Below are 41862 nucleotides of genomic sequence, written 5' to 3' on the forward strand. Positions count from 1 at the left end.
GTCCCGAACCTCCGGGGTTTCGGCGGACTGCTCGAGCCAGCGGTAGGGGTCGGCGACTACGGTCCCGTGGAAGTCGTCGATCTGAGCGTCTCGCTTGCTCTCGGGATAGCTGTCGTGCATGGGAAAAGCTACCACGGGTACCGGAACCTGCTGAAGGAGGGCGGCCGCGCGGCCGCCCTCGCTCGTCGGGCTGAGACCCTACTCAGGCTCGTCCGGCCCGCTCCATCGCGTTCATCATCGCGGTGCCCATGTCCGAGGGGCTCTCGGCGACTTCGACGCCGGCCTCGCGCAACGCGCTGATCTTGTCGGCCGCCGTGCCTTGCCCGCCCGAGATGATGGCGCCCGCGTGCCCCATCCGCTTGCCCGGAGGTGCGGTGGTGCCGGCGATGAAGGCGGCCGCCGGCTTGCCGAGCTCCTTGGCTATGAACTCGGCGGCCTGCTCCTCGGCGCTGCCGCCTATCTCGCCGATCAGGATCACGCCTTCGGTTTCCGAGTCGTCGGCGAAGAGCTCGAGCACGTCCACGAAGTTGGTGCCGTTGACCGGGTCGCCGCCGATGCCAACGGCAGTGCTCTGCCCCAGCCCGTTCTGGGTGAGCTGGTGCACAGCCTCGTAGGTCAGGGTTCCCGAGCGGCTCACCACGCCGATGCGGCCCCGCTTGTGGATATAGCCCGGCATGATGCCGATGCGACACTCGCCGGGGGTGATCACGCCGGGACAGTTCGGTCCCACCAGGCGTGTGTTCCGGCCCTGCAGGTAACGCTTGACCCTGACCATGTCGTCGACCGGGATGCCCTCGGTGATGCAGATGACGAGCTCTAGTCCGGCGTCGACCCCCTCCATGATCGCGTCGGCGGCGAACGGAGCGGGTACGAAGATGACGGAGGTGTTGGCTCCGGTCTCCTTGACCGCGTCACGGACCGACGGGTGGATGGGCACCTCGACCCGATAGGTGTCCGGTCTGCCGGTTACTCCGCTGTGGTCGGTTTCCCCTTCGAACAGCTCCACCTCGCCGGCGCGGGTGGGGTGAACGGCGGCAACCACTTCTGTTCCGTAGGCGATCGAGCGGTCGGCGTGGAAACGACCCGCCCCGCCGAGACCCTGTATCAGCAATCTGGTGTCCTTGCCTACGAGGATGCTCATCGCGCCAGCTCCACGACCTTGCGGGCGCCCTCTTTCATGCTCGCCGCCGAGACGAGGTTGAGTTTCGACTCGTCGAGTATCCGCTTGCCCAGGTCCACGTTCGTACCCTCGAGGCGCACGACCAGCGGCACCTCGAGCCCCACCTCCTTGACCGCGCCGACGATGCCCTCCGCGATGACGTCGCAGCGCATGATGCCGCCGAAGATGTTGACGAAGATGCCGCGGACGTTCGGGTCCCGGGTGATGATCCCGAATGCCGCCGCGACGTTCTCGGTCGTGGCGCTGCCGCCCACATCGAGGAAGTTCGCCGGCTCTCCGCCCACCTGCTTGATGGTGTCCATCGTCGCCATGGCGAGGCCGGCGCCGTTGACCAGGCAGCCGATGGTGCCGTCGAGCTTGATGAAGGCCAGGTCGTACTTCCCGGCCTCGACCTCGGCTGGATCCTCTTCGCTCTCATCGCGCATCGCGGCGATCTGCGGGTGGCGGAAGAGCGCGTTCCCGTCGATGCTCATCTTGCCGTCGAGGGCCATGACGTCGCCCGACTTGCTGACGACCAGAGGGTTGATCTCCAGCAGCTCGGTGTCGAGGTCACTGGCCACCTTGCCGAGCGTGCTGATGAACCGTTTGCCGTTCTTGTAGGCCTGGCCGCGCAGCCCCAGGTGCCAGGCGAGGTAGTGGGCCTGGAAAGGCATCAGCCCGACCGCCGGATCGACGGTCTGGCGCAAGATCTTCTCGGGGGAACGGGCCGCGACCTCTTCGATCTCCATCCCGCCTTCGGTCGAGGCCATCACCACGTTGCGGCCCTGAGCGCGGTCGAGCACCACCGAGAGGTAGAGTTCGCGGTCGATGTCTATCCCCTGCTCGATGAGGAGGGTGCGGACCTCCTTGCCCTCCGCCCCGGTCTGGACGGTGACGAGGGTCGATCCCAGCATCTTCTCGGCCAACTCCTCGACCCGCTTCTCCGCGGCTTCGACGCCACCTTCGATCCCATCGGTGACCACGGTGACGCCACCGAGTTCCGGATGCTCCTCGAATCTGCCCTTGCCGCGACCGCCGGCGTGGATCTGCGACTTCACCACCACTACGGGGTTGCCAGTGGCCTCGACGAGCGGCCGAACGGCCGCCGCCGCTTCGCTTGCCGAACGCGCGACCCGCCCTTCGGGAACGGCCAGACCGCGTTCTCGCATAAGACTCTTGGCCTGGTACTCGTGGATCTTCAAAAGACGACCTCCAGTTGCTTGTTGTCCCGGTTGTGCTGTCGAAACCGGCTGCTGTGCCCCGAACGCGCCCTAGCCTAACGCGCTACGAACTCTCCCGCTACCGTTGTAGACGTTCGTCCGGGTGATGGGTGCCCGGGAGCGCGCCTCCCCGCGGTTGCCGTCCGATGCGGCAGAGACGTACCATTCGGCATGATTCGCACCGCCATACTTAGCGTTCAGGGGAGCGGCGGGAGCGGGGAGGGCACGGTCGCAGCCGTCCGCGAGGTGCTCGGACGCGGGCCGTTCACCGAGGTCGACTATCAGGTAGTGCCCGACGAGCAGGCGATGATCAGGGCGAAGCTGAGGCTCTGGGCCGACGACTCCTCGGCCGACCTGGTCCTCACCCTCGGGGGGATAGGGGCCCAGATGCGCCATCGCACGCCAGATGCCACCCTCGAAGTGATCGACAGGCAGTTCCCGGGCATACCCGAGATTCTCCGGGCCGCTGGCTCCCGCGAGGACCGCGGGGCGGGACTATGGCGGGCCGCGGCCGGGGTGCGCCGGCACACGCTGATCGTCAACCTTCCCGGTGAAGCGCGTTCCGCGGGAACTGCCCTCGCCGCCGCCCTTCACCTGCTGTCCGACGCCGCTCGGGTCCTGGCCGACGCTCGCAGGCTGGCGGCCAACCTCGACCCCGAAGCGGATTCGAACCCTCCCGGCCGCTGAGGCCTCACCATCGGCATGGAGATCCTGGCGGCCCTCGTCTTCCTGCTCCTCTTCGCCGTCGCCCTGGCAGGTATAATCCTGCCGGTCCTGCCCGGTGTACCGATCGCCGCTCTGGGGGCGCTGCTTGCCGGCTGGATTACCGGGTTCGAGCGCCTCTCGCTCATCCCGCTCATCATCGTTGGCGCTCTGACCGTGCTGGCCCAACTGGTAGAGATAGGTTCTTCCTGGGTCGGGGCGCGCTACTACGGGGCGGGCCGGCCTGGCCTCTGGGGGGGCGTGATCGGTTCGCTCATGGGCCTGATCCTCTTCCCTCCGTTCGGCTTCCTCGTAGGGGCCCTCGTGGGAGCCGTGCTGTTCGAACTGTTGGCGGGACGGGCCTTCAACGAAGCGGTGAAGGCGGGTGTCGGGGCGTTCGTGGGGACGCTCGGGGGAGCCGTAGCGAAAGTCGTGATCCTGGTGGCGATCGGCGTCGTGGTGCTGCCTCGCTTGTGGCCGTGGTGATCAGCTTCGAACTGCTCCACGCGTGGCGCGGGGCGACTTGCGCCCAAGTCTGCGCCCGAGACCTCTATACTCGTCTTTCGGAGACGAAGTCACGGGTCGCCGCTGCCAGTCTGGCTTCGGCGTGAAGGAGTAGAGGACATGGATCCCATCATGCTGCAGATCGGGCCGCTGGCCATCCGCTGGTACGGCTTCCTTATCGCCGCCGGAGTGCTCGTAGGGTCCCTCTGGGCGACCAGGCTCGCGCCGTCGAGAGGCGTCGATCCCGAGAAGCTCCTCGACTCGGCGCCGCTGCTGGTCGTAGCCGGCATCATCGGCGCCCGCCTGGTGTACGTGCTCACCAGTCCCGATGCCTTCTTCGGGCCCGATGGCAACTGGGTCGATGCTTTCAAGGTGTGGCAGGGGGGCATATCGATCCATGGTGGGATCCTCGGCATAGTCCTTGCGCTCTGGGGCTACGCGCGGGTCCGGAAGATGAACATGTGGGCCGCGCTCGACGTGATGACGCTCGTCGGGGCGCTCGGAATCATCGGCGGACGGATCGGCAACTTCATGAACGGCAGCGACACCGGCGGGCGTCCCACCGACTGGGCGATCGGCTTCGACTGGCCCCCTCCGGGTACCGACACCCTGGGCGCCTTCGGCCGCACCATCTTCGGCGACCCGCTCTGGCTCTACGGGCCGCCCGCCTGCACCAACGTGGCGGTGGGCGAACCGTGCACCGTTCACCTCACTCCGCTCTACGGGGCCATCATCGGCGTGATCCTGGTCTTCGTGTGCCTCTGGGCGCTGGGCCGCAGCAAGGCTCCCGGCTTCGCCTTCTGGCAGTTCGTCCTCTGGTACTCCGTCCTCCGCTCGCTGCTCGAGGAGCCGTTCCGCGACAACCCACTGGTGTGGCCCGTCTACCTCAACGAGAGCGCAGGCATCGGCTTCTTCACCCTCACCCAGCTGGTGAGCATCCCGATCATCCTCGTCGCCATCTACATCCTGCTCACCATGGATCCGGACGCCGAGGAGCGCCGCGAACGACTCGCCATGCGGGCCCGGCGACGCTGACGGTGTCCCGCGAGTTCTCGGCGGTCATACTCGCCGCCGGCCACGGCACGAGGATGAAGTCGAGCCTGCCCAAGATGCTCCACGCGGTCGCCGGCAGACCGCTGCTCGAGCACGTCGTCCGGGCGGTGCTGCCGCTGCAACCGGAGCGCACGATACTGGTCGTCGGCCATGGGGCCGAGCGAGTGAGACAGCACTTCTCCGACTTCGACGTCTCCTTCGCCCTGCAGGAGGAACAGCTCGGCACGGGTCACGCTCTGAAGACGGCTCTGCCCGCTCTGGCCGACATCCCCGGGGACATCATGGTCCTGACCGGCGACAGTCCGCTGCTGACGAGCCAGACCCTCGAGGCGCTGCGCTCCGGGCACCAGCGGAGTAGGGCGGGGATGACCATGCTCACCTACGTCGTGCAGGATCCGACCGGCCTGGGCAGGGTGGTCCGTGACGACCGGGGTCGGCTGGCCCGGATCGTCGAGGAGAAGGATGCGAGCGAGTCCGAACGCCGCATCCGCGAGATAAGCCCCGGCCTCTTCATCTTCGACCGGCACGTGTTCGATTTCATCGGAAGGCTGAGCAACGACAACGCGCAAGGGGAGTACTACCTGCCGGATCTGTCGCGGTTCTACCTGGAAGCTGGGCTGGGGGTGCATACCGTCGAGGGTGAAGACGAGACCGGACTCCTGGTCGGCGTGAACGACCGGTCGCAACTGGCGTGCGCCGAGCGGATACTTCGGGAGCGGATCCGCCGCCACTGGATGGCCGAGGGGGTGAGCATGGTCGCCCCGGAGCAGACCTTCATAGACGACACCGTCGAGTTGGGCCGCGACGTCATCCTCGAACCGGGTGTGGTGCTCCGCGGCGCGGTCCGTCTGGGCGAGGGGGTCCGAGTGGGCGCCTACTCGGTCCTCGAGGACGTGACAGTTCCGCCCGGCGAAGCGATAGCACCGCACACCGTTAGGCTCAGGGCAGAAGCGGCCGGCTGAACGCCTTCGATCACGTCTTCATCGACACGGGGGCCAGGTCCACCGGTGCTAGAGTGGTGGGCGGTGATCGGCTGATGTCCCTCCTCAAGAAACCACGCGCGGTGCTCGCCCTCGAGGACGGCACCGTCTACTACGGGTACGCATTCGGGTTCGAGGGCAAGACCGTCGGCGAGGTGGTGTTCAACACCTCGATGACCGGCTACCAGGAGATCCTCACGGACCCCAGCTACAGCGGACAGATCGTCACGATGACCTATCCGCACATCGGCAACTACGGAGTGAGCGTCTACGACATGGAGTCGAACAGGCCGTTCGCTCGCGGCTTCATCGTTCGCGAGTTCAGCCGAGTGGCGTCGAACCATCGGTCGAACCAGGATCTGCAGAGCTTCATGGAGCAGCATCGGATCGTTGGGATCGAAGGGATCGACACCCGTGCTCTCACCCGGCGGTTGCGCACCGGGGGGGTGGTGAAAGGCGTCATCGCCCACGGCCAGACCACCGACGAGGAGGAGGCGGCCCTCGTCCAGGAGGCCCGCGACCACGAGGACATCGACGGTCGCGACATGACCCCCGAGGTGACGACCCCGCTTCCCTACGCGAGGCCCACCTTCAAGGAGAACCCACGAGTCGTCGTGATCGACTTCGGGATCAAGCACTCGATCGTCTACAAGCTCGAGCAGGCAGGGGCCGAGGTGATCGTCGTTCCGGCCCAGACCACCCCGGCTCAGATCATGGCGCTCGACCCGTACGGCCTGGTGCTCTCGAACGGACCGGGTGACCCGGGCGGCCCCAAGTACGCCCACGACACTGTCTGGCAACTGTTGGGGCTCCTGCCCACCTACGGCATCTGCATGGGCCACCAGCTCCTCGGTCTGGCGGTGGGCGGCAGGACCTACAAGCTCAAGCATGGCCACCACGGGGCGAACACACCGGTGAAGAACGTGATCACCGGCGAGGTGGAGATAACCTCGCAGAACCACAACTACGCCGTCGATATCGACTCGATCCCGGGTCAACAGTTCCGTGCTACCCACATCAACCTCAACGACGGCACGCTGGAGGGGATGGCGCACGTGCGCTATCCGGTGTTCAGCGTCCAGTACCACCCGGAGGCGAGCCCCGGACCGCACGACGCCAACTACCTGTTCCGCCGCTTCATCGAGGAAGTCAACGCCTTCGAAGGCGCTTCGGCGCTGCCGGCGATACGCTCCGAAGCGGCCGTCTAGAGCTGAGCCCGGCCCGCTAGCCGCGCCGTTGCCTGGCGGCCTCGTAGAGGACCAGGGTGGCGGCGCAGGCCACGTTGAGCGATGAAGCCGAGCCCGTCATGGGGATGGCGATCGTCTCGTCGGCCATATCGGCGTAAGCATGGCTGAGGCCGTCAGTTTCGTTGCCGACGAGCAGAAGGGTAGGTCGCCAGAAGTTGCACTCGTAGACTAGTTTAGCAGCGCGGGCACTGGTGCCCACCACCTGCAGGTCACCGTACTCCTCCCGGATCCTCGTAAGCAGAGGTTCCAGGTCTCTTGCGGACCGAAGGCGCACGACCGGGAGGGCGAAGAGAGAACCCGTCGATGCGGCGACAGCCTGCGGATCGTAGGGGTCGGCGGAGTGTCCGGTGACGATCAGACCGTCGGCTCCCAGGGCGTCACACGACCGTACGAGCGTGCCCAGATTGCCGGGATAGTTCGGCCGGTCGAAGACGACGACGAGGGGCGGGGTACCGAGCGTGATCCTGCCGATGTCGTCTTCCGGAATCTCCACCAGAGCTACGATCTCCGAGGCCTCGCGCTTGTTGCTCAGCTTCGCGTGAAGCGCTGCCGGCAGGGTGTAGTGCGTGTCAGCGGCGCTCGCGTCGACGATGCTCCTGGCCCAGTCGGAGAGCCGCCGGTCGGAGGGGAGGACCAGGCCCTTGATGGGCCAGCCGCCAGAGAGGGCCGTCTCGAGCTGGCGGACACCCTCGACGGGGAAGAGGCGGAGCCTATGCCTGAGATTACGGTTGCTGCGCAGTGCGTCGAGTCGCTGGAAGTCGGCGTTCTCGTTCGGGAGGTGGATGCGTCTGGCGGCCATTCCGCCAGTATCCAGCGGAAGGGCCCTCGCGTGAGCGAGGGCCCGATGTCATCCGTTCCCCGTTGGGCCGGATCTCAGAAGTCGGTCGCGACTTGGGTCAGTCGTTGCCCTGGGTTCCGCTGGTGCGGTGACTGACCGAGCCGCTGCGGTTACCGCGCGATCCCTTGCTGCCACCGCGGTTCCGGCCCCCGCGACCGCGCGAACCGCGCCTCCTGGAGCCGCTGTCGCCGCCTGCGAAGGCGCCGCCTGTACGCTCCTGCGAACGATTGTTGGTGCCGGAGGGCTCGCTGGTTCGCTTGCCGTCGCCGCCGGAGGCGGTCGAGGAGCCTGCGGAGGCGCCGCCGCGGCTCGAACCGTTGCCGTTGCCAGCGCGCGCGCCCGAACCGTTGCCGTTGCGGTTCGTGTTCGCTCTGCCGTTATCCCGCCGACCGCCCGCGCCCCGCTGGCCCCGATCCCGGCTCGTCCCCGCGCCGCCGGCGGCATCGATCGGCAGGTAGCCGAAGCCGTCGATCTCGAGCCGCTCCAGGCGCATCCCGAGCTCCCGCTCTATGGTTCGGATCGCCTTGTCGTCTTCACCGGTGACGAAGGTGTAGGCCTGGCCGCTACGGGCCGCGCGACCGGTACGGCCGATGCGGTGCGTGTAGGCGTCGCCGGTGGAGGGAACGTCGTAGTTGATGACGTGGGTGACGCGGGAGATGTCGATACCCCGAGCGGCGATGTCGGTCGCCACCATGATGTGGAACTTTCCGTCCCGGAAGCCGTCCAGCGCCTGTTGACGCTTGTTCTGCGAGAGGTTTCCCTGCAGTGAGGTGACGAAGAAGTTCTCCCGGTCGAGTTGCTGGGCGAGACGTTTCGCGCCGTGCTTGGTGCGGGTGAAGACGAGCGCCGAACGACTGTCCTCCCGGCGAAGCAGGTGCTTCAGGAGCTCCGTCTTCTGCTCCTTGGCGACCGGGTAGAGAGCGTGCGCTACCGTTTCGGCCGGGGCCGCTCGGCCTATCTCGACTGTGATGGGGCGGTCGAGCACCCCGTGGGCAAGCTGCCGTAGTTCGTCGGGCATGGTGGCCGAGAAGAGCAGCCGCTGCGCCTTCGCAGGGACCTGCTTCATTATCCGCTTGATGGCGGGCAGGAAGCCCATGTCGAACATGTGGTCGGCTTCGTCGAGCACGACCGCTTCGAGTCTCGAGAGGTCGGCGTCGCGCTGCTGCATGTGATCGAGCAATCGGCCCGGGCAGGCCACGATGATCTCGCTGCGCCCCTTCAGGGCTCGGATCTGCGGAGCCTTGCCGACGCCGCCGTAAACGGTCGCCGAGCGCAGCCCGGTCGAGCGGCCCAACAGGCTTATCTCGCCGTGGATCTGCTCGGCCAGTTCGCGGGTCGGAGCGACGATGAGGGCGCGCACGAAGCCGCGTGGACCGTCGATCAGTCGTTGTAGCAGTGGCAGGACGAACGCTGCGGTTTTACCCGTGCCGGTCTGGGCGAGCCCCAGTACGTCGCGTCCGGCGAGGGCAGCGGGGATCGTCTTCTGCTGGATGGGTGTGGGGGTGGTGTATCCGGCAGCGGCCACGCCTGCTGCCACCTTCGGGTGGAGCCCGAAATCTTCGAAAGCCATAGAGAGTCCTTCCTTGGCCAACGCGCCGTTGGAGCAGGCGCGTTACAAACATGTCAGCCAAGTCGCACTCTTTGGCCGATTGTCGTCGTTGATCCGCCGCCGGTGGAAATCTCGATTCGGCGGCCAGATGAGGTGCTACCCGGTCGGTAGCTGATGTCACCATACTACAAGCACGTGGCCGGAAGCGTTCGGGACCGACATCGTCCCAGGATCGCCCCCTCAGGCCGGCAGCCCACCTTCTTCCCGATGCCACGGTTCCAGGACCTCCCGGGCGAGCCCACGCCCCCGCTCGGTGAGGTTCAGCTTCTCCGCCTCGACCCGGATCAGGCCGGCGTCCTCCGCCTCGTGGACGATCCGTTCTACCTTCGTCGCTCGCCAGTGAAGATGCTCGGTAAGGGCCGCGACCCGGTTCTCCTCCTCCTCGCCGGCGCGCCCCTCGTGGTTGAAGAGGTGCACGACCAGCGCCCGGCGATCGATCCCCGCGTGCTGGCGGCGGCGCCTCGACTCCTGAGCGATGAGGCCGTAGCGTGGCCCGAATAGCAGCGCAAGCAGCAGGAACGCGCCGGTGCACAGGGCCATCATCCCGCCTATGGAGACGTTCCAGAGCACCGCCAGGTAGTAACCGGCCACGCTCGCTACGACGGCGATCACCGAGCCGTAGAGGATCATCCGCCAGAGCCTGTCGGTCACGAGGTAAGCCGCCGACGGCGGCACGATGACGAAGGCGACGAAGAGGACGGCTCCCACGGCATCGAAGGCGGCCACGGCGGTGGCGCTCGTGAGAGTGAGGAGCAGGTAGAAGAGCAGGGCCGGCATGAACCCGAGCGCTCGGGCCAGTCCTTCGTCGAACGCCATCAGCTTCAGCTCCTTGTAGAGCAGCGTGACGAAGAGGAGATTGACGGCCGTGATCACCGACATCGACACCAGCGCCAGCGGCGCCTCGGTCCCGCCGATCTGGATGGTATCGAGCCAGACGAACCCGATCTCACCCAACAGAACGGTGTGGGTGTCGATGTGTACGTCCCTCGCGAAGAGGTTGAGCAGCAGTACCCCGATCGAGAAGAGGGCAGGGAAGACCAGACCGATCGCGGCGTCGTTCTTGACCCGGCGGGTGCGTGCCAGCATCTCGATGAGGAGGACGGTGAGGACACCGGTGAGCGCCGCACCGATTATCTGGACGGGCCCGCTCGCCTGGCCCGTGAGCATCCAGACTATGACGATCCCGAAAACGATCGAGTGGCTGATCGCGTCGGTGAGCATGCTGCTTCGCATGAGCACCAGGAAGGTGCCGAGCAGCGAGGCCGCGATGCCGACGAGGGCGCCGGTGGCCATGATGGAGAAGGGGATGTCGAGGAGCAGCTGGGAGATCACCGCGCCTCGCGCTCCTCGTTACCGCCGTCGAGCTGGGTGACGACCCGTGACGCCTCCCGGCGGCCGGAGTCGGTCAACTCCCAGTGCGCCCCTTCTTCCGGCATGTGTTCGACGCGGTTCACCAGACCCCGCCGTTCGAGCGATCCCAGACTCGCGCCGGTGGGCCTGCCGTGGAAGGCGTCCAGCATCCCCTGCTCGGCCGCGTAGCCGGGGTCGTCATGCTCCTGGGCGACACGACTCAGGCTCAACAGGACCCGGTTCTCGAGCAGTGAACGCTGATAGGTCCGCCGTTCCAGCTCGGCCCACAACAGGCCTCGACGGGGCGCGAAGAGCAGCGAGAGGAGCACCACGACCGTGATCGCGAGGACGATCAGGGGTCCGGTGGCCAGGTTGGGTCCCGTGGCGCTGACAACCGCTCCGGTCACCCCGCCGAACGCCCCTATGAGGGCAGACAGCACAACCATCTGCTCCAGTCGGCGGCTCCACTGTCGGGCGGCTGCCGCCGGTGCGACGATCATCGCGGCCATCAGCACCACGCCCACGAGTTGCAGTCCGATGACGATTGCGAGCGCGATGAGCAGTGTCAGCGACGTCTCCAGCAGCACTACGGGTAGACCCAGCGACCCGGCGAAACTCGCATCGAACGTCACGAGCTTGAACTCCTTCCAGAAGGCCGCGAGCAGGAGTAGCGCCAACAGCGTGAGGCCGCCCATGAGCCACAGGTCGCTGCGCAAGATGGCGGCCGCCTGACCGAAGAGGAAGGAATCGAGACCGGCTTGCGAGGCGTTGCCGGTCTGCTGGATGCGGGTGAGGAGGACGACGCCGAGGGCGAAGAAGATGGAGAGCGCTGCGCCGAGCGCCGCATCGGTCTTGAGTCGGCTGCGGCGGGTGAGGACCAGCACGAGCAGGGCGGCGGCAGCGCCGGTGAGGAGAGCGCCGGCAGTGATGCTCTCGAGGTTGCGGGTGCCGGCGACCATGAACCCGAGGGCGACACCGGGGAGTGTGGCGTGCGAGAGGGCGTCGCCCAGAAGACTCTGCTGACGCAACACGGCGAAGACGCCCAGTGCCCCGCTGCTCAACCCGAGCAGGGCCGCCCCTGCCATCACGTTCTGGATCGTGTAATCGGAGAGGAAGGCGATGAGCCCGTCCACGCGTCACTCTCCCTCGGCACTCACCGTTGCCGGCTCGTTGGCGTGCAGGAGTGCCGCCTGACCTCCGTAGGCGGCGCGGAGATTAGCGGCGTTGTAGACCTGCTCAACGGGCCCCTGGGCGATGGCGCGCACGTTGAGGATGAGCAGCCAGTCGAAGTAAGAGCGAACCGTCTGCAGGTCGTGGTGTACGGCGATGACGGTCTTGCCGCCGGCCCGCAACTCGCGGAGGATCTCGATGATCGCTCTCTCGGTGGTCGCGTCCACGCCCGCGAACGGCTCGTCCAGGAAGTAGACGTCAGCTTCCTGCACCAGCGCCCGGGCCAGGAACACCCGCTGTTGCTGACCGCCCGACAGCTCGCTGATCTGACGGTCGGCGAGTTCGCCCATGCCCACCATAGCGAGTGCGGCCCGCGCCTTGTCGACCTCCCGCGCCCCCGGCCTCCTGAACCATCCGAGCTGGCCGTAGAGCCCCATGGAGACTACGTCGAGGGCGGTCGTCGGGAAGTCCCAGTCGACGCTCGAACGCTGCGGGACGTAACCCACGCGGCGTCGCTGCTCCCGGTAGGGCCGGCCGTGGATGTAGACGTGGCCCGCGGCGGGTTTCACCAGGCCCAGGACCGTCTTTATCAGCGTGCTCTTGCCGGCCCCGTTCGGTCCGATGATGCCCGCCAGCACTCCCGGGGGGACGTCGAGGTCTATGTCCCAGAGGACCGGACGATCGTGGTAGCTGACAGTGAGGTCCTCGACATGGACAGCCAGACTCGGTTCGTGCCGACCCTCACTCATCCTCTGCCGCTATCCCCCAGCGCTCCGCCCAGTCGGACAGTTCCGACGGCAGAGGAGGGACCTCACCGCCGAGGTCGCCGACGATGTTGCTGACGTTGCTGTAGATCATGCCGATGTAGGTGCCGGCGGCGGTGCCTTCGGTGCCCAGAGCGTCGGAATAGAGTTGTGAGCCGATCTCGACTCGATGTCCGCGCTGGACCGCGGCGTCGACGACCGCCTGGATGGTGCGGGGATTGATAGTGCTCTCGATGAACACCGCCGGCACCCGCCGGTGGGCGACTATGTCGGCCATCCGCCTGATATCGGCCACTCCCGCCTCCGATTCGGTGCTGATGCCCTGGATCCCCTCCACTTCGATGCCGTAAGCGCGACCGAAGTAGGAGAAGGCGTCGTGGGCCGTGATGAGGATGCGCTGTTGGGGAGGGATGGTCGCTACGGCGGCCTTCACCCACTCGTGCAACGCCTGTAGGTTCGCCAGGTATTCGCGGGCGTTCTCCTCGAAGTAGTCGCTGCACTCCGGCTGCAGTTCCGCGAAGACCCGGGCGATCACCGGCACCGTATCGGCCCAGAGTCCGACGTCCATCCATACGTGCGGATCGACGCCGTAGGAATCCTCTGTCGTTATGACCTCCTCGCGGCCCACGGCGGCTTCGGATACAGCGATGGTGGGCTTGCGGCGGGAGAAACCTTCCAGCACCTCGCCCAGCTGTCCCTCGAGGAAGTAACCGCCGTAGAGGATGACCTCGGCCCGCTGGAAGATGCTCACGTCCCTGGCGCTGGCCTGGTAGACGTGGGGGTCGATACCGCTACCCATGATGGCGGTGACTTCGGCGCAATCGCCGCCCACGTTCCTGGCCACGTCTCCGATCATCCCCACCGTCGCGGCGACCCGCAAAGGTCGTGGTTGCGCCCAGGCGCTGCTCAGCAGCGACAGGATCGCCGCGGCGAACAGCAGCATCGGTAGCCTGAGCTGAGATGTCGGGAGAGCCATCGTTTCCTCCGGTGATGACGTGCCCCTTTGGAGGGGCGTTTTAGCTATGCCTAATCTAGCTACGGTTCTCGAACTGTGTCAAGTTGCGCCGCTCCCGCCGCCAATTCGGCGCATCGCCCAGTTTCAGTTCAGGTTGCGAACGGGGTCGTGGCGTTCGTGGCGTTGCCGCAGGTAGAGGTAGAGGGCCAGGCCCAACGGCCCGGCGAACAGGGTCGCCAGCAGGTATGGCGCCGGTCGGACTCGCCAGTAGCCGGCGTCACGGAAGATCCAGATACCGGCGAAGAGGTCGAGGATGAGGATATGACTCCACAGCGCCAGGAAGCCCCACCGTTGCCCCAACGCGCTCCGGATCGCGACCGCCGAGAGGCCGAGCTCGGCCGGCGCCGCAGTTGCGAGCGCGGCCACCAGCAGCAGCGCATGAACGGCGCCCAGAACGATGAAGGGCCAAGGCGAGGTGACCATGCGGCGGGTGAGGCCCGCGCGGGGGAACAGAAGCATCGCGCCCCAGAAAGGCAGGGGCAGGATCGAGATGAGTGCGAACAGATTCTCCACGATCACCCCTGCCTTGCCTGGAGTTCACTGCTGTCGAGCCATATCGTGACAGGGCCGTCGTTCACCAGTTCGACGGCCATGTCGGCACCGAACTCCCCGCTTTCGACCCTGAGGCCGGTGCGCGAGAGAGCACGGCAGTACTCGGAGCATAGCGGCTGAGCCCGCTCCGGCCTCGCAGCGGCCATGAACGAGGGGCGGTTGCCCCCACGGACGTCGGCGTAGAGCGTGAACTGACTGACGACCAGTACGTCGCCGCCGGCATCGCTTACGCTTCGGTTCATCTTGCCTTCGTCATCGGGGAAGATCCGGAGCTTCGCGGTCTTGGCGGCGAGCAGTTCGGCCGTCACGGCATCATCGCCGTGGCTGACGCCCAGTAGCACGAGCAGACCGGCGCCGATCTCGCCGAGCAGCTCCTCGCCGCTGGTCACTCGCGCCCGCGAAACCCGCTGGACGAGCGCCCTCAACCGCAGGCTCCCACTGGCTCCACGCCGCCTGGATTCAGAAGAGAGCGTCCTGTCGGGCGGTGTCCAGGGTGACCATGCCCGCCTTGGGCCCCAGGCTGTCGAGTTCGGCCTTCAGCGTCTTCATGTCCTGCCACATCTGCCACTTCGGTGAACCCTGTTCCCGGCTCGGGTTCCTCAGGAGGTAGGCCGGGTGGTAGAGCGGGAAGACCCTGATGCCGCACCAGTCGCGCCAGCTCCCACGGCACTTGGTGATCCCCTCTCTCGTCTGGAGGAGATGCTGAGTGGGGACGTTCCCCAGGGTGGCGATCAACTGGGGCCGGATGAGGCGGATCTGTTCGACGAGCACGGGCTCGCTCGCTTCGATCTCCTCGGGACGCGGATTGCGATTCCGTGGAGGGCGGAATTTCACGATGTTGGTGATGTAGATGTCGTCCCGGTGGATCCCGACGCTTTCGAGGATGCGGTCCAGCAACTGGCCAGCGCGTCCCACGAAGGGGCGGCCACTCAGATCCTCCTCCTCGCCAGGGGCCTCGCCGATGATCATCAGCTGTGCGTCGGGATCCCCTTCCCCGAAAACAAGGTTGTCGCTCAGTTCCGCCAGCGCATCGCCCTTGATCGCTGCGCGTCGTTCGAGGTCTTCAAGTGTCACGTAGTAGGTCTACCACAACCCGCCGGTTGCCGCTCACCGCAGGGCCTGGCGCTGGCTCCTCACCTCTCGCCTGACCTTCGGCTCCAGGCCGACCATAAGGAAGAAGTTCTCGAGGGCGTTCTCCCGCCCCTTCACTTCGATGTGCTCGCCTGATGAGGTGCCGGTGACGAATGGCAACTCCTGGTAGCAGCGAAGCGCCTCCTGGACCACCTCCTGGGGACTGCGAGTCTCGGCCAGCTGGCTCAGGTGGGCGTATACGCTGCGCCGAGCCTCCGCGTGACGACGGAAATCGTCGGGCTTCTCTGCATCTGCCGCCAGCAGGATGTCCTGCTTGGCGATGCGACGGTAGTGTTTGAGGCCGCGCTTGATCTCCTCGGAGCTGAGAACCACGTTCACTTCCATCGTCTCTCCTTTCGCGCCAGTGGCGGGAACGGGGGCGGCACGAAAAAAACGCGGCCGCATCCCCAGGGTTGCGGCGCGCGAGTTCGCTGCGGCTGACATCAGGCTTTGATCGACTTGAAGGGGACGGGGGGCGGGGCGCCGGACTCGTTCTCGAGCAGGTCCCCGCTGTATCGCTGAAGGTCCGACAGTTCCTGCTGGTCCGAACGGAAGCCGCAGACCCTGCACTCGAGCTCGCTGAAGCCCTCCTCGTACTGGTAGGTCACCGTGTCCCGGCTGCCGCACGCGGGGCAGGGCTCTTCGTCGAAGCTTCCTTCGGCGTCAAACATCCGCACCTCCCGGGCTTCATTGTAGGCTGTCGCGCCGGGGCGAACGTCAGGTCGCTCCAAGTCTCCGGACTGTAGGTGGGGTAGGGCGCGAATGGACGCCCTCGCAGGAAGCGCGGTTCGCTTCTGCCTCGCGTTGTACGGGCGCCACCTCGCAGTCGGGTTCAGTGGTGGCACTGCCAGCCAGGCAGGCAGCCGGGACGGCAACCTGTTCATCCTGAGCGGGACTGGGCGACGAGTTCCCGAGCGTTGCGCAACGAAGCCTCGGTGACGTCGCCGCTGAGCATCCGTGCGATCTCCTGCTCCCGCTCGTGCGGCTCCAGCTGGTGTACCCGGGTGACGGTGCGCCCCTCCTTGCCCTGCTTCTCGACGAAGTACTGGGCATCGGCGAAGGCAGCGACCTGCGGCAGATGAGTGACGACGAGGACCTGGTGGTCGCGCGAGAGCTGCCGGAGGAGCGATCCCACCGCGCGCGCCGTCTTGCCTCCGATGCCGGCATCCACCTCGTCGAACACGAGAACCGGCTTGTCGGAGCCCGTGACCACGTCGAGCGCGAGCATGACTCGTGAGAGCTCGCCGCCGGAACCGACCGCGGCGAGGTCGGCCAGCGGCTCCCCTGGGTTGGCGCTGAAGTCGAAGCGGACCTTTTCGAGTCCGTACGGTCCCGGTTCGGGCGAACGTTCGAGCCTCACCTCGAAGCGTGCTCCCGTCATCCCCAACTGGCCGAGGAGTTCGCTAACCCGCTTCGCCAGCTCGTCCCCCGCCCGTTCGCGGGCGCGGCCGACCGTCTTGCCAAGGTCATCGAGTTCGCTGCGCAGGCTCGCGAGCCGTCGCTCCAGCTCATCGGCGTCGAACTCTGCGCCCTCGAGGCGCTCCAACTGGGCTGCCGCTTCGTTTCGGTAGGCGAGGACCGCTTCGACCGTGTCACCGTACTTCCGTTCCAGTGCCTCGATCCTGGCCAGTCGCGCCTCGACCCGATCGAGCTCGGCAGGATCCATCTCGAAGTCGGCGAGGAACGACTCGATCTCGTCGCCTGTCGCCTGCAGAGAGGCGCGCGCTTCCTCCAACTCCGCGGCCAACGGCGCCAAAGCGGCGTGGTGCCGGGCGGCGTTCGCGAGATCGCGAGCGGCGTTGGCCAGAAGCGCAACGGCGCTTCTCTCCCCATCGCTCACGAGCGAATGGGCGCTGGCCGCGTTCTGTACGATGCGCTCTGCGTGCCTCAGGCTCTCGGCGCGTCCACGCAGGATCGCCTCCTCGCCTGGGCGCAGCTGCGCCGCATCGATCTCGTCGATCTCGTAACGGAGTGACCCCTGCCGGCGCTCCCGCTCTCGGCTGCTCTCGCGCAGCTCGGCGAGTCGAGCGTTGCCGCGCTGGTGCTCCAGGAACGCTGCCCGGTAGCGAGCCAGCGACTCCCGAGCCGCGTCATCGACGAGCCGGTCGACACGGCGCCGCGGCTCCTCGGCCTGAGCCAGCGCCTGGGCGGCGTGCTGTCCGTGGATGGCAACCAGGGAGCCGATCCGTTCACCCAACTCGGATACCGTTACGAGCTCGCCGTCGATCCGGGCATGTGAGCGCCCCTCGGCCTGAACCCGTCGGGAGGCGGAGATCTCGCCGGCTCCACTTCCTTCGCCCCGGAAGAATCCCTGGACGAGGGCCGCAGTGCAGCCGGCACGGATCATCCCCGTGTCGGCGCGGGCGCCCACCAGCAGGGTGAGGGCGTCGACGAGGATCGATTTGCCGGCGCCCGTTTCGCCGGTTAGGGCGTTGAGGCCGGGGGCCAGCTCCAGCCGTAACTCGTCGACGATCGCGAAGTCCTTGAGCTCGAGAGCACTCAGCACGCTTCAACAGTATATTTCGTGCTCTCCGCGGTTCCGCCCAGGCCTGGGCCCGTGCCGGGACAGGAGCGGCGGTCGCAGCGACGTCTCAGGCCGGAACCGGGGAGGACGCCCTCTGGTAATCGAGTATCGACGAGATGAACAGCTTGCCGGCCACCAGCATCGCCCGCTCGTCGACATCGAACAGGGGGTGGTGATGGGGGTGGACCGCGCCCTGCTCCTGGTTCCGGCCACCTACGAAGAAGAAAGCGCCGGGGACCTTCTGGAGGTAGTAGGCGAAGTCCTCACCGCCCATCATCGGCTCGATCGTCTGCACGTTCTCACGGCCCAGCAGTTCGCTCGCCAGTCGCATCACTCTGGCTGCCTCCGCTTCGTCGTTGAGTACGGCCGGGTAACCGTCGTGGTAGTCGAGTCTGCCCGTCGCGCCCGCTGCCTGGCAGGTGCCATCGACGATCCTGGCCAGTGCCTCCTTGATGCTCTGGCGCACCTCCTCGTCGAAGGCCCGCACCGTGCCCTTGAGGCGGGCGGTTTCGGGGATGACGTTGAAGGCGTTTCCGGCGCTCAGTGCGCCGATCGTCACTACCGCCGACTTCAGCGGATCGACCCCGCGACTCACTATCTGCTGCAGGTTCACCACCAACTGGCTGGCCGTCACTATCGGATCCACCGCCAGGTGCGGCATCGCCCCGTGCCCGCCGCGACCCGTTATCTCCACGTCGAAAGAGTCGGCCGCTGCCATCAGGGGACCCGGCCGGACGCCTACCTTGCCGAAGTCGGCAGGCGAGTGCACGTGCGCTCCGTAGATGACGTCGACCCCCTCGAGGCAGCCGTCCTCGATCATCGGCCTGGCTCCCCCCGGGGTGAGCTCCTCGGCGAACTGGTGGATGAATACGACCGCTCCGCTCAGCTCCTCGCGGGCTTCGCTGAGCACCTTGGCCACGCCCAGCAGGCCAGCGGTGTGGATGTCGTGCCCGCAGGCGTGCATGACGCCAGGAACCGTCGACTTGTACGGCACATCCTTCTCGTCCTGGATGGGGAGGGCGTCGAAGTCGGCGCGCAGGGCGACGGTGGGCCCGGGTCGGCTTCCCTCGAGGCGGGCGACGACTCCTCGTCCGCCCACCCCGGTCCTGACGTCGAGGCCCAACGACCTGTGGAAATCGGCGATGCGGGCGGGAGTGCGCTCCTCCTGGAACGACAGCTCGGGGTGCATGTGGAGGTCGCGGCGGAACTCCACGAGTTCGGGGAAGAGGGCATCGAGTCTGCGGAACAACGCGTCGTGCATAGCCCAGCATAACCTCCGGCTTCATCGTTCCGGCAGCGTACCGGCCGGCGTGTTGTGTGCGTGGTCGACCTGGGGTACTCTCGAGTTGCAGGAGGTGCAAAGTTATGCGAGTCGTTTTCATCAAGGGAGTCGTGTCTTTCCTGGCGGTGCTCCTCAGCTTCGGGGTGGCACAGGAGACGTTCCGCATAGCTATCGGCGTAGATGCCGATACGCTCGACCCGGTACAGGGCACCACTACGACGGTCGACAACATAGTCGACTACATGGCCCAGACGCTTATAGGCATCGACGAGAGCGGAGGCCTGGTGCCGCTGCTGGCGACCGAATGGGAGACGGCCGAGGACGGGCTCAGCATGAACATCACCCTGCGCGACGGGGTCACCTTCCACGACGGCACCGAACTCACCTCCGAGGTCGTCGCCTGGAATATCGAGCGCCTGATCGACCCGAACGTCCGGGTGCCGCGTCGAGGCGCTTACACCGCCATCGAGGGCGTCGAGATCGTCGACGACCTTCACCTGCGCATCCTGTTGAGCGAGCCCGCACCGTATCTCGCCGGCGCGCTCACGCAGACCACGGCAGCCCTGATCTCCCCCGACTCGGTCGAGGCCCAGGGGAACAGCTACGAGAACGTCACCAGACCCGTGGGAACGGGGCCCTACGTTTTCGAGTCGCGCTCCTTCGGCGAGCGGATAGTCGTGAACAGGTTCGACGACTACTGGGGCGAGCTGCCCTACTACGAGCAGGTGATCTTCCAAATCGTGCCCGAAGCGACCACCCGGGAGAGCCTCATACTCTCCGGTCAGGTGGACATGATCATCCTGCCGCCCGCTTCGGACATCCCGGCCCTCCAGGCCAACCCCGCCGTCGAAGTGGTGATGGGACCGAGCGACCGCACTATCTTCATCGTCATCAACACCACCGACCCGGCTCTCGACGACCCGCGGGTGCGCCAGGCGCTCAACTACGCGGTCGACAAGCAGGCGATCGTCGATGGCATCCTCTTCGGAGCCGCGACGGTGATGGACGCTCCCATGGCCGAGAGCATCTTCGGCTACGAACCGATCGGCACCTACGAGTACGATCCGGAGCGGGCTCGCGAGCTGCTCGCCGAAGCTGGCGTAGAGGAGGGTTCGCTTACCCTCGACTTCATGTCGCCCACCGGCCGCTACGTGCAGGACTTCCCGGCCTCCCAGGCGATCGCCAGCTACCTGGACGACGTGGGCATAAACGCCCAGGTGCGAACGATGGACTGGCCCACCTACATCGGCACGATGACCCAGCCTGTGGAGCAGAACGAGACGCAGCTTCACCTCCTCGGTTGGGCGCCCGCGTTCCTCGACGCCTCCCAGCAGATGCAGCAGTTCCACAGCTCGCAGCACCCGCCCGCTGGCCTGGCGACGTCGTTCTATCACAACGCTGAGGTGGACCGGCTGATAGACGAGGCGAACGCCGAGGTCGATCCGGAACGCCGACAGGAGCTCTACGCCCAGGCGTCGCGGATCATCTGGGATGAGGCTCCATGGATCTTCCTCTGGGTGCAGAGCTTCCCCATGGTGCATTCGGCCGACGTCACCAACATAAGTGGTCTGCCGAACGAGAAGTTCTACGCGATCTACGCCCGGCCCGCGGAGTGATCCTCCGGCCCGAGCCTGTGTGACTCGCTCACCCGTCCACCTTCTCGACCTGCGGATCGGCCCTCGGGCCGGTCCGCACTGCCTGGCCCCAGGACCACGAGATGAGGACCGCCCGCGGCGTTCGCCCGGGCCCGGGAACGAACGGAACGAGTAGTTGCACGCCTACCTGATCCAGCGACTGGTGGGGGTCCTGGTCACGGTCGTGTTCGTGGCCATCACCATCTTCCTGATGGTGCGGACACTGCCCGGCGATCCCGCCAGGGTGATCGCCGGCGTGCTCGCCTCCGAGCAGGATGTCGACCGCATCCGGGTGCAACTGGGCCTCGACGAGCCGTTGTGGCGTCAGGGATTGATCTTCATGGGGAACCTGGTCCAGGGTGACCTCGGCACCTCGGCCCGCACCTCCAACAGCGTCACCAGCGAGATAGCCGAGCGCTTCTCGGCCACCCTCTACCTGGCCCTCGTCAGCACCGTGTTGGCGGTTGCGATCGGTGTGCCCCTTGGCGCCCTCGCCGCGGCCAAGGCCGGGAAACCGCTCGACCTGTTCGTCTCCACGGTAGTCCTCTTCGGGATCAGCATGCCGGTCTACTGGCTGGGCCTCATGTTGATCATCCTCTTCTCGATCAGGCTCCGTTGGCTACCGGCCGCCGGCGCCGAGGGACCGCTGTCGATAATCCTCCCCGCCGTCACCCTGGCGTTCTTCTCGCTCGCCTTCGTGGCCCGCATCACCCGCTCGACCATGCTGGAGGTGCTCCACCAGGAGTACGTGAGGACCGCGGTAGCGAAGGGCCTGCGGCAGCGGGTAGTCCTGTGGCGGCACGCGCTGCGTAATGCGCTGGCGCCTGTCGTGACTGTCGTTGGCCTGCAGTTCGGAGAGTTGCTGGGTGGCGCCATCCTCACCGAGACCGTCTTCGCCTGGCCCGGACTGGGCAGGCTCCTGGTCGACTCGATCTTCGCGCGCGACTACCCCACTATCCAGGGGCTGGTCATAGTCTTCGCCCTGCTCTTCGCGCTGGTGAACCTGATCGTCGATCTGCTCTACGCCGTCATCGACCCGAGGGTCAGCTATGGCTAGGGCGGCCGCTATCCCCCGTCGCTCGAGGATGGTCGGGAACGAGACCCTCAGGCGCCTGCTCAGGAGCCCCAGCGCGGTAACTGGCCTCTCGATCGTGGCCGTGCTGCTGCTGGCCGGCCTGTTCGCGCCGCTTCTCACCCCCTACGACCCGACCCAGGGGAACCTGCGCGCGGTCCTCCAGGCGCCCTCGCTGAGCCATCCGCTGGGAACCGACCAGCTCGGGCGCGACCTGCTGGCCCGACTCCTCTTCGGGGCGAGGCTCACGCTAGTCATCGGTGGCTTCGCGGTGGTCGTGGGGATGGTCGTGGGTGTGCCTCTGGGGATCATCTCCGGCTACTACCGGGGCCCTGTCGATCTGGTCATCCAACGGGTGATGGACCTCATGCTGTCGTTCACCAGCTTCCTCCTGGCCCTGACCCTGGTCGCTCTCCTGGGCGTAGGTCTTACCAACGTGATAATCGCGGTGGGCATAGCCACCATCCCGCGCTTCGCCCGGCTGGTGCGCAGTTCGGTGCTCTCGATCCGCGAGGTGAGCTACATCGAGGCCTCCCTGGCGATGGGGGCTGCCGACAGCCGGGTTCTGGCCCGACACGTGCTGCCCAACGCCCTGGCGCCGGTCATCGTGCAGGCGACGCTGAGCATGGGGACGACCATCCTCACCGCGGCCGGCCTCGGTTTCCTGGGCCTGGGGGTCCAACCCCCGACGCCCGAGTGGGGCGCGATGCTGGGTGAGGGGCGCAACTACATCTTCACCAGGCCCTCCGTCACCACCTTCCCGGGTCTCGCCATCTTCCTGGCGGTTGTGGGCTTCAACCTCCTGGGTGACGGCCTGCGCGACGCTCTCGACCCGCAGTTGAGGGGCCGGAGCTAGCGGGCCGGTAGCTCGAGCGTGCTCGAAGCTCCGGTTAACATCGCTCCATGACCGCCGCAAGAGAACTGGTCCACTGGGTCGAGTGCCCGCGCGATGCCTGGCAGTCGTTGCCGCGGACCATCCCCGCCGAGATGAAGCGGGCCTACCTCCAGGCGCTGCTCGATGCCGGCTTCCGGCGACTCGACCTCGGCTCCTTCGTGTCCCCCAGGGCGGTTCCCCAGATGGCCGACAGTGACGAGGTGGTGAGCTCGCTGGAGCGGCCGGGCGACGCCGAGTTCCTCTGCATCATCGCGAACGAGCGCGGCCTCGAGCGGGCCCGTGGCACAGCGAACGTGACCTCGGTCGGCTACCCGCTGTCGGTGAACGAAACCTTCCAGCGCCGGAACACCGGCCGCGACCTGGAGAGTTCCTGGCGGCTGGTGGGTGAGCTCGTGCGGGCGGCGGAGGAAGCGAGCCTGGAACTGGTGGTCTACCTGTCCATGGGTTTCGGCAACCCGTACGGGGAAGCGTGGCATCCCGGAGTGACCGCGGCGGCCGTCACGCGCCTTCGTGATCTGGGCGTGACCCGTATCGCCCTCGCCGACACGGTGGGGAAGGCCAGCGCCGATGTCGTGACCTCCGTCCTCGAGACGGTACCCGAACCGGGCTCGCTGGGCCTGCACCTGCACGCTCGTCCGGACGGCTGGCTGCCGCTGATGAAGGGCGCCTGGGAAGCGGGGGTGCGCTGGTTCGAGGGTGCTCTCTCGGGGGCGGGCGGCTGCCCGTTCGCGGGGGACGAACTGGTGGGCAACCTGCCCAGCGAACGCGTCCTGCCCTGGCTCGCCGGGAAGGGCGAACTCCCCGGCTTGCGGCTCGACGCCCTGCCCGCTCTCGCGGAGCGCGCGGCCGAACTGACCGACTACGGCAGCGCCGCGCACTGAAACCGGGTTAGCGCTAGATCGCTCCGCAGCGTTCCAGCTCGCGTGCGGCCGCTTCCAGCACCTTCGCTCGAGCGACCGCCAGGGGCCCCTCGATCTTCGCGCCGGCTGCCGAAACGTGCCCCCCACCGCCCAGCTCCACGCAGATGGCTTGGGCCGAGACACCGTCCCGGGTCCTTACCGAGACCTTCGTGTGGCCCTCGCGCTCTTTCAGGAAAACAGCCACTTTGCTGCCCTCGGCGTAGCGGATCAGACCCACGTAATCGTCAGAATCGTCCTCGCTCTCCCCGACCCGCTCGCGCATCTCCTCGGTGACTCCCGCGACGACCACCTTGCCGTCCAGGGGGAACTCGACCGTGTTCATCACCATGCCGAGCATCCGGAAGTAGTCCCGGTGCCGCCACTGGAGTCGATCGGCGAGGTAGGCGTAGTCGAGGCCGGTAGCGATCAGTTCGCTGGCGGCTCGGAGCGCCTCGGTGTCTGTGTTGGCGTAGCGGAAGTTGCCGGTGTCGGTGAGTATGCCGGTGAGACAGGGGGTGGCGATGGGAACGGTCCAGGTCACGCCCATCGCCTCGACGATCTCCTTGACCATCAGCGCCGTGGCCGCCTTGCCCGGCTCCACCAGCGCGAGATCTCCGAAGCGCGAGTTGGTGCCGTGATGATCGACATTGATGACGAACTCGGCACCCTCCAGAGGGGCGCCTTCGGCGCGGGTCTCGTCGGCTACGTCTAGCACGGCCAGGAGCGCCCCGTCGGGTAGCGCCTCGAGCGGCGCGGAGAGCTCGTCCGGTCCCGCCAGGAACTCGAGGAAGCGTGGCGGCTCCATCGGCAGCAGCACCGGGCCCTTTCCCATCGCCTCGAGAGCCCGCTTGAGCGCGAGCGTCGACCCGAGCGCGTCTCCGTCCGGGTCGACGTGGGCGATGACCACGATCGGTCCTTGCCACTCGCGTAGTTTCTGGGCTATGCGACTCACCTTGCCGGCGTAGTCGCGCTCGCCGCGGTTGTCCACTGTTGACAGCATGGGCCGATGATAACCGCCTGCCATAACCCTTCTGTCGGCTACTGAGCAGACAGGAGGGCCACCCAGCTACGATAATCCGGCGATGGAGGAGTCCGGACCCGAGGGAAGAGTGAGCAGGGAAGGGCGCCGAGAGAGCGCCCCCCTGCTCGAACCCGAGGCTCCTGCCGAACCGACCGGAAGACGCGTAACTCGCTTCACCTGGCTGCTCCTGCTCCTGCTCGGCGCGATCGGGCTCCTCGCGGGGAGCATCGGTTTCCTCCCTTCCCGACCCGAAGACCCGGCCTTCCGCCACCCGGGATTCGTGCCCGAAGCGCCGCCGGTGGTGGAGGCGACGGGGCGGTTGGCCCAGGTATACGAGCGGATCAGGCCCGCCACCTTGCGGATCGAGAGCCGGTGCGCCAACCCGTTGCTTCGCGACCGGCCGATCGACGTCGGTTCGGGCTTCTACCTCTCGGCCGACGGCAAGGTGATGACGGCCTACCACGTCGTGCGGCGCCGCTCGCTCGAACTGGCGAGCGGTTGCCCTCTCTACTACGTCGCGATCGACTCCGATCTGGAGGAACACCGGCTCGAGCTCGTAGGCTTCGATGCCTACCGCGACCTGGCTTTGCTGCAGGCGAAGGTGGACGAGCCCGTTCCCTTCCTCGAGCTCGCAGGCGAGTTGCCCCAGTTGGGCGACGACGTTCTGGCCGTGGGCAACTCGCGAGGCGAGTTCCTCGCCGACCGCAGCGGCGAGGTGACGCGCCTTGGCGTGAACGCCGAGAGGCCCGACTTCGCCTCCGACACGATCGAACTCACGGCCGCCCTGGCGCCCGGCGACTCGGGTGGACCGGTCGTCGACGAGGAGGGGAGGGTCGTAGGCGTCGTCTCCTACATCTCCTTCACCCCCTCGATCCTCAGCTCCCAGAGCGATCTGCCGTTCGACCGGCTGCTCGGCAGCAACGCCGCTCCACGGTTCGCCTCCTACGCGGTACCCACGCTGGAAGGCTCCCCGACTGTGGAAGGACTGCTGGCCGGCGAGAAGCGGGACATACCGGTTATCGGCTTCGAAGTGGCGTTCGAGTACGACCCCAGGGAGCGGGACGGCCCCTCGTTGGGCCGCAAGCCCGGCGTCGTCGTTGGAAGCGTGGACGGTGACGGACCCGCAGCCAGGGCCGGTCTGCGCAGCATCGAGGAGCTGCCGTTGCGTGACGAGGCCGGGAGGCTGACGGGCCGGCGCCTGAGGGCCGATGTCATCGTGGCCGTTGACGGCCACAGGACCCCTACTTTCGAAAGGCTGCTCGAGGTGGTGAGGGCCAGGTCGGTAGGCGAGAAGGTGATATTGACGGTCCAGCGAGGATCCACTACGACCGAACTCGGCCTGCGACTGGACGCCTACCGGCAGGTCTTCTGACCTTCGCCTGCATCGAGACGAAAACGCACCCCGAAGGGTGCGTGGTCCGGCGCATCGAGCGCATCTGTCCTTTGCTTCCGACTGCTTTCGACGCGGATCTGGTGGGCGATGGTGGATTTGAACCACCGACCTCGTCGTTATCAGCGACGCGCTCTAACCAACTGAGCTAATCGCCCGCGAGCGAAATGGAGTCTATCACGGCAAAAAAAGGCCGGTCAAGCCTGTGCGACATCGGTGCAGCCGTAGGAAAGTGCGTCCAGGAGCGGTCTACTACAGCTGCCCCTGATGCCGTCCGGTGCTCGCCGCCTACCGGCGATCGGCATTCACGCCGTTATAGTGAGGCGTGATTTCGCGGATCTACCTCGCTCGGCCCAGAGGCTTCTGCGCCGGCGTAGAGATGGCGATCGAGGCGGTCGAGAAGGCCGCCCAGGAGAACCTTGCCAGCGGCGCCGGCGAGCTTCCCGTCTACCACTCGATCGTCCACAACGACACCGTAGTGGAACGACTCGAGACGGGTCACGGCGTGCACTTCGTCGAGGACCTGGGCGAACTGGAACGGTTGCGTGACGAGCTGCGGCGCAACGGCCGGAAGCTAGACGAGACGGTGGTGTTCAGCGCACACGGGGTGAGCCCGGCGGTGCGCGAGCACGCCCGAGAGCTGGGGCTTGCGACCATCGACGCGACCTGTCCCCTGGTGACGAAGGTGCACAGTGAAGCGAAGCGGTACGCCAGGGAGGGTTACCACATACTGCTGGTGGGCGACTCGACCTCGCACCAGGAGGTCATCGGCACGCGAGGCGAGGCGCCCGAGGCGACCACCGTCGTGGGCGTGCTCGGCAACCGCAAGGAGGACCCTGGCCTGGCCGACCCCCGGACGGTCGACGTGCCCGATCCCGAGAAGGTCGTCGTGCTCACACAGACCACCCTGTCGGTCGACGACACCACCCGCACCATCGAGCTGCTCAGGGAACGCTTCCCGGAACTCGTCGTTCCGGCACGTGACGACCTCTGCTACGCCACCAAGAACCGACAGGACGCGGTACGCAGCATCGCCCCGCTGGTGGACCTCTTCCTGGTCGTTACCAGCGACTACAGCAGCAACGGGATGAGGCTCCTCGAACTGGCGGACGAACTTTGCGGCAACGCCCGGCGAGTCGAAGGGGTCGCGGACATCGATCCAGCATGGCTCGAGGGCGTCGAAAGCGTGGGCATCTCATCTGCTGCCTCTACCCCGGACGACCTCGTGCAGGAGATCGTCGCCTACTTCCGCGACCTCAACCCGCTACTGGAGCTGGTGGAGGAGGGGGAGTGGGAGCAGATCAGCTTCCGTCCGGCGAGGCGGGTGCCGGTGGCCGGAGGGGCTGGATGAGGCCCGCGTCGGGTGGCGGACCGGTCCTCTCGGTCGCGCCGATGATGGACTGGACCGACCGGCACTTCCGCTACCTCCTGCGTCAACTCACCAGCCACACCCTGCTCTATACCGAGATGGTCAACATGAACGCCATCCTGCACGGCGACCGGGAGAGGCACCTGGGCTACTCGGAGGCCGAACACCCGCTGTCGCTGCAACTGGGTGGCGACGACCCGAAGCTACTGGCGCAGTGCGCCGCGATCGCTCAGTCTTGGGGTTACGACGAGGTGAACCTGAATGTCGGTTGCCCCTCTCCACGGGTCGCCAGAGGCAACTTCGGCGCCTGCCTGATGGCTCAGCCCGAACTCGTGAGGGAGTGCCTCCAGGCGATGAGGGAGGCCGTCACCATCCGGGTGACCGTCAAGCACCGGATCGGCATCGACGAGCGCGACAGCTACGAAGAGATGGCCCGCTTCGTCGACGTCGTCGCTCCGTCGGGGGCCCAGCGGTTCACCGTCCATGCCCGCAAGGCGTGGCTGCAGGGCCTGTCGCCCCGCGAGAATCGCGAGATCCCGCCTCTTCGTTACGACGACGTCTACCGTCTGAAGCGCGACTTCCCGGAGCTCGAGATCGAGCTGAACGGAGGGGTTCGTTCGCTGGCGGATGCGGCAGGACACCTCGAGTGGGTGGACGCGGTGATGATCGGCCGGGCGGCCTACGAGGAACCGTTCATGCTGGGCGACGCCGACGCCCGCCTCTTCGGCGCCACGGAGGCCACTCCGACCAGGGGCGAGGTGGTCGAGAGGATGCTCCCCTACCTCGATGAACAGCTGGTCCGCGGGGTGCCGCTCCACCGGATCACGAGACACATGCTGGGCCTCTTCAACGGCCGGCCGGGCGCCAAGGCGTGGCGCCGTAAGTTGAGCGAGAAGGCTCACTTGCCCGGTACGGGCCCCGAGCTCCTGCTCGAGGCGCTCTCGCTCGTACCGCAGTTAGTTCGGGAGGAGCGGGCGGCCGGCTCGGCAGCGGCCGTAGCCTGAGCACGTCCCGTCGCGAGTAGCCGGCTCGAGGTCGCCACGACTATCCGCTTACGCGCTCGACGAGAAGCTCGTCGCCTACTCCGAGCCCCCACTCGGCGGCCGCGTTCCCCTGCCTTATCGCGATCTCCAGGAAGCCGCTGCTCCCTTCGTAGGCCACCGGTTCTCCCACCGCCACTGCGCCGAAGGTAGGGCTCAGCGCGGGCACGCTCCTGGACCCTGAGCGCACCAGCCAGCGCCCCTCCCGCAGCCGTTCTCCCTCGAGATTAGTGATGAGGTTGCCGAAGCGGTCCACATGGACGACCGCGATCCGCCAGCCGCGGTCCACGCCGACGGCCCGTGGCCAGGGGAGCGTCACCAGTTCCCCGGGTTCCTTGTCGCTTCCCAGAGCGGAGAGCTCGACGCCGGAGGCCAGGTGGGCCGATACGGGGGCGAACACGTCGCGGCCGTGGAAGGTGGCGCTGACCCTCGGCAGGTGGAAGGCGGGATCGTCCGTGATGACCGCTCGCCTTACCGATCCCAGCAGGGGAGTGACGACGCCGTTGTCGGGGCACACCAGGTAGATTGCGCCTGCAGCCGTTTCCAGCTCGAGGGCGAGCGGCGCCCGCTCCGTCCCCACACCCGGATCGACGACGCAGCACACGACCGTGCCCGCCGCCAGGTAGGGGCAAGCGAAGAGAAGGGCGGCAGCGGCGGCCCGCACATCCTGAGGCGGGATCTGGTGGCCCAGATCGATCACCTGGGACGAAGGAGCCAGGCCCGAGATGACGGCCTTCATCACGCCCACGTAGACGTCCGTGGAACCGAAATCGGTGAGCAGGGCTATCGGTGCTGACATTTCGGAGTTCGCATCGGCGGGCGCAGCCCGCTTCTCAGCGGAACCGCTCCAGGTACTCCCTGGCGATGATGAGGTGCTGGACCTCGTCGGTGCCTTCGCCGATCCGGGTGAGCCTGGCATCCCGCCAGTACCGCTCGACCTCGTACTCCCGGATGTAGCCGTAGCCGCCGAGGATCTGGATCGCCTCATCGCACGCTTCGACGCCGGCTACCGAGCCTTTGAGCTTCGCCTGCGCGGCCGCGAGCGAGTAGTCGCGACCGGCGTCACGTAGTTCCGCCGCCTTGAGCACCAGCAACCGGGCCGCCTCCAACTCGGTCGCCATCGCAGCGATCTTGAAGCTGATCGCCTGGTTGCTGGCGATGGGCCTGCCGAACTGCTGCCGCTCGAGCGCGTACCGGGCGGCGGTCTCGAGCGCGCCCCGACCGAGTCCGATCCCCATGGCCCCGATACCTATGCGGCCCCCGGCCAGCACCTGCATCACGTCACGGAACGCATTGGCGCGCTCGCCCAGCAGGTTCTCGGCTGGCACCTCGAGATCCTCGAAGGTCAACGGCGTCGTGTCGGAGGTGTGGAGGCCCAACTTCTTCTCCGGCCGACCCCGGATCAGCCCCTTGGAGCCGCCGTCCACGATGAAGGCGCTTATCCCATCCGCCTTGCTGCGTCCCTCGCGCGGTTCGTCGGTACGCGCGAGCACTACGTAGGTTCCGGCGACGGTTCCCTGAGTGATGAACGACTTGGCGCCGTTGATGACGAAATGGTCGCCCCGGTCTTCGGCGCGTGTGGTGAGCGCAGCAGCGTCCGAACCGGAGCCAGGCTCGGTGAGGCACCAGGCGCCCAACCTCTCCCCGCTGGCCAGCGCAGGTAGCCACCTCTGATGCTGTTCGCTGTTGCCGGCGAGGAGGATGTGACCCACGCAGAGCGAGTTGTGGGAGGCGACGGTGAGGCAGAGGGAACCGTCCACCGCCGCGATCTCCTCGACGATGGCGGCGGCAGTGGCGGTAGGGAGGGCTGCTCCGCCGTACTCCTCGGGCACCTGAAGGCCGAAGAGCCCCATCTGCGCCAGGCCATTCACCAGGTCGGAAGGGAACTCCCCTCTCTCGTCCCGTTCGGTCGCTCCCGGAGCGACCTCCCGATCGAGGTAGTCGCGCAGGTGGGCGAGTATCGCCCTGGCGTCCTCGTTGGGCTCGAACCAGAACTGCGAACCCCGTCCGATCTCCCTCGTAGTCATGACCAAAGCTAACAGAGGAGAGGCGGGAACGCCGGTCGTTGTACGCTCCCGAGCGCCGCTTGGTAGACTCCGCCATGAGCGGCGAAGGTCCAGCACGCAGGAGTCCGTCTTGAGCAGGGAAGCAGAGAGACCTTTCTGGGTCAGAGGGATACGGGGCGCGACCACCGTCGAGCGCGACGACCCCGAACTGGTGCTGGAGGCGACGGGCGAGCTTCTCGAGGAGATGCTGCGCGCCAACGGGATCGAGGAGTTCGAGCCGATAGCGGCGATCTTCTTCACCACCACACCCGACATCTCGAGCACCTTCCCGGCCGAGGCCGCGAGACGCCTGGGCATGAGCATGGTGCCGTTGCTCTGTAATCAGGAGATCCCGGTACCTGACCGGTTGCCGCTGGCGATCCGCGTGATGATGCAGCTCAACACCCGCAAGAGTCAGGCCGAGATGCGCCACATCTACCTGCGAGAGGCGAAGTCGCTGAGGCCCGACCTGGTGAGCGCCCAGTAGGCAGCGACTAGGCCGCCTCCGCCGCGCTGGAACCCGAAGAAGAGCCTATCGCCGCACCGGAACCAGAACGGGTGGCGACCGCTTCAGTGGAACCCGAACCGGAGGCGACCGCCTCAGAAGAACCCGAACCGGAGGCGAACGCCTCACCTCCCCCCTCGTCTACCGCTCTTCAGGCGCCACCGAACGAGAGGCTCTCGATCTCGATCATTGGCGACCGGATCGAACCGCCTGGGCTCCACTCCGGCTCGCTGCCAACCGCGGTCACCTTCTCGAGCATCCTGAACAGGTTGCCGGAGATGACGAAGTTCTCCACCGGGTAGCTCTCGCCGCCCTCGACCCTCAGCCCCAGGGCCTGTAGCGAGATGTCGCCGGAGATCGGATTCGCGCCCGCGTGCAGCCCCATCAGCTCGCAGACGACTACGCCGTCGTTCGTCGCGACCCCCTCACCGGGCAGGAGCAGCAGGTTGCTGTGCGAGATCCCCAGGGTACCTCGGTAGTTGCGTGCCGCGTGACCGGTGTTCGGCTGCCCGCTCTTCCGGGCCGTATAGCTGTTGTGGAGGAAGGAGCGCAGGACGCCCTGCTCGATCAGGGGCAGGCGCCTGGCCGCCATGCCTTCGCTGTCGAACGGTCGGCTGCCCAATCCTTCCGGGTGGTCGGGATCGTCCACCAGGGTCACGAGCTCCGACGCGACCCGCTCGCCCAGCTTCCCGTCGAAGCGGCTCTTGCCCTCTACCAGGGTCTTGCCCGACAGGGAGAACTCGAGGACGCCCAGCAGGTCGGCGACGACCGGCGGTTCGAGATAGGCGCGGTACCGGCCCGTCTTCAGCGGCCTCGCGCCCAGCAGCCGTCCCGTCCGCCGCAGGAACTCCTGCGCCGTGCGCCCGGGATCGAGTTCGTGGAACTCCTTGGCCGCGTCGAGCCCGTACCCCTGCTTGACGCTGTCGCCATCACGCATGACGAAGGCGGCGAAGAGACCGGCGAACCCGTCCCGGTAGCCGCCATCGACACCCTTGCTCGACGCTACCGAGTGACGGACCTCCCGCTCGGTGTAGCGGGCGCTGACCGTGCGGCTGTAGCGCTCGTCCTTCTTCAGTTCTCTCTCGAGGCCGAGGGCCTGCTCTACCTTCTCCTGCAGGGGGGCGCTCAGTCCCTCGGAGAGGAGGTCGCTCTGGCCCGATCCCTCTCCCTCGGGCAGGAAGCCGTCGCCGTCGCTCTCCTCCTGGAGGAGGGCGTTCTCGCGAGCCTCCTCGAGGACCCAGTCGAGCGCCTCCCGGTCAAGGTCTTCGGTCCAGGCGTACCCCACCCGGCCCTCGACCACGGCCCGAACACCAACGCCGCCCCTGATGGCCTGCTTGAAGTCGGAGACGTTCCCGTCGAAGGAGTCGATGGTCAGCTCACGCGACTCGTCCGCGAGTACCTCCAGGTCGATCCCCGTTTCCCCGGCGCGCTGCAGCAGGTAACGCAACGCCTCCTCGCGGTTCACGCTTCACCCCCCACCACGATCTCGCTCACGAGGAGGTGCGGTTGTCCCACTTCGACCGGCAGTGAACCCGACAGGCTGCCGCACATCCCCGGTTCGGTGGAGAGGTCGTCGGAGACCGCCTCGATCTTGGTGATCGTGTCGGTACCCTTGCCTACCAGCATCGCGCCGCGCACCGGCTCCTCGACCTTGCCGTTGCGGATGACGTACCCCTCCCGCACCGCGAAGTTGTATTCGCCCGAGCCGGGCCGGACCTGTCCGCCGCCCAGGCTCTTTGCGTAGAGGCCGTACTCGATGCCGTCGAAGAGCCGTTCGCGGGGGGTGTCGCCAGGAGCTATGAAGGTGTTGCGCATCCTCGAGGTGGGAGCGAAGGTGTAGTCCTGGCGGCGGCCCGAGCCGGTGGGACGGTAGCCTGTGCGAAGGCCACCCATGCGGTCCACCATGTACGACTCGAGCAGGCCGTTGCGGATGAGCACCGTCCGCTCCGTCGGCGCCCCTTCGTCGTCGTACTCCGAGGAGCCCCAGCCGTGCGGCGTGGTGCCGTCGTCTATGTAGGTGACCACCTCGCTCGCCACCATCTCGCCCAGCTTGTCGCTCAGTACGGAAGCCTTCTTGGCCACCGAGGTGGTCTCGAGCAGGTGACCCAGCGCTTCGTGGAAGATGACTCCGCCGAAGCCGTTGCCGATGACCACCGGCATGGTGCCGGCCGGCGCCGGTCTGCCCCGCAGGTTGGCCATCGCCACCTGAGCGGCGCGTTCGCCCACGCCGGCGGGCGGGAAACGGTCGAACAGCTCGAGCCCTACCGAGAGACCGGGGCCGTGCGAACCGGTCTGGGTCTCGCTGCCGTCACTGGCGATCACCTGAGCGATGAGCCTCGAGCGGACGCGCTCGTCCTCGGTCCAGACGCCGTCGCTGTTGGCGATGAGCACCTGTTGCTGCCATTCGAGCAGCTGCCCCTCCACCTGGCGGATCTCCGGGGCGATGCGCGCCCCCTGGTCTAGTTCCCGCAGGCGCTCCAGCCGGTACCGCTTGTCGGCGCTGTCGAACGGGCGTTCGGGCGCGTGGAGACCGCTGGCGGCCTCGCGGCGGAAGTCGATCCCGCCGCGACCCGCCTCGTCGACCCGGCCGGCGCCACCCTTCACTTCACCGAGGGTGCGGGCCAGCTCGAGAAGAGACCTCTCGCTCAGGTCGTTGGTGTAGCCGTAAACCACTTCGGTACCGTACGCGAGACGTACCCCGGCCCCGTACTGGATGCCGCTCACCGCCTCCCGCACGCGGCAGTCTATGGTCCTGAGCCCGCGGCGGTACCACCTCTCGACGTACAGCTCCGCGAAGTCCGCGCCGCCGGCACGGCCGCTGGCGAGGACGTCTTCTACTACTCTTCTGGACAACATGGAAGGACTGTAACCCGCACCGGCTGCTTCCGGGCCGAGCCCCTGTTCAGCTGCGCCACTCGCTGACGGGTACGAGAGACCCTCCTTCGACCGAGTACCGCAGGACCTTGTGCGCCCGGTTGGTGGTCACCTCGAGCACGGCCTGGTCGAAGCTCTTGGGCCCCAGCAGGACCTTGCGTACGAAGTAACCGCCGCCCTGCGAACTCATCTCGCTGGTCTTGGAGAGGCGCACGTCTATCTCCTCCCCGTTACGGTCGGTCCTTACCCGCGCCAGCAGGAAGTTGCCGTCGTCCTTGAAGTGGCGATCCTGGCGACGGAAGAGTCCGAACATGGCGGTATTGTAGCCCGGACACCAGTTCATGGTGGAGCGGCGCCGGCAGCGCCGAGCTCAAGCCGTTCCTGACCGAGGAGAAGCAACGATGCCGAGACCCGACGCCCAGAAACGCAGCTTGCTGGAGCGCGCCTTCGCGGCGGCGGTCGAAGCGGCCGATCCCGAGCGGATCCCGGCCGACCTCCTGCCTCCCGTCCCGGCCGGCCGGCTGGCAGTCGTGGGGGCCGGCAAGGCCGCGGGGCGGATGGCGAAGGCCGTCGAACGCCACTACCGCGACGTACCGAGTCTGGAGGGCCTGGTGATCGTCCCGGACGGAGCGCTGGAAGAACGTGACAGCCTTCCCCGGCGGATCGAGGTCGCTGCCGCTTCCCACCCGATCCCCGACGTGAGGGGTGTCGCCGCGACGCGCCGAATCCTCGACCTGGTCCATGGTTACGGCCCGGACGACCAGGTGGTAGTGGTCCTCTCAGGGGGAGGCTCCTCTCTGCTCGTCGCTCCGGAAGGCATCGACCTCGCCCAGAAGACGGAGCTGACCAGATCCCTCCTGCGCTCGGGCGCCCGGATCGAGGAGATCAACACCGTCCGTAAGCACCTCTCAAAGGTGAAAGGGGGACGGCTGGCTCTCGCCGCCAGCCCGGCGCGTACGACGGCCCTGGTCCTCTCCGACGTCGTCGGCGACGACCTCTCGGCTGTAGCGTCGGGTCCTTCGGTCGCCGATCCGACGACCTTCGCCGACGCTCTCGAGGTCCTCGTTAGGTACGAGATAAAGGCGCCGGGGGCGCGAAGGGTGCTCGAACAGGGCATCGCGGGCCGACTTCCGGAGACTCCCAAGCCAGGCGATCCCAGGCTGGCTGGAGCGGCGACGGCGCTTATCGGCAACAACCAGGCGAGCCTCGAGGCCGCCGCAGAACTCCTGCGGGACGTCGGTTACGAGGCCAGCATCCTCAGCAGCGTGGTCGTTGGTGAAGCCCGGGAGGTCGGCCGGGTGCACGCGGCCATAGCCCGCCAGGTGGCGGAGAGAGGCGAGCCGTTCACGCCTCCATGCGCTCTCTTGAGCGGCGGGGAGACGACGGTGACGGTACGCGCGGCCGGCCGTGGCGGGCGCAACAGCGAGTTCGCCTTGGGGCTCGCGCTCGAACTCCCGGAGCGCTCGCCGATCTGGGCTCTGGCCGCCGACACCGACGGCCGCGACGGCAGCGAGCACAACGCCGGGGTGCTGGTCACGCCCGAACTGCTTACTTCCCTCGATCGCCGGGCCGCCCGGGCGAGCCTCGAGGCGAACGACAGCTACGCGGTGTTCGCGGACTCGGGCCACCTCTTGGTGAGCGGTCCCACCGGGACGAACGTCAACGACCTCCGCATCATCCTCATCGATCCCTCGGGGTGATCCGGCCAGCTCGGAAGGGGAATCACGGACGCCGAACTGCTCCAGCGCGGTTAAACTGCCGTTGGATGAGCACTATCTTCCCGCCAAGCGACGAGAACCTGCGGAGAGCCGTCCGGCTCCTCCGCGCCGGGCAGCTCGTGAGCTTCCCGACCGAGACCGTCTACGGCCTTGGCGGGGACGCTTCGAACCCCGAAGCGGTGACGAGGATCTTCGAGGCGAAGGGGAGGCCGGCGGACCACCCGCTGATCGTCCATCTGGCGGGCGCCGAACAACTGGGGGAATGGGCCCGGATCGTGCCGCAGCAGGCCACGATCCTGGCCCAGGCGTTCTGGCCGGGCCCGCTCACCATCGTTCTCGAGCGTGCTCCAGCGGTTCCCCTGGAGGTAACCGGCGGCCAGGACACAGTCGCCCTCCGCGTGCCGGCTCACCCCGTAGCCCAGCGCCTTCTGGCGAGTTTCGGTGGCGGCCTGGCAGCTCCCTCGGCCAACCCTTTCGGCCGGTTGAGTCCCACCACGGCGCAGCATGTCGCCGAACAGCTCGGGGGGCGCGTAGCAGCCATACTCGACGGCGGCCCGACCGAGGTAGGAGTGGAGTCCACCATCGTCGACCTTTCGAGCGGCACGCCGCGGATACTGCGCCCTGGGGGTGTAGGACGACACGAGATCGCAGCGCTCCTCGGCAGCGAACTCGGACCCGTCCCGACGGTTGGAGCGCCGCGAGTGCCCGGCTCGCTGGAGCGGCACTACTCCCCCGGCTGTCCGGTCGAGCTGGTCGCCGCGGCGCGACTCGAGGCGCTCGCGGCCAGGGGGGCTTTCTCCGTCCTCGCCAGGCGGAGCGCCCCTATCGACTTCGAAGGGAACTGGCGCCGCCTCCCTGACGAGGCCGGGGGTTACGCACGGGGCCTCTACGCCGCCCTCCACGAACTGGACCGGGCCGGCCTGCCCATCCTCGTCGAAGAGCCGCCGGAGGGCCCCGAGTGGGAAGCGGTGCGCGACCGCCTTCGGCGTGCCTCGGCCGGGCGGCGAGCGGTTGCCGGGGAGGGGACGAAATGAGCGTGCAGAGCGAACGTCCCCTAGTGGCCGTGGTGATGGGCAGCAAGAGCGACTGGGAGACGATGCGCCACGCCCACGAGTTGCTGACTGAACTCGACGTCCCGCACTACTGCAAGGTCGTTTCCGCTCACCGCACGCCCGGGCTCATGGCCAGCTTCGCCGCGGGGGCGGCCGAAGAGGGTATCCGGGTGATCGTCGCGGGTGCCGGCGGCGCGGCCCACCTGCCAGGGATGATCGCCGCAAGAACCCACCTTCCCGTACTTGGGGTTCCGGTCGAAAGCCGAGCGCTCAACGGCATCGATTCTCTTCTCTCCATCGTCCAGATGCCGCGCGGCGTGGCGGTAGGCACGCTGGCGATCGGCACCGCGGGCGCGGTCAACGCCGCCCTGCTCGCCTGCCAGATCCTCGCCCTCGAGCAGCCTGCACTCAGAGCGAGGCTCATCGAGTACCGCGAGAGGCAGTCGCGGGAAGCGGAGGCGTCGGAACTGCCGGTCGCCGACGCCAGCGGACGGTAACCGGTGGAGCCGCTGCTGCCCGGCGCGACGATCGGTGTACTCGGCAGCGGCCAGCTGGGCCGCATGCTCGCCTTCGCCGCGCACAGGATGGGTTACAGGATCGCCGTCTACTCCCCGGGCTCCGACACGCCCGCCGGCGGGGCAGCCGATCTCGAGATGGACGCACAGTACGAGGACGAGGACGCGCTCGCCCGGTTCGCCGGCGTCGTCGACGTGGTCACCGTCGAGTTCGAGAACATCCCCTCCAGCGCCCTCGAACTGCTCGAGAGATCGGTACCGGTGAGACCCGGTCCGGCGGCGCTGCACATCACTCAGAATCGGCGCCGCGAGAAGGAGTTCCTGGCTCGCCACGGGCTGCCCCACGCCCGCGCCATCCACCTGAACGATCCGGCCGAACTCGACAGGGCGCTGGCCGCGATCGGCACCCCCGCCGTGCTCAAGACCGCGGGCTTCGGTTACGACGGCAAGGGGCAGCTGATGATCGCCGGGAACGATGATAGGGCGGCTGCAGCTGCCCAGGCGGAAGCCGGCCCGTGCGTCCTCGAGGAGTTCGTGGAGTTCGAGCGGGAGGTGTCGGTACTCGTTGCCCGCACGCCCGACGGAGAGATGGCTACCTGCGGCCCGATCGAGAACCGGCATGCCAAACACGTTCTCGACCTCTCGACGGTTCCCGCCCGGCTCGCGACCGACGCCGCGCAGGAGGCACGCGATCTCGCTCGCGATGTTGCGGTGTCCCTGGAGCTTGTAGGGCTCGCCTGCGTGGAGATGTTCGTGACAGCCGGAGGGGGGCTGCTCGTGAACGAGATCGCTCCGCGGCCGCACAACTCCGGGCACCTGACTATCGAGGCGTGCGTAGCGAGTCAGTTCGAGCAGCAGTTGAGGTCGGTATGCGGCCTGCCCCTGGCCGGGATGGAGTTCGTGAGGCCCGCCGCGATGGCCAATCTGCTGGGCGACCTGTGGCACGATGGCGAGCCCGACTGGACGGCGGCTCTGCGCATACCCGGTGTCGCACTCCACCTGTACGGCAAGGAACGGGCACGACCGGGCCGCAAGATGGGCCACATAACGGCGCTGGCCGATACTCCTGAAGCCGCCGCTCGGCGAGCGTTGGAGGCGCGCGCTGCGCTGGGAGCCGCGAACTCCCTCGGTTCCGGTGGACTTGCGTCGCCCAGGACTTGATTCACCTGAAGGGCACTCTATATACTAGCTAGGTTTGTGTCCCCCAGGCCCGCAGCGATGGGTCCGGGGGTTGGTTTGTCGTGCGCCTGAAACCGTTGCTGCAACGCGGATCGTTCGTCGAGCACCGGTTCCTGCCCAGCGACGGTCCTGAAAGTCCAGTCCGCGGCCTCCACCAAGGGGCGACGCGGCCAGAAAGAAGGAGTTGATCACTCTGCCTACGGTCAACCAGCTACTCCGCAAGGGTCGCAAGACCCTCAAGAAGAAGAACAAGACCCCCGCACTCAAGGGGAGCCCGCAGCGTCGTGGAGTCTGCACCGCGGTGAAGACCCAGACGCCGAAGAAGCCGAACTCGGCGCTTCGAAAGATAGCCCGTGTCCGCCTCTCGAGCGGCTACGAGGTCACCGCCTATATTCCCGGCGAGAAGCACAACCTGCAGGAGCACTCGGTCGTTCTAATCCGTGGCGGTCGTGTCAAGGACCTCCCAGGGGTTCGTTACCACATCGTCCGCGGCGCGCTCGACGCCCAGGGCGTGGGCGTTGGCCGCTACGTCCAGCGCAACCAGGGCCGTTCGAAGTACGGCACGAAGAAGCCCAAGTAACGGGTTCAGGAGACAGGTCGAGGTATCTGAATGGCACGTAGACGTAGAGCAGAGGTAAGGAAGCTCGAGCCCGATCTCGTATACAGCGACACGACGGTGACCGCTTTCGTCAACAAGATCATGCGCGACGGCAAGAAGAACCTGGCCAGCCGCATCTTCTATGGCGCTTGCCGCCTCATCCAGGAGAGAAGCGGCCAGGAGCCCCTGAAGGTATTTCGTCAGGCGCTCGACAACATCCGCCCCCGTATCGAAGTCAAGAGCCGACGTGTTGGCGGGGCCACCTATCAGGTTCCCGTCGAGGTGAGTCCGCGCCGTGCCCAGTCGCTGTCGCTGCGTTGGCTGGTAGCCGCTTCGGACGCCCGTCCCGAGCGCACGGCTGTCGAGCGGGTAGCCGGCGAGTTGCTCGATGCCGCGCAGGGCCGTGGCGGCGCCGTGAAGAAGAAGGAAGACGTAGAGCGGATGGCGGAGGCCAATCGGGCCTACGCTCACTACCGCTGGTAGACGGCCCTGTTGTTTTTATCGGCAAACGGCGCTGCCGGCATCCGCTGCGGAGCCGGTAACGCCTAGGGAGAGAGAATGGCAACGCCAACGACGATCGATCTCAAGAAGACCAGGAACATCGGTATCGCCGCCCACATCGATGCCGGGAAGACCACGCTCACCGAGCGGATCCTCTTCTACACCGGCCGAATCCACAAGATCGGCGAGACCCACGAGGGCGCCTCGCAGATGGACTGGATGGAGCAGGAGAAGGAACGGGGCATCACCATCACGTCGGCCGTTACCCAGGCCTTCTGGGGTGATACCCGGATAAACATCATCGACACCCCGGGGCACGTCGACTTCACCATGGAGGTCGAACGCTCGATGCGCGTGCTCGACGCGGCAATAGCCGTGTTCGACGCCTCGCAGGGCGTTGAGCCTCAGTCCGAGACGGTATGGCGTCAGGCGGACAAGTACCATGTCCCGCGCCTCGCCTTCGCCAACAAGATGGACAAGACCGGGGCCGACTTCCAGCTGGTCCTCGACTCCATGCAGGAGCGCCTGGGCGCCAACGCGGTGCCGATCCAGTGGCCCATGGGCCAGGAGGAATCGTTCGCCGGCATCATCGACCTGGTCGAGATGAAGTCGTACACCTACATGGACGACCTCGGTCAGGACATCAAGGTCGGCGACGTCCCCGCCGAGTACCAGGGGTTGGCCGAGGAGAAACGCAACCTCATGATCGAGAAGCTCGCCGACGTCGACGACGACGTCGCCATGCTCTTCCTCGAGGGTGAGGAAGTACCGGCAGAGACGCTCCACGCCGCCATCCGCAAGGGCACCATCAGCCTCGAAGTGTTCCCGGTGCTGTGCGGCTCTGCCCTCAAGAACAAGGGTGTGCAGCGGGCCCTCGATGCGGTGGCGCTCTATCTGCCCTCGCCCCTCGACGTCCCCGCCATCCGCGGCGTGTTGCCCGACGGGACCGAAGACACCCGCTCGGCCGACGAGAAGGCGCCCACCTCGGCGCTCGCCTTCAAGATCGCTACCGACCCTTACGTGGGACGGCTCACGTTCGTGCGCGTCTACTCGGGCGTGCTCGAGTCGGGCTCGTACGTGCTGAACGTCTCTAAAGGCAAGAAGGAGCGGATCGGCCGCCTCCTCAAGATGCACGCCAACTCCCGTGAAGAGGTCGAGCGGATCAGCGCCGGCGACCTGGGCGCGGTCATCGGCCTCAAGGACACCGGTACCGGAGACACCCTCTCCGACCCGGCGCATCCGATCGAACTCGAGTCGATCGAGGTTCCCGAGCCGGTCATCACGGTCGCCATCGAACCCGCCACCAAGGCCGACCAGGACAAGCTCTCCAACGGCCTCGCCAAGCTGGCCGAGGAGGACCCCACCTTCCGTGTCGAGACCGACCCGGAAACCGGCCAGACGACGATCTCCGGGATGGGCGAGCTCCACCTCGAGATCATCGTCGATCGCCTTCGCCGGGAGTTCAACGTCAACGCGAACGTGGGCGCTCCGCAGGTGGCATACCGCGAGACGATCACCAAGCCGGTGGACGTCGAAGGAAAGTTCGTGCGACAGACCGGCGGCCGTGGTCAGTACGGCCACGTCAAGATGAAGGCTGAGCCGAAGGGGCGTGGCGAGGGCTTCGAGTTCGAGAACGCCATCGTGGGCGGAACCATCCCCAGGGAGTACATCCCGGCGGTACAGAAGGGGATCGAGGAAGCGATGCAGAACGGTCCGCTCCTCGGATTCCCGATCGTCGACATGAAGGTGTCTCTCTACGAAGGCTCCTACCACGAGGTCGACTCGTCGGAGATGGCGTTCAAGATCGCCGCCTCGATGGCGGTTCGCAACGCGATGCAGCAGGGCGCAGCGGCGATCCTCGAGCCGATCATGCGGGTGGAGGTCGTCACGCCCGAGCAGTACATGGGTGACGTCATCGGCAACCTCAACTCGCGCCGCGGTCAGATCCAGGGGATGCAGCCTCGCGGCAACGCCCAGGTGATCAACGCTCACGTACCACTCTCCGAGATGTTCGGCTACGCGACCGACCTGCGCAGTCTCAGTCAGGGCCGTGCGACCTTCACGATGTTCCTCGATCACTACGCACAGGTTCCGAAGAACATCCAGGAAGAGCTAGTCAAGAAGTAATCCATTCCGGGCCGGCCCCCGCCGGCCCAGCTAAGGAGATCGTGAAATGGCGAAAGCGACGTTCGAGCGTACGAAGCCGCATGTGAATGTTGGGACTATCGGTCATGTTGATCATGGGAAGACGACGTTGACGGCTGCTATTACGTTTGCGGCTGCGGCGGCGGATCCGTCTGTGGAGACGCAGTCTTATGATCAGATCGATAAGGCGCCGGAGGAGAAGGCGCGGGGTATTACGATTAATACTTCGCATGTTGAGTATCAGACTCCGGAGCGGCATTATTCGCATGTTGATTGTCCGGGTCATGCGGATTATGTGAAGAATATGATT

General features: G+C 66.9%; 43 protein-coding genes and 1 tRNA gene (1 of these 44 running past the window's edge). 21 read left to right on the forward strand and 23 right to left on the reverse strand.

Annotated elements, in window-relative coordinates; translation table 11 throughout:
• The 3 genes from VF168_02410 to sucC form a co-directional block, all read right to left on the reverse strand.
• Positions 1 to 120 carry the 5' portion of a prolyl oligopeptidase family serine peptidase gene (locus VF168_02410; GenBank protein ID HEX7003022.1) on the reverse strand. 1959 nt of this gene lie to the left of the window's left edge, so only the first 120 of its 2079 coding nucleotides appear in the window; the start codon lies at positions 118 to 120; its stop codon lies off the left edge, out of view.
• Positions 121 to 202: 82 nt separating this feature from the next.
• The gene (sucD, locus tag VF168_02415; GenBank protein ID HEX7003023.1) at positions 203 to 1141 is read right to left on the reverse strand and encodes a succinate--CoA ligase subunit alpha; all 939 of its coding nucleotides are present in this window, start codon (positions 1139 to 1141) and stop codon (positions 203 to 205) included.
• Positions 1138 to 2361, reverse strand: coding sequence for an ADP-forming succinate--CoA ligase subunit beta (gene sucC, locus VF168_02420; GenBank protein HEX7003024.1), 1224 nt, complete (start codon positions 2359 to 2361; stop codon positions 1138 to 1140). Before sucC ends, sucD begins: the two co-directional genes overlap by 4 nt.
• A gap of 189 nt (positions 2362 to 2550) precedes the next feature.
• Between sucC and VF168_02425 the strand changes: the two genes are divergently transcribed.
• The 5 genes from VF168_02425 to carA all read left to right on the forward strand — a co-directional run bounded on the left by VF168_02425 (position 2551) and on the right by carA (position 6826).
• Complete coding sequence (locus tag VF168_02425) at positions 2551 to 3066, forward strand: molybdopterin-binding protein (protein ID HEX7003025.1); 516 nt, start codon at positions 2551 to 2553, stop codon at positions 3064 to 3066.
• A 15-nt stretch (positions 3067 to 3081) separates the two neighbouring features.
• Positions 3082 to 3567 (forward strand): DUF456 domain-containing protein, encoded by a 486-nt coding sequence (locus tag VF168_02430; GenBank protein ID HEX7003026.1) that lies wholly within the window; start codon positions 3082 to 3084, stop codon positions 3565 to 3567.
• Between the two features lie 138 nt (positions 3568 to 3705).
• Entirely contained in the window at positions 3706 to 4620 is a 915-nt protein-coding gene (gene lgt, locus VF168_02435) for a prolipoprotein diacylglyceryl transferase (GenBank protein HEX7003027.1), read from the forward strand.
• Between the two features lie 2 nt (positions 4621 to 4622).
• Positions 4623 to 5600: an NTP transferase domain-containing protein gene (locus tag VF168_02440; protein ID HEX7003028.1), complete on the forward strand. Its 978-nt coding sequence runs from the start codon at positions 4623 to 4625 to the stop codon at positions 5598 to 5600.
• A 74-nt stretch (positions 5601 to 5674) separates the two neighbouring features.
• Complete coding sequence (gene carA, locus VF168_02445; protein HEX7003029.1) at positions 5675 to 6826, forward strand: glutamine-hydrolyzing carbamoyl-phosphate synthase small subunit; 1152 nt, start codon at positions 5675 to 5677, stop codon at positions 6824 to 6826.
• 16 nt (positions 6827 to 6842) lie between these two features.
• Here carA and VF168_02450 read toward each other — a convergent pair whose 3' ends face one another.
• From VF168_02450 to VF168_02510, 13 genes are all read right to left on the reverse strand, one after another.
• Complete coding sequence (locus VF168_02450; GenBank protein ID HEX7003030.1) at positions 6843 to 7664, reverse strand: TrmH family RNA methyltransferase; 822 nt, start codon at positions 7662 to 7664, stop codon at positions 6843 to 6845.
• A gap of 97 nt (positions 7665 to 7761) precedes the next feature.
• Entirely contained in the window at positions 7762 to 9273 is a 1512-nt protein-coding gene (locus VF168_02455) for a DEAD/DEAH box helicase (GenBank protein ID HEX7003031.1), read from the reverse strand.
• Positions 9274 to 9492: 219 nt separating this feature from the next.
• Entirely contained in the window at positions 9493 to 10644 is a 1152-nt protein-coding gene (locus VF168_02460; GenBank protein HEX7003032.1) for a metal ABC transporter permease, read from the reverse strand.
• Complete coding sequence (locus VF168_02465; GenBank protein ID HEX7003033.1) at positions 10641 to 11795, reverse strand: metal ABC transporter permease; 1155 nt, start codon at positions 11793 to 11795, stop codon at positions 10641 to 10643. Before VF168_02465 ends, VF168_02460 begins: the two co-directional genes overlap by 4 nt.
• A gap of 3 nt (positions 11796 to 11798) precedes the next feature.
• Positions 11799 to 12581 (reverse strand): metal ABC transporter ATP-binding protein, encoded by a 783-nt coding sequence (locus tag VF168_02470; protein ID HEX7003034.1) that lies wholly within the window; start codon positions 12579 to 12581, stop codon positions 11799 to 11801.
• Positions 12574 to 13572, reverse strand: coding sequence for a zinc ABC transporter substrate-binding protein (locus VF168_02475; GenBank protein ID HEX7003035.1), 999 nt, complete (start codon positions 13570 to 13572; stop codon positions 12574 to 12576). The genes VF168_02470 and VF168_02475 overlap by 8 nt, the downstream gene beginning before the upstream one ends.
• A gap of 123 nt (positions 13573 to 13695) precedes the next feature.
• Positions 13696 to 14124 (reverse strand): ABA4-like family protein, encoded by a 429-nt coding sequence (locus VF168_02480; GenBank protein ID HEX7003036.1) that lies wholly within the window; start codon positions 14122 to 14124, stop codon positions 13696 to 13698.
• Between the two features lie 2 nt (positions 14125 to 14126).
• Positions 14127 to 14588 (reverse strand): D-aminoacyl-tRNA deacylase, encoded by a 462-nt coding sequence (gene dtd, locus VF168_02485; protein HEX7003037.1) that lies wholly within the window; start codon positions 14586 to 14588, stop codon positions 14127 to 14129.
• 34 nt (positions 14589 to 14622) lie between these two features.
• Positions 14623 to 15237, reverse strand: coding sequence for a uracil-DNA glycosylase (locus VF168_02490; protein ID HEX7003038.1), 615 nt, complete (start codon positions 15235 to 15237; stop codon positions 14623 to 14625).
• A 33-nt stretch (positions 15238 to 15270) separates the two neighbouring features.
• Positions 15271 to 15639 (reverse strand): hypothetical protein, encoded by a 369-nt coding sequence (locus VF168_02495; protein ID HEX7003039.1) that lies wholly within the window; start codon positions 15637 to 15639, stop codon positions 15271 to 15273.
• A 98-nt stretch (positions 15640 to 15737) separates the two neighbouring features.
• Positions 15738 to 15965: a primase-helicase zinc-binding domain-containing protein gene (locus VF168_02500; protein ID HEX7003040.1), complete on the reverse strand. Its 228-nt coding sequence runs from the start codon at positions 15963 to 15965 to the stop codon at positions 15738 to 15740.
• Positions 15966 to 16174: 209 nt separating this feature from the next.
• Positions 16175 to 17800, reverse strand: a complete 1626-nt coding sequence (recN, locus tag VF168_02505) for a DNA repair protein RecN (protein HEX7003041.1) — start codon at positions 17798 to 17800, stop codon at positions 16175 to 16177.
• Between the two features lie 85 nt (positions 17801 to 17885).
• On the reverse strand, positions 17886 to 19079 hold the full coding sequence (locus tag VF168_02510; GenBank protein HEX7003042.1) for a M20 family metallopeptidase: 1194 nt from the start codon (positions 19077 to 19079) through the stop codon (positions 17886 to 17888).
• Between the two features lie 104 nt (positions 19080 to 19183).
• On the opposite strand from VF168_02510, the gene VF168_02515 reads away from it, so the two are divergent.
• From VF168_02515 to VF168_02530, 4 genes are all read left to right on the forward strand, one after another.
• Positions 19184 to 20716 carry an ABC transporter substrate-binding protein gene (locus VF168_02515; protein ID HEX7003043.1) on the forward strand — a complete coding sequence of 511 codons (1533 nt, stop codon included), beginning with the start codon at positions 19184 to 19186 and terminating at the stop codon, positions 20714 to 20716.
• A gap of 154 nt (positions 20717 to 20870) precedes the next feature.
• Positions 20871 to 21791: an ABC transporter permease gene (locus tag VF168_02520; GenBank protein HEX7003044.1), complete on the forward strand. Its 921-nt coding sequence runs from the start codon at positions 20871 to 20873 to the stop codon at positions 21789 to 21791.
• Positions 21784 to 22662, forward strand: a complete 879-nt coding sequence (locus VF168_02525) for an ABC transporter permease (protein ID HEX7003045.1) — start codon at positions 21784 to 21786, stop codon at positions 22660 to 22662. Before VF168_02520 ends, VF168_02525 begins: the two co-directional genes overlap by 8 nt.
• A gap of 47 nt (positions 22663 to 22709) precedes the next feature.
• Positions 22710 to 23582: a hydroxymethylglutaryl-CoA lyase gene (locus VF168_02530; GenBank protein HEX7003046.1), complete on the forward strand. Its 873-nt coding sequence runs from the start codon at positions 22710 to 22712 to the stop codon at positions 23580 to 23582.
• A 13-nt stretch (positions 23583 to 23595) separates the two neighbouring features.
• On the opposite strand, the gene VF168_02535 is transcribed toward VF168_02530, so the two are convergent.
• Positions 23596 to 24600, reverse strand: a complete 1005-nt coding sequence (locus tag VF168_02535; GenBank protein ID HEX7003047.1) for a bifunctional oligoribonuclease/PAP phosphatase NrnA — start codon at positions 24598 to 24600, stop codon at positions 23596 to 23598.
• An 82-nt stretch (positions 24601 to 24682) separates the two neighbouring features.
• On the opposite strand from VF168_02535, the gene VF168_02540 reads away from it, so the two are divergent.
• Positions 24683 to 25993 carry a S1C family serine protease gene (locus VF168_02540; protein HEX7003048.1) on the forward strand — a complete coding sequence of 437 codons (1311 nt, stop codon included), beginning with the start codon at positions 24683 to 24685 and terminating at the stop codon, positions 25991 to 25993.
• A 99-nt stretch (positions 25994 to 26092) separates the two neighbouring features.
• On the opposite strand, the gene VF168_02545 is transcribed toward VF168_02540, so the two are convergent.
• Positions 26093 to 26169, reverse strand: a tRNA-Ile gene (locus tag VF168_02545).
• Between the two features lie 167 nt (positions 26170 to 26336).
• On the opposite strand from VF168_02545, the gene ispH reads away from it, so the two are divergent.
• Positions 26337 to 27362, forward strand: coding sequence for a 4-hydroxy-3-methylbut-2-enyl diphosphate reductase (gene ispH, locus VF168_02550; protein HEX7003049.1), 1026 nt, complete (start codon positions 26337 to 26339; stop codon positions 27360 to 27362).
• On the forward strand, positions 27359 to 28384 hold the full coding sequence (dusA, locus tag VF168_02555; protein HEX7003050.1) for a tRNA dihydrouridine(20/20a) synthase DusA: 1026 nt from the start codon (positions 27359 to 27361) through the stop codon (positions 28382 to 28384). The genes ispH and dusA overlap by 4 nt, the downstream gene beginning before the upstream one ends.
• Before the next feature lie 40 nt (positions 28385 to 28424).
• Here the strand turns inward: dusA and VF168_02560 are convergent, their stop codons facing one another.
• Positions 28425 to 29219: an SAM-dependent chlorinase/fluorinase gene (locus VF168_02560; GenBank protein HEX7003051.1), complete on the reverse strand. Its 795-nt coding sequence runs from the start codon at positions 29217 to 29219 to the stop codon at positions 28425 to 28427.
• Positions 29220 to 29253: 34 nt separating this feature from the next.
• Positions 29254 to 30447, reverse strand: a complete 1194-nt coding sequence (locus tag VF168_02565) for an acyl-CoA dehydrogenase family protein (protein ID HEX7003052.1) — start codon at positions 30445 to 30447, stop codon at positions 29254 to 29256.
• 109 nt (positions 30448 to 30556) lie between these two features.
• Here VF168_02565 and aroH point away from each other — a divergent pair, with 109 nt between their 5' ends.
• Positions 30557 to 30952 (forward strand): chorismate mutase, encoded by a 396-nt coding sequence (gene aroH, locus VF168_02570; GenBank protein ID HEX7003053.1) that lies wholly within the window; start codon positions 30557 to 30559, stop codon positions 30950 to 30952.
• Between the two features lie 169 nt (positions 30953 to 31121).
• Here the strand turns inward: aroH and VF168_02575 are convergent, their stop codons facing one another.
• The 3 genes from VF168_02575 to VF168_02585 are packed head-to-tail and all read right to left on the reverse strand — an operon-like array spanning position 31122 to position 34157.
• On the reverse strand, positions 31122 to 32435 hold the full coding sequence (locus VF168_02575; GenBank protein ID HEX7003054.1) for a metallopeptidase TldD-related protein: 1314 nt from the start codon (positions 32433 to 32435) through the stop codon (positions 31122 to 31124).
• Positions 32432 to 33826 carry a TldD/PmbA family protein gene (locus VF168_02580; protein HEX7003055.1) on the reverse strand — a complete coding sequence of 465 codons (1395 nt, stop codon included), beginning with the start codon at positions 33824 to 33826 and terminating at the stop codon, positions 32432 to 32434. The genes VF168_02575 and VF168_02580 overlap by 4 nt, the downstream gene beginning before the upstream one ends.
• 46 nt (positions 33827 to 33872) lie before the next feature.
• Positions 33873 to 34157, reverse strand: coding sequence for a hypothetical protein (locus VF168_02585; protein ID HEX7003056.1), 285 nt, complete (start codon positions 34155 to 34157; stop codon positions 33873 to 33875).
• 88 nt (positions 34158 to 34245) lie between these two features.
• Between VF168_02585 and VF168_02590 the strand changes: the two genes are divergently transcribed.
• From VF168_02590 to VF168_02625, 8 genes are all read left to right on the forward strand, one after another.
• A complete protein-coding gene (locus VF168_02590) occupies positions 34246 to 35544 on the forward strand; it encodes a glycerate kinase (protein ID HEX7003057.1) in 1299 nt (432 codons plus the stop codon).
• Between the two features lie 65 nt (positions 35545 to 35609).
• Positions 35610 to 36596 carry an L-threonylcarbamoyladenylate synthase gene (locus VF168_02595; protein ID HEX7003058.1) on the forward strand — a complete coding sequence of 329 codons (987 nt, stop codon included), beginning with the start codon at positions 35610 to 35612 and terminating at the stop codon, positions 36594 to 36596.
• Positions 36593 to 37111: a 5-(carboxyamino)imidazole ribonucleotide mutase gene (purE, locus tag VF168_02600; protein HEX7003059.1), complete on the forward strand. Its 519-nt coding sequence runs from the start codon at positions 36593 to 36595 to the stop codon at positions 37109 to 37111. Before VF168_02595 ends, purE begins: the two co-directional genes overlap by 4 nt.
• Positions 37112 to 37114: 3 nt before the next feature.
• Positions 37115 to 38290, forward strand: coding sequence for a 5-(carboxyamino)imidazole ribonucleotide synthase (locus tag VF168_02605; protein HEX7003060.1), 1176 nt, complete (start codon positions 37115 to 37117; stop codon positions 38288 to 38290).
• A gap of 211 nt (positions 38291 to 38501) precedes the next feature.
• Positions 38502 to 38888, forward strand: a complete 387-nt coding sequence (gene rpsL, locus VF168_02610; GenBank protein HEX7003061.1) for a 30S ribosomal protein S12 — start codon at positions 38502 to 38504, stop codon at positions 38886 to 38888.
• A gap of 30 nt (positions 38889 to 38918) precedes the next feature.
• Positions 38919 to 39389, forward strand: coding sequence for a 30S ribosomal protein S7 (gene rpsG, locus VF168_02615; protein HEX7003062.1), 471 nt, complete (start codon positions 38919 to 38921; stop codon positions 39387 to 39389).
• A gap of 75 nt (positions 39390 to 39464) precedes the next feature.
• Positions 39465 to 41534, forward strand: a complete 2070-nt coding sequence (gene fusA / locus VF168_02620; GenBank protein HEX7003063.1) for an elongation factor G — start codon at positions 39465 to 39467, stop codon at positions 41532 to 41534.
• A 46-nt stretch (positions 41535 to 41580) separates the two neighbouring features.
• The coding region (locus VF168_02625) for a GTP-binding protein (GenBank protein HEX7003064.1) at positions 41581 to 41862 on the forward strand (282 nt) is incomplete at its 3' end.

Source organism: Trueperaceae bacterium (assembly GCA_036381595.1).
Lineage (GTDB): Bacteria > Deinococcota > Deinococci > Deinococcales > Trueperaceae > DASVCN01.

Excerpts from the sequence above, each read along its gene's own strand:
- sucD (HEX7003023.1), bottom strand. The coding sequence starts at position 1,141 with ATGAGCATCCTCGTAGGCAAGGACACCAGATTGCTGATACAGGGTCTC.
- VF168_02425 (HEX7003025.1), top strand. The coding sequence starts at position 2,551 with ATGATTCGCACCGCCATACTTAGCGTTCAGGGGAGCGGCGGGAGCGGG.
- VF168_02430 (HEX7003026.1), top strand. The coding sequence starts at position 3,082 with ATGGAGATCCTGGCGGCCCTCGTCTTCCTGCTCCTCTTCGCCGTCGCC.
- lgt (HEX7003027.1), top strand. The coding sequence starts at position 3,706 with ATGGATCCCATCATGCTGCAGATCGGGCCGCTGGCCATCCGCTGGTAC.
- carA (HEX7003029.1), top strand. The coding sequence starts at position 5,675 with ATGTCCCTCCTCAAGAAACCACGCGCGGTGCTCGCCCTCGAGGACGGC.
- VF168_02450 (HEX7003030.1), bottom strand. The coding sequence starts at position 7,664 with ATGGCCGCCAGACGCATCCACCTCCCGAACGAGAACGCCGACTTCCAG.
- VF168_02455 (HEX7003031.1), bottom strand. The coding sequence starts at position 9,273 with ATGGCTTTCGAAGATTTCGGGCTCCACCCGAAGGTGGCAGCAGGCGTG.
- VF168_02470 (HEX7003034.1), bottom strand. The coding sequence starts at position 12,581 with ATGAGTGAGGGTCGGCACGAACCGAGTCTGGCTGTCCATGTCGAGGAC.
- VF168_02475 (HEX7003035.1), bottom strand. The coding sequence starts at position 13,572 with ATGGCTCTCCCGACATCTCAGCTCAGGCTACCGATGCTGCTGTTCGCC.
- VF168_02495 (HEX7003039.1), bottom strand. The coding sequence starts at position 15,639 with ATGGAAGTGAACGTGGTTCTCAGCTCCGAGGAGATCAAGCGCGGCCTC.
- VF168_02500 (HEX7003040.1), bottom strand. The coding sequence starts at position 15,965 with ATGTTTGACGCCGAAGGAAGCTTCGACGAAGAGCCCTGCCCCGCGTGC.
- VF168_02510 (HEX7003042.1), bottom strand. The coding sequence starts at position 19,079 with ATGCACGACGCGTTGTTCCGCAGACTCGATGCCCTCTTCCCCGAACTC.
- VF168_02515 (HEX7003043.1), top strand. The coding sequence starts at position 19,184 with ATGCGAGTCGTTTTCATCAAGGGAGTCGTGTCTTTCCTGGCGGTGCTC.
- VF168_02525 (HEX7003045.1), top strand. The coding sequence starts at position 21,784 with ATGGCTAGGGCGGCCGCTATCCCCCGTCGCTCGAGGATGGTCGGGAAC.
- VF168_02530 (HEX7003046.1), top strand. The coding sequence starts at position 22,710 with ATGACCGCCGCAAGAGAACTGGTCCACTGGGTCGAGTGCCCGCGCGAT.
- VF168_02535 (HEX7003047.1), bottom strand. The coding sequence starts at position 24,600 with ATGCTGTCAACAGTGGACAACCGCGGCGAGCGCGACTACGCCGGCAAG.
- VF168_02540 (HEX7003048.1), top strand. The coding sequence starts at position 24,683 with ATGGAGGAGTCCGGACCCGAGGGAAGAGTGAGCAGGGAAGGGCGCCGA.
- dusA (HEX7003050.1), top strand. The coding sequence starts at position 27,359 with ATGAGGCCCGCGTCGGGTGGCGGACCGGTCCTCTCGGTCGCGCCGATG.
- VF168_02560 (HEX7003051.1), bottom strand. The coding sequence starts at position 29,219 with ATGTCAGCACCGATAGCCCTGCTCACCGATTTCGGTTCCACGGACGTC.
- VF168_02565 (HEX7003052.1), bottom strand. The coding sequence starts at position 30,447 with ATGACTACGAGGGAGATCGGACGGGGTTCGCAGTTCTGGTTCGAGCCC.
- VF168_02580 (HEX7003055.1), bottom strand. The coding sequence starts at position 33,826 with ATGTTGTCCAGAAGAGTAGTAGAAGACGTCCTCGCCAGCGGCCGTGCC.
- VF168_02585 (HEX7003056.1), bottom strand. The coding sequence starts at position 34,157 with ATGTTCGGACTCTTCCGTCGCCAGGATCGCCACTTCAAGGACGACGGC.
- VF168_02590 (HEX7003057.1), top strand. The coding sequence starts at position 34,246 with ATGCCGAGACCCGACGCCCAGAAACGCAGCTTGCTGGAGCGCGCCTTC.
- VF168_02595 (HEX7003058.1), top strand. The coding sequence starts at position 35,610 with ATGAGCACTATCTTCCCGCCAAGCGACGAGAACCTGCGGAGAGCCGTC.
- purE (HEX7003059.1), top strand. The coding sequence starts at position 36,593 with ATGAGCGTGCAGAGCGAACGTCCCCTAGTGGCCGTGGTGATGGGCAGC.
- rpsG (HEX7003062.1), top strand. The coding sequence starts at position 38,919 with ATGGCACGTAGACGTAGAGCAGAGGTAAGGAAGCTCGAGCCCGATCTC.
- fusA (HEX7003063.1), top strand. The coding sequence starts at position 39,465 with ATGGCAACGCCAACGACGATCGATCTCAAGAAGACCAGGAACATCGGT.